Source organism: Actinoplanes sp. KI2 (assembly GCF_025630775.1).
In the GTDB taxonomy this organism is placed as follows: domain Bacteria; phylum Actinomycetota; class Actinomycetes; order Mycobacteriales; family Micromonosporaceae; genus Actinoplanes.
Map to the genome: position 1 here is coordinate 57,672 of NZ_JAOSZE010000036.1, position 51,056 is coordinate 108,727.

General features: G+C 70.5%; 47 protein-coding genes (1 of these 47 only partly in view). 26 read left to right on the plus strand and 21 right to left on the minus strand.

The genetic code is table 11. The features are described from left to right. Nucleotides 1-440: the 5' portion of a hypothetical protein gene (locus ODJ79_RS33060; protein ID WP_263027561.1), read on the minus strand. 214 nt of this gene lie to the left of the window's left edge; 440 of the gene's 654 nt are visible here — the first part of the coding sequence; the start codon lies at nucleotides 438-440; its stop codon lies off the left edge, out of view. Between the two features lie 124 nt (nucleotides 441-564). Here ODJ79_RS33060 and ODJ79_RS33065 point away from each other — a divergent pair, with 124 nt between their 5' ends. Then, the gene (locus ODJ79_RS33065) at nucleotides 565-1,200 is read left to right on the plus strand and encodes an HNH endonuclease family protein (RefSeq protein ID WP_411267394.1); all 636 of its coding nucleotides are present in this window, start codon (nucleotides 565-567) and stop codon (nucleotides 1,198-1,200) included. Between the two features lie 5 nt (nucleotides 1,201-1,205). On the opposite strand, the gene ODJ79_RS33070 is transcribed toward ODJ79_RS33065, so the two are convergent. The 3 genes from ODJ79_RS33070 to ODJ79_RS33080 all read right to left on the minus strand — a co-directional run bounded on the left by ODJ79_RS33070 (nucleotide 1,206) and on the right by ODJ79_RS33080 (nucleotide 3,578). Further along, nucleotides 1,206-2,228 (minus strand): LysR family transcriptional regulator, encoded by a 1,023-nt coding sequence (locus ODJ79_RS33070; protein ID WP_263027562.1) that lies wholly within the window; start codon nucleotides 2,226-2,228, stop codon nucleotides 1,206-1,208. 208 nt (nucleotides 2,229-2,436) lie between these two features. Then, the gene (locus ODJ79_RS33075) at nucleotides 2,437-2,649 is read right to left on the minus strand and encodes a DUF397 domain-containing protein (protein WP_030434221.1); all 213 of its coding nucleotides are present in this window, start codon (nucleotides 2,647-2,649) and stop codon (nucleotides 2,437-2,439) included. A gap of 41 nt (nucleotides 2,650-2,690) precedes the next feature. Continuing rightward, the gene (locus ODJ79_RS33080) at nucleotides 2,691-3,578 is read right to left on the minus strand and encodes a helix-turn-helix domain-containing protein (protein ID WP_263027563.1); all 888 of its coding nucleotides are present in this window, start codon (nucleotides 3,576-3,578) and stop codon (nucleotides 2,691-2,693) included. A gap of 231 nt (nucleotides 3,579-3,809) precedes the next feature. On the opposite strand from ODJ79_RS33080, the gene ODJ79_RS33085 reads away from it, so the two are divergent. The 3 genes from ODJ79_RS33085 to ODJ79_RS33095 all read left to right on the plus strand — a co-directional run bounded on the left by ODJ79_RS33085 (nucleotide 3,810) and on the right by ODJ79_RS33095 (nucleotide 6,681). After that, nucleotides 3,810-4,448 carry a GOLPH3/VPS74 family protein gene (locus ODJ79_RS33085; protein WP_030434219.1) on the plus strand — a complete coding sequence of 213 codons (639 nt, stop codon included), beginning with the start codon at nucleotides 3,810-3,812 and terminating at the stop codon, nucleotides 4,446-4,448. 62 nt (nucleotides 4,449-4,510) lie between these two features. After that, the gene (locus ODJ79_RS33090) at nucleotides 4,511-6,043 is read left to right on the plus strand and encodes an APC family permease (protein ID WP_263027564.1); all 1,533 of its coding nucleotides are present in this window, start codon (nucleotides 4,511-4,513) and stop codon (nucleotides 6,041-6,043) included. Between the two features lie 23 nt (nucleotides 6,044-6,066). After that, nucleotides 6,067-6,681, plus strand: a complete 615-nt coding sequence (locus ODJ79_RS33095; protein ID WP_263027565.1) for a GNAT family N-acetyltransferase — start codon at nucleotides 6,067-6,069, stop codon at nucleotides 6,679-6,681. Between the two features lie 10 nt (nucleotides 6,682-6,691). On the opposite strand, the gene ODJ79_RS33100 is transcribed toward ODJ79_RS33095, so the two are convergent. Next, complete coding sequence (locus ODJ79_RS33100; protein WP_263027566.1) at nucleotides 6,692-7,243, minus strand: GNAT family N-acetyltransferase; 552 nt, start codon at nucleotides 7,241-7,243, stop codon at nucleotides 6,692-6,694. A 571-nt stretch (nucleotides 7,244-7,814) separates the two neighbouring features. On the opposite strand from ODJ79_RS33100, the gene ODJ79_RS33105 reads away from it, so the two are divergent. Then, a complete protein-coding gene (locus tag ODJ79_RS33105; protein ID WP_263027567.1) occupies nucleotides 7,815-8,924 on the plus strand; it encodes an alpha/beta hydrolase family protein in 1,110 nt (369 codons plus the stop codon). 332 nt (nucleotides 8,925-9,256) lie between these two features. Here ODJ79_RS33105 and ODJ79_RS33110 read toward each other — a convergent pair whose 3' ends face one another. From ODJ79_RS33110 to ODJ79_RS33125, 4 genes are all read right to left on the minus strand, one after another. Further along, nucleotides 9,257-10,312: a LacI family DNA-binding transcriptional regulator gene (locus ODJ79_RS33110; RefSeq protein WP_263027568.1), complete on the minus strand. Its 1,056-nt coding sequence runs from the start codon at nucleotides 10,310-10,312 to the stop codon at nucleotides 9,257-9,259. Nucleotides 10,313-10,409: 97 nt separating this feature from the next. Further along, nucleotides 10,410-12,578, minus strand: a complete 2,169-nt coding sequence (locus tag ODJ79_RS33115) for a carbohydrate-binding module family 20 domain-containing protein (RefSeq protein ID WP_263027569.1) — start codon at nucleotides 12,576-12,578, stop codon at nucleotides 10,410-10,412. Between the two features lie 167 nt (nucleotides 12,579-12,745). After that, entirely contained in the window at nucleotides 12,746-13,783 is a 1,038-nt protein-coding gene (locus tag ODJ79_RS33120; RefSeq protein ID WP_263027570.1) for a CU044_5270 family protein, read from the minus strand. After that, nucleotides 13,780-14,310: an RNA polymerase sigma factor gene (locus tag ODJ79_RS33125; protein ID WP_263027571.1), complete on the minus strand. Its 531-nt coding sequence runs from the start codon at nucleotides 14,308-14,310 to the stop codon at nucleotides 13,780-13,782. The genes ODJ79_RS33120 and ODJ79_RS33125 overlap by 4 nt, the downstream gene beginning before the upstream one ends. Nucleotides 14,311-14,443: 133 nt before the next feature. Between ODJ79_RS33125 and ODJ79_RS33130 the strand changes: the two genes are divergently transcribed. Then, nucleotides 14,444-15,970, plus strand: a complete 1,527-nt coding sequence (locus tag ODJ79_RS33130) for a GGDEF domain-containing protein (protein ID WP_263027572.1) — start codon at nucleotides 14,444-14,446, stop codon at nucleotides 15,968-15,970. Nucleotides 15,971-16,138: 168 nt separating this feature from the next. Continuing rightward, complete coding sequence (locus ODJ79_RS33135) at nucleotides 16,139-17,602, plus strand: acyltransferase family protein (RefSeq protein ID WP_263027573.1); 1,464 nt, start codon at nucleotides 16,139-16,141, stop codon at nucleotides 17,600-17,602. 1,203 nt (nucleotides 17,603-18,805) lie between these two features. On the opposite strand, the gene ODJ79_RS33140 is transcribed toward ODJ79_RS33135, so the two are convergent. From ODJ79_RS33140 to ODJ79_RS33155, 4 genes are read right to left on the minus strand one after another with little or no spacing between them, the layout of a single operon-like run. Next, nucleotides 18,806-19,471: a response regulator gene (locus ODJ79_RS33140; RefSeq protein ID WP_263027574.1), complete on the minus strand. Its 666-nt coding sequence runs from the start codon at nucleotides 19,469-19,471 to the stop codon at nucleotides 18,806-18,808. Next, nucleotides 19,468-19,728 (minus strand): ATP-binding protein, encoded by a 261-nt coding sequence (locus tag ODJ79_RS33145; RefSeq protein WP_411267396.1) that lies wholly within the window; start codon nucleotides 19,726-19,728, stop codon nucleotides 19,468-19,470. The genes ODJ79_RS33140 and ODJ79_RS33145 overlap by 4 nt, the downstream gene beginning before the upstream one ends. Before the next feature lie 15 nt (nucleotides 19,729-19,743). After that, a complete protein-coding gene (locus ODJ79_RS33150; RefSeq protein ID WP_263027576.1) occupies nucleotides 19,744-20,538 on the minus strand; it encodes a sensor histidine kinase in 795 nt (264 codons plus the stop codon). An 11-nt stretch (nucleotides 20,539-20,549) separates the two neighbouring features. Beyond that, nucleotides 20,550-21,335 (minus strand): DeoR/GlpR family DNA-binding transcription regulator, encoded by a 786-nt coding sequence (locus ODJ79_RS33155; RefSeq protein ID WP_263027577.1) that lies wholly within the window; start codon nucleotides 21,333-21,335, stop codon nucleotides 20,550-20,552. Nucleotides 21,336-21,440: 105 nt separating this feature from the next. Between ODJ79_RS33155 and ODJ79_RS33160 the strand changes: the two genes are divergently transcribed. The 5 genes from ODJ79_RS33160 to ODJ79_RS33180 all read left to right on the plus strand — a co-directional run bounded on the left by ODJ79_RS33160 (nucleotide 21,441) and on the right by ODJ79_RS33180 (nucleotide 26,859). Next, on the plus strand, nucleotides 21,441-22,733 hold the full coding sequence (locus tag ODJ79_RS33160) for an alpha-glucosidase/alpha-galactosidase (RefSeq protein ID WP_263027578.1): 1,293 nt from the start codon (nucleotides 21,441-21,443) through the stop codon (nucleotides 22,731-22,733). Nucleotides 22,734-22,816: 83 nt separating this feature from the next. After that, the gene (locus tag ODJ79_RS33165) at nucleotides 22,817-23,698 is read left to right on the plus strand and encodes an SIS domain-containing protein (RefSeq protein WP_263027579.1); all 882 of its coding nucleotides are present in this window, start codon (nucleotides 22,817-22,819) and stop codon (nucleotides 23,696-23,698) included. A gap of 28 nt (nucleotides 23,699-23,726) precedes the next feature. Beyond that, nucleotides 23,727-25,094, plus strand: a complete 1,368-nt coding sequence (locus ODJ79_RS33170; RefSeq protein ID WP_263027580.1) for an ABC transporter substrate-binding protein — start codon at nucleotides 23,727-23,729, stop codon at nucleotides 25,092-25,094. After that, nucleotides 25,094-26,038, plus strand: a complete 945-nt coding sequence (locus tag ODJ79_RS33175; RefSeq protein WP_263027581.1) for a carbohydrate ABC transporter permease — start codon at nucleotides 25,094-25,096, stop codon at nucleotides 26,036-26,038. The genes ODJ79_RS33170 and ODJ79_RS33175 overlap by 1 nt, the downstream gene beginning before the upstream one ends. After that, entirely contained in the window at nucleotides 26,038-26,859 is an 822-nt protein-coding gene (locus ODJ79_RS33180; RefSeq protein ID WP_263027582.1) for a carbohydrate ABC transporter permease, read from the plus strand. Before ODJ79_RS33175 ends, ODJ79_RS33180 begins: the two co-directional genes overlap by 1 nt. Here ODJ79_RS33180 and ODJ79_RS33185 read toward each other — a convergent pair. Then, complete coding sequence (locus ODJ79_RS33185; RefSeq protein ID WP_263027583.1) at nucleotides 26,849-27,754, minus strand: carbohydrate kinase family protein; 906 nt, start codon at nucleotides 27,752-27,754, stop codon at nucleotides 26,849-26,851. The genes ODJ79_RS33180 and ODJ79_RS33185 overlap by 11 nt on opposite strands. Nucleotides 27,755-27,952: 198 nt before the next feature. Between ODJ79_RS33185 and ODJ79_RS33190 the strand changes: the two genes are divergently transcribed. From ODJ79_RS33190 to ODJ79_RS33200, 3 genes are all read left to right on the plus strand, one after another. Further along, entirely contained in the window at nucleotides 27,953-29,119 is a 1,167-nt protein-coding gene (locus tag ODJ79_RS33190) for a 1-phosphofructokinase family hexose kinase (protein ID WP_263027584.1), read from the plus strand. Continuing rightward, nucleotides 29,100-29,948, plus strand: a complete 849-nt coding sequence (locus ODJ79_RS33195) for a ketose-bisphosphate aldolase (RefSeq protein WP_263027585.1) — start codon at nucleotides 29,100-29,102, stop codon at nucleotides 29,946-29,948. Before ODJ79_RS33190 ends, ODJ79_RS33195 begins: the two co-directional genes overlap by 20 nt. 73 nt (nucleotides 29,949-30,021) lie before the next feature. After that, nucleotides 30,022-32,103: a glycosyltransferase family 39 protein gene (locus ODJ79_RS33200; RefSeq protein WP_263027586.1), complete on the plus strand. Its 2,082-nt coding sequence runs from the start codon at nucleotides 30,022-30,024 to the stop codon at nucleotides 32,101-32,103. 62 nt (nucleotides 32,104-32,165) lie between these two features. Here the strand turns inward: ODJ79_RS33200 and ODJ79_RS33205 are convergent, their stop codons facing one another. From ODJ79_RS33205 to ODJ79_RS33225, 5 genes are all read right to left on the minus strand, one after another. Next, nucleotides 32,166-33,281 carry an aminopeptidase P family protein gene (locus tag ODJ79_RS33205; RefSeq protein ID WP_263027587.1) on the minus strand — a complete coding sequence of 372 codons (1,116 nt, stop codon included), beginning with the start codon at nucleotides 33,279-33,281 and terminating at the stop codon, nucleotides 32,166-32,168. Between the two features lie 75 nt (nucleotides 33,282-33,356). Further along, nucleotides 33,357-33,623, minus strand: coding sequence for a YggT family protein (locus ODJ79_RS33210; RefSeq protein ID WP_263027588.1), 267 nt, complete (start codon nucleotides 33,621-33,623; stop codon nucleotides 33,357-33,359). A gap of 92 nt (nucleotides 33,624-33,715) precedes the next feature. Beyond that, the gene (locus ODJ79_RS33215; RefSeq protein ID WP_263027589.1) at nucleotides 33,716-34,996 is read right to left on the minus strand and encodes a hypothetical protein; all 1,281 of its coding nucleotides are present in this window, start codon (nucleotides 34,994-34,996) and stop codon (nucleotides 33,716-33,718) included. 75 nt (nucleotides 34,997-35,071) lie between these two features. Next, nucleotides 35,072-35,605, minus strand: coding sequence for a SigE family RNA polymerase sigma factor (locus ODJ79_RS33220; RefSeq protein WP_263027590.1), 534 nt, complete (start codon nucleotides 35,603-35,605; stop codon nucleotides 35,072-35,074). Between the two features lie 65 nt (nucleotides 35,606-35,670). Next, entirely contained in the window at nucleotides 35,671-36,669 is a 999-nt protein-coding gene (locus tag ODJ79_RS33225; protein ID WP_263027591.1) for an NAD(P)H-dependent flavin oxidoreductase, read from the minus strand. Nucleotides 36,670-36,892: 223 nt separating this feature from the next. On the opposite strand from ODJ79_RS33225, the gene ODJ79_RS33230 reads away from it, so the two are divergent. The 4 genes from ODJ79_RS33230 to ODJ79_RS33245 all read left to right on the plus strand — a co-directional run bounded on the left by ODJ79_RS33230 (nucleotide 36,893) and on the right by ODJ79_RS33245 (nucleotide 42,948). Beyond that, the gene (locus ODJ79_RS33230; RefSeq protein WP_263027592.1) at nucleotides 36,893-37,912 is read left to right on the plus strand and encodes an aldo/keto reductase; all 1,020 of its coding nucleotides are present in this window, start codon (nucleotides 36,893-36,895) and stop codon (nucleotides 37,910-37,912) included. A gap of 45 nt (nucleotides 37,913-37,957) precedes the next feature. Continuing rightward, on the plus strand, nucleotides 37,958-40,168 hold the full coding sequence (locus ODJ79_RS33235; protein ID WP_263027593.1) for an ATP-dependent RecD-like DNA helicase: 2,211 nt from the start codon (nucleotides 37,958-37,960) through the stop codon (nucleotides 40,166-40,168). Between the two features lie 72 nt (nucleotides 40,169-40,240). Beyond that, nucleotides 40,241-40,609: a hypothetical protein gene (locus ODJ79_RS33240; RefSeq protein WP_263027594.1), complete on the plus strand. Its 369-nt coding sequence runs from the start codon at nucleotides 40,241-40,243 to the stop codon at nucleotides 40,607-40,609. Beyond that, a complete protein-coding gene (locus tag ODJ79_RS33245; RefSeq protein ID WP_263027595.1) occupies nucleotides 40,609-42,948 on the plus strand; it encodes a DUF4132 domain-containing protein in 2,340 nt (779 codons plus the stop codon). Before ODJ79_RS33240 ends, ODJ79_RS33245 begins: the two co-directional genes overlap by 1 nt. 3 nt (nucleotides 42,949-42,951) lie before the next feature. Here ODJ79_RS33245 and ODJ79_RS33250 read toward each other — a convergent pair whose 3' ends face one another. Beyond that, nucleotides 42,952-43,659 (minus strand): hypothetical protein, encoded by a 708-nt coding sequence (locus tag ODJ79_RS33250; protein WP_263027596.1) that lies wholly within the window; start codon nucleotides 43,657-43,659, stop codon nucleotides 42,952-42,954. Nucleotides 43,660-43,892: 233 nt separating this feature from the next. Beyond that, nucleotides 43,893-44,828: a helix-turn-helix domain-containing protein gene (locus ODJ79_RS33255; protein WP_263027597.1), complete on the minus strand. Its 936-nt coding sequence runs from the start codon at nucleotides 44,826-44,828 to the stop codon at nucleotides 43,893-43,895. A gap of 103 nt (nucleotides 44,829-44,931) precedes the next feature. On the opposite strand from ODJ79_RS33255, the gene ODJ79_RS33260 reads away from it, so the two are divergent. The 7 genes from ODJ79_RS33260 to ODJ79_RS33290 form a co-directional block, all read left to right on the plus strand. After that, complete coding sequence (locus ODJ79_RS33260; RefSeq protein ID WP_263027598.1) at nucleotides 44,932-45,993, plus strand: saccharopine dehydrogenase NADP-binding domain-containing protein; 1,062 nt, start codon at nucleotides 44,932-44,934, stop codon at nucleotides 45,991-45,993. Between the two features lie 306 nt (nucleotides 45,994-46,299). After that, nucleotides 46,300-46,488 (plus strand): hypothetical protein, encoded by a 189-nt coding sequence (locus ODJ79_RS33265; protein ID WP_263027599.1) that lies wholly within the window; start codon nucleotides 46,300-46,302, stop codon nucleotides 46,486-46,488. Further along, nucleotides 46,485-47,705 (plus strand): FxsB family cyclophane-forming radical SAM/SPASM peptide maturase, encoded by a 1,221-nt coding sequence (locus tag ODJ79_RS33270; RefSeq protein WP_263027600.1) that lies wholly within the window; start codon nucleotides 46,485-46,487, stop codon nucleotides 47,703-47,705. Before ODJ79_RS33265 ends, ODJ79_RS33270 begins: the two co-directional genes overlap by 4 nt. A gap of 160 nt (nucleotides 47,706-47,865) precedes the next feature. Continuing rightward, nucleotides 47,866-48,351 carry a hypothetical protein gene (locus tag ODJ79_RS33275; RefSeq protein ID WP_263027601.1) on the plus strand — a complete coding sequence of 162 codons (486 nt, stop codon included), beginning with the start codon at nucleotides 47,866-47,868 and terminating at the stop codon, nucleotides 48,349-48,351. Nucleotides 48,352-48,475: 124 nt separating this feature from the next. Then, nucleotides 48,476-49,270, plus strand: a complete 795-nt coding sequence (locus ODJ79_RS33280) for a MarR family winged helix-turn-helix transcriptional regulator (protein ID WP_263027602.1) — start codon at nucleotides 48,476-48,478, stop codon at nucleotides 49,268-49,270. A gap of 63 nt (nucleotides 49,271-49,333) precedes the next feature. Beyond that, nucleotides 49,334-49,792, plus strand: a complete 459-nt coding sequence (locus tag ODJ79_RS33285; RefSeq protein ID WP_263027603.1) for a hypothetical protein — start codon at nucleotides 49,334-49,336, stop codon at nucleotides 49,790-49,792. Nucleotides 49,793-50,156: 364 nt separating this feature from the next. Then, the coding region (locus ODJ79_RS33290) for a monooxygenase (RefSeq protein WP_263027604.1) at nucleotides 50,157-51,056 on the plus strand (900 nt) is incomplete at its 3' end.

Below are 51,056 nucleotides of genomic sequence, written 5' to 3' on the forward strand. Positions count from 1 at the left end.
CGGGCCTCCTCCGGCCGGCCGGCGCCGAAGAGGAAGTGCGCGTAGCCGCGGTGGGCGAACAGCTGCTGGGTCGGCCCCTCCTCCTCGGCCGCGAGCAGCGCCTCCCGCCAGCTCTGGTCGGCCTCGGCCGGATAGCCGGACCGACTGAGCGCAAACGCCAGCGTCCGATACTCCGGGCTGGTGATGTCGTGCAGCCGGTTCCGCAGCAGGTAGGCCTGCACGGCGAGCAGTTCGGCCCGCGCGTTGACGAAGGCCGCCTCGTCACCGAACTCGAGGGCGGTGGTCGGATGGCGGTAGGCGAGCCGCAGATTGTTGAGATCGTCGATCAGGCCGGCGAAACGTAGCCGCTCCGCCCGGCGCGCTGCCCCGCGCCGCTCGACGACCCCGTAGAGCGAGACCGCCAGCGCGGCAAGGCTGATCAGCACCACTCCGGCTTGCATGCGCTCCAGTCTATGGAAACTTTCCATAGCAGTACATCTATGGATGTTTTGGCATTAGCCGGTGATCGCCCACCGATCCGAGACTGCTGGCAACAGCCGCAACTCGCGACTCGGGAGGCCCCCCTTGAGGAATCGCCTGCTCTCCGCCGCGCTGGTCGCCGCCCTGCTGGCCACCCTGGTCCAGTTCGGGATCGGCGGACCGGCCTACGCCACCCCGCCCGGCATCCCCTCCGCCTCGACCGCCAAGACCGAACTGGCCACGCTGACCGTGGCCGCCTGGACCCACACCACCACGTACGACCGCGACCTGTTCCCGACCTGGGACACGATCTCCGGCACCTGCAACACCCGGGAGACCGTGCTCAAGCGGGACGGCACGAACGTCGTGGTCAACTCGGCCTGCACCGCCACCTCGGGCAGCTGGTACAGCCCGTACGACGGCGCGACCTGGACCGCCGCCTCCGACCTGGACATCGACCACGTGGTGCCGCTCAAGAACGCCTGGATCTCGGGCGCCTGGGCGTGGACCACCAGCAAGCGCGAGTCGTACGCGAACGACCTGACCGATCCCCAGCTCATCGCGGTCACCGACAACGTCAACCAGTCCAAGAGCGACAAGTCGCCGGACTCCTGGAAGCCGCCGCTGAGCAGCTACTACTGCACCTACGCCCGGATGTGGGTGCGGGTGAAGTACGTCTGGGCGCTGACCGTCACGAGCGCCGAGAAGTCCGCCCTGACCAGCATGCTCGGCACCTGCTGAGCACCTCACGCGATCATCGGGTCGTCCCGGCCGCGCGATCCGGGACGGCCCGGACCGTGCAGCAGTGTCACGGACCTCTGCACGCCGAGCGAGAGCTGACCGTCGAGCCAGCGGGAGTAGCGCGGTCGCAGCCCCACGATCTCCAGGTACGACTCCACCGCGAACCCGAAAACCTCCGCCGCCTGCTCGGCCGCCGGGCCCTCCGGATCCCAGCCGAGCAGATGTCGCCAGCGCAGCGGCACACCGCTCAGCGGTACCGCGACGACGCCGGGCGCGGACCGCACGAGACCCTGGCACAACGCGATCGCGCCGCCCGCCGCCACCAGATCGAACGCGCTGCTGGCGGCGATCTCGGTCGGCGTGCGCGGCGAGAACCCCTCCCGGGCGCAGGCCGCCGCGAAGCACTCGAGGAAGCACCCGTCGCCGGGCGCGGTGATCCATCGTTCGCCGGCCAGCTCGCCCAGCCCGACCTCGTCCCGGCCGGCCAGCGGATGCCGCTCGTCGAGCAGCACCCAGACCGCGTCGATCGAGATGACCTGCCAGGTCAGCCCGGAGGGCAGCCCGGACGGCGGGGTGGCGCACGCGCCGAGCACGGCGTAGTCGAGACGCCCGTCGAGAGTCATCCGGGCGATCTCGTTCTCCGACCCGCTCGAGTGGATCGAGACGGGCCCGCCGGGATGCGCGTCGGTGAGCCGGCGCACCAGGCCGGCCACGATCGGCCCGTTGGTGGCGCCAACCCGATAGCGGGCCGTCCCGCCCGCGGTGATCAGCTCGCTGGCCTCGTCGTGCAGCCCGGTGAGCGCCGGAATAAGCACCCGGGCGCGGGCCAGCACCAGATCGCCGAGTGGCGTCGGAAGAACGCCTCGGCGGTCCCGGATGAACAGCGCACCGCCGAGAATGCGTTCGATGCGCTGCAGTTGTGTGGTAAGCGCAGGCTGGGCAAGGCCGAGCGCGGCGGCAGCCTTGGTGACGCTGCCGGCTTCGGCGATGGCGAGCACGATTCGTAAGTGGCGCAGCTCCAGCTCCACACACGGAACCTAGAGTCGCCGGCGGACACCCCGAAAGTCTTTACAGGTAAATTTCGGCCATCTGATTTCATCAATGCAAAAACAAACGGTCGGCTACCGGGCTGCAACGCCCCGTGAGGGGGCGTTGCAGCTTCCGCTAGACACTGGTGAGAAGTTGACTTTGCGTAAGCACTTCCCATCAGTGCGTGCCTATCGGTAGGCTCTCCGGTCAGGAAAGGTCAAACTCACCGTCCTTAGCGGAGCCCACGAAGGCGGTCCACTCCGCCTGCGTGAACATGAGAGCAGGACCCTGCCGGTCCTTGCTGTCACGGACGGCGACGGCGTCGTCGAGGAACGCGACCTCGACACAGTTGTTGCCGCCACTACCGTTGCTACGGCTGCCCTTCTTCCAGACAGCGCCGTTGAGATGGTGCGCGAGCATGCTCAAGCACCCCCCTTCAATATTCGCTTTGCTTCGGAGCCCTAAGCGATCAGAAGGCTCTCGATCATCTTGATTGTCTGGCGATGGTCGAGCGCCTTCGCGCTCAATCGCTCGAACTCACTCCGGTAACGAGCAACCTCGGCCGGTTGCTCCTCGTATGAGTCTCCCGCAAGACCTTCAAGATATACAACATCCAGATGGGTGGTTTCAGGCCTGGAAATCCCATGGTTCATCTGCGCGTCCACGCCATGGAACTCCAATAATGCCACCGAGCCACCGAGGAACCCGTGTTCGCCGGATCCGAAGGGGAGGATCCGCAGGTTCACATTCGGTAATTGAGCCATTTCAATTAGATGCCGAAGCTGTTCCGCCATCACTTCCGGGCCGCCGACAATACGGCGTACGACCGATTCGTCGATCACCGCGGTGAAATCCAGCGGGCGGCGTTCGGTGAGCCGGCCCTGGCGAGTCAGGCGCAGCCGCACCCGGCGGTCGATCTCGTGCGGCGGATCGTACGAGCGGCCGGTGCGCATCAGCGCCCGGATGTAGCGCTCGGTCTGCAGGAGACCGGGCACGATCACCGGTTCCCAGGTCAGCATCGACGACGCGCCGGCCTCCAGGCCCACGAAGTTGCCAGGGCGGATGACGTCGCGGTAGTCACTCCACCACGTGCGCTCGCGGGACATGCGCGCGAGCTCGACGAGCGCGTCGCGGTAGGCGTCGTCCCGGACGTGGTAGAGGTCGAGAAGATCGCGTACGTCCCGGGCGGTCACCGCGACCCGGGCCGTCTCGATCCTCGTGACCTTGGCAGCATGCCACTCGAAATGGCGGGAGACATTCTCCTGCGTCAATCCTGCGGCTTCTCGGCACCGCTTCAGTTCCGCGCCGAGTCGGCGCCGTCGCAGCGTCGGGCCTTCATCTACGGACACCTGGACTCCCCTTGGCCCTGCAGGTTTCCTCAGGTCACCGATCCTACGACCAGTGCGCCCATGATCCAACATGGACTGATGCCCAGGAAGCGCAGAACAAGAAGTCTAGTACTTCTTGTATTGACCTTGCGGTTGGGTACATGATGCGCCGGACATCGAGTTATCGCGTGATGCACAGACAGTGATCAATCACAACTTGGGTCTACTTGGGTTCTAAGGGGCGTGGCTAGCGTGTTGGCTGACCAGTACTTCCTGATCGCACACCAGGACCGCACCGGCCGTTCTCGGCTCCACCCACGGGCGACCGGTCTCGGGCTGGCCGCGGCGCTGCTGGGGGAGCTGATCCTCGAAGGACGGATCGGGATCGCCGACGGCGACCTCATCATCCTCGACCGGCACCCACCGGCGGACGCTTTGGCGCACGACATCCTAGACCTGCTGATAGCCCAGCAACGGCACCGTGAGGTCCGCACCTGGCTCGCGTTCCTCTCGCAGGACGCCGAGATCCGGGTCGGCGAGCGCCTCGTGCGCCTCGGTGCGGTCGACCTGATCACCCGCCGGCGGATGCTCTCCACCGAGGTGGTCTACATGCCGAACAGCCCCGAGCAGCGGAACGCCGCGGCCTGGGCGCCGGCCCGGTTGGCCAACCTTCTCGTCCGGGGCATCGAGCTCAGCCTCACCGACCGGGTGCTGGTCGGCCTCGTGGCCGCCACCGGTCTGACCAGGCACGTGCTCTACGACTTCGAGATGCACCGGCAAGCATTCCAGTCCCTGCCGAGCGCCGTCGACGCGTTGCCCGGTGATCTCAGGGACCTCATCGAGTACACCGAGGCCAGCGTGGGCTCGGTGCTGACCGTCGGTAGAAGGTGAGTGCCAACGGGCGTCACCACCTCCGGCGAAACAACTTCGACCAATGGGCCGGGAGGATGTTGATGACGCAGAAGGACCCCTTCGAGCCGGATATCGTGGAACGGGCGCTGGCCAAGAACAGGCTCGGCGTCCCGTCCGTGGTGTTCTTCGGTGTGGCGGGCGCCGCGCCGCTGACCGTGATCATCGGAGCGATCTCGGCCACGTACGCGATCATCGGGAGCACCGCGGTCCCGGTCGCCTATGTGGCAGTGGCCGCGATTCTCTCCCTGTTCACGGTCGGCTTCGTGGCGATGAGCCGGCACATCGTGAACTCGGGAGCCTTCTACTCCTATATCAGTCATGGGCTGGGCCGGATGGTCGGCGTCGGCGCCGCGTTCGTGGCCCTCCCGGCCTACTCGGTGATGCAGATCGGCCTGTACGGCCTGTTCGGCGCGGCCGCGGCCAACATCCTCGCCGCGTTCGGCGTGGTCACCCCGTGGTGGGTGTGCGCCATCGCGGCCTGGCTGATCGTCACCGTGCTCGGCCTGCTCTGGGTCGACCTGTCCGGCAAGGTGCTGGCCGTACTGCTGGTCCTGGAGATCAGCATCGTGCTCATCTACGACCTGACCATGCTGAGCCACCCGCACGGCGGGCACATCACCTTCTCCTCGTTCAACCCGGCGCCGCTGCTCACTCCGGTCGCCGGCTCGCTGCTGGTGATCGCGATCGCCGGCTTCGTCGGCTTCGAGGCCACCGTGGTGCTCTCCGAGGAGGCGAAGGACCCGAAGCGCACGATCGCCCGGGCCACCCACTGGGCCGTGATCATCGCCGCCTTCATGTGCAGCATCTCCGCCTGGGCGATGGCCGTGACCACCGGCCCGGAGAACATCGCGTCGACCGCCGCCGAGCACCAGACCGACCTGGTCTTCTTCCTGGTCGGCAAACACCTGCCGACGCCCCTGATCGACCTGGGCTACCTGCTGTTCCTGACCAGCGTGTTCGCCGCGCTGCTCGCCTTCCACGCGGCGGTCGCCCGTTACCAGTTCGCGCTCGGCCGCGAGGGCGTGCTGCCGTCCGGGTTCGGGCGCACCCACCCCCGCACCGGGGCGCCGGTGGCCGGCTCGATCACCCAGAGCATCATCGCGATCATCGCGCTCGGCCTGTACGCGGTTTCCGGCCTCGACCCGCTGGTCTACCTGTTCGCCTGGATGAGCACGATCGGCGGCCTGGGAGTGCTGATCCTGATGTGGGCGACCTCGGCCGCCGTGATCGGGTTCTTCGCGAGAGGCCGCCGCCGGGAGAACGTGTGGCGGGCGTTCATCGCGCCGTTCCTGTCCTTCCTTCTGCTCTCCGTCGTACTGACCGCCACGGTGATCGGCTTCGGCGAACTGCTCCAGGTCGACGGAAGCTCGCCGTTCCAGTGGCTGATCCCGGTGCTCTACTGCGGCGTCGCGCTGATCGGCTTCTGCTGGGCGGCGATCATGCGGGCCGGCCGGCCCGAGGTCTACGCGCAGATCGGCCGCGGTACGGACGGCCGGGTCATGCTGCTGAACGACAACGACTTCCCGAGGCCGATGCACGCCGACCCGGTCGGCGCCCGGAGCTACCCCTACTGACCTATTAATAAGAGGACACCGCGATGTCGTACGCCGTGAAAGATCTGGTGATCCGGGACCTCGCGCCGGTGGACGCACCCGACATCGCCCGCCTGCTCGCCGTGGCCATGCACGACGGCGCGGTGGGGCGATGGATGCAGCCGGACACGGCGGCCCGTCACCGCGGCAGCTACGACTACTTCGCGATCCACGTGGAGCACGCCCTGCGCTTCGGCGATGTGTACACCACGGCAGAGGGCGACACCGGCCGGCTGACCGGTGCCGCCCTCTGGTTCCCAAGGACGAGCGCGGTGCCGTCGCCGCTCGACTACGACCGCCGGCTGAAGGAAGTGGCCGGCGACGCGTACGACCGGGCGTGCCAGCTGGACGCGGCGCTCGACGCTGAGCACCCGACCGGCGACCATCATTACCTGGCGTTCCTGGCCGTGCGTCCCGATCGGCAGGGATGCGGGCTGGGCAGCACGCTCCTGCGCCGGCACCACCGCCGCCTCGATGCGGCGGGTCTGCCGGCCTACCTGGAGGCGAACGACCCCCGTGGCCGAGACCTCTACCTCCGGCACGGATACCAGGTCCGGTCCGTGATCGACCTACCCGACGGGCCACCCCTCTGGTGCATGTGGAGGTCGCCGATGGACTAAAGGCCTATCACTACGCGGCGGACGGGAACTCGTACAGCCAGTACGACTGCTGGTCGATCCGGTTGAACCGCATGCTTTCCGAGTTCCGGGCGATCATCATCCGGAAGACTCGGGACATGTGGCGGACATCGTCGTTGTAGGAACAGATGTCCAGCCCGACCAGCCCGTTCTGGATCGATACGACCAGGTACATCTGCTCCACCATCTGCGCGAACGCCTCGCGCCCTTGGTGTTCCGGGCTCACGGCAATGAACCCGATGTACCAGATCTTGTGAGCCGCGTAGTGCTCGGGCCAATGCCGCTCGAAGTACTGCGGTGAGATCAGCGGCACCGCGTCCAGGTCGTTGGTGTACGTGGTGATTCCGGCAAGCGTGCCGTCGTCGGTGAGCGCAAGGTACTTGTCGACGCGTGGATCACGCATCACCTCGTCGAACTCCGACTTGTACATCATGTGGCGCTGGACCGCGAGCGTGTTCAGCTCTTCGAAGCAGTCCTGGTAGAGCTGCCATGCAGCGCTGTGCAGATCCTCGTCGATGATCTGGTCGACAACCTTGATAAGCATGCTCTGCTCCCCCGCGGGACGCGATCGGCCCGCTTGTCCGCACTCACACAGATCAATGATCTACTGACTGACAGAGTACGAACAGTGACGGCGCAAACACAATGCGTGTTCGCTAATTGAATGTGCCAATGTCGTCGAGCGGCCTTCCAATACGCGGCATCCGTGCAACTTGCGCACTCAGGCGGAATTGCCACCTTCCCCCGCCGGGAAATCCACCCCACCCAGAAGAGTGATCAATTGTTCATGATCAATCGGCGAGCAGATCTCGATGCGGAGATCATTTCACGACCGCCGGCCGCTCTGGTGGCCGGCGGTGCCGCGCCCTCCGCGAATCTACCGGGAACACTCCGCTCCTGCTAGACCAGGCTGCGTTGAGTCGATCGGGCACGGTCCGAATCGGACACGATCATGATTTGTCCCGAGTTTGCGCTGCCCGGAAAACGCATTTTCGGCCGCCCTTCTTGAACTGCACTTCGAGTCCAGTACTCGAAGGACTACGCATCTGCGTACTTCATTCGGTCGCGGTTATCCCCATACGCTGTGCCGCGTTGACCGAACGAACGGAGTACGCATGAAAACTAGCCCACGTTTACCGGTGGCCGCCCTGGTGGCCCTCCTCCTCGCCATCGGCGCGGCCCTCGTCGCGCCGGCCGGCCCGGCTTCCGCCGCGTCGATACCCGGCATGGTGCTCAGCTCGACCCCGGCGACCCTGCCGCCCGAGCTCGCCCCGCTGGCCACCGGCAAACGCATCACCTACGTGACCACCGACGTCAACGGAAACCTGATCACCGCCACCGGCCTGATCATGACCCCGGTCAGCTACAAGAAGAACCGGGTGGCCGCCTGGGCGCACGGCACGACCGGCCTGGCCGACCAGTGCACGCCGTCCACCAACCAGAACGTCTTCTGGCCGGAGGCGCGCACCGCGATCGCCGCCCTGCTCGGCCAGGGCTTCACGGTCGCCGCCCCCGACTATCCGGGGCTGGGCACGTCGCAGCAACATCCGTACCTGATCGGCCTCAGCGAGGCGCGCTCGATCATCGATGCCGTCAAGGCCGCCCGCAACCTGGACAGCTCCCTCATCCCCGCGTACGTGATCGACGGCCACTCGCAGGGCGGGCAGGGCTCGCTGTTCGCCAACCAGATCGCCTCGTCCTACGACGGCAACATGGTCCTCAAGGGCTCCGCGAGCATCGCCCCGGTCTCCAACGCCGCCACCCTCGCCCCGTTGATCCCCGGCACGCCGAACCAGGGCTACCTCGTCATGGGCCTCTACGGTCTGCAGACGGTGGACTCGACCTTCAGCGCGGCCTCGGTGCTCGCACCCCCGGCGAAGTCCAAGACCTCGGTCCTCAGCAGCGGCTGCCTGATGGAGATCCTCGCCAGCTACCAGAACCTCAGCGCGTCGCAGCTCCTCGTCGGCGGTGCGCTCCCCGACTCGGTGATCGCCAAGCTCGACCACTGGGTCAGCCCCGCCCAGACCACCCCCACCGCACCCATCCTGCTGATCCAGGGCACCGCCGACGAATCGGTCCCGGCGTTCCTCACCGAGATGCTGGTGGACCAGTTGCACGCCTACTCCCAGCCGGTCACCTACCAGGAGATCGACGGCGCCACCCACGACTCGGCCGTGGTCCAGTCGGCCGACACGGTGGCCACCTGGCTGGCCGGCCGCTACTGAGACCGTCCCGCGCTCCCGCTCCACAAGCGACGTCCGGTCCGCCACCGGGCGTCGCTGCACCATCAAAACCATGCGCACGTACGCGTGGCGGGTCCCACGCGGGACTGCGGCGGTCCCCGATCTTCCCCGCGACCGGGTGCGGGGCAAGGCCGCAGCGCGCGTCTCGCGTGCCTGCAGATCCGGCTCGCGGCAGCCCACGGGGCGGCCTGCTCCCGTCGCTCAGACCTCACGCGAGAGTCGCGTCCACGGCCTTGCGTGGCAGGTGGTCGCGGGGAGAAGGCGGGGCGGCCGCTGTTCGGCGGGGAGCCGCCTCGCGTACGTGCGAAAGGTTTTCAGGCGGCGGGAATGTGGCTCGGCTTGGTCAGGCGGCGGGCGGGTGCGGCCGCGGTGGAGCCGCGGACCACCAGCTCGGCCGGGAAGATGTACTCCGAGCGGGGGGCGGCGTGGCCGTTGATCTCGTCGACCAGGGCTCGGACCGCGGCATTGCCCATGGCGGCGACCGGCTGGCGCAACGTGGTGAGCGGCGGATCGGTGAAGGCGATCAGCGGGGAGTCGTCGAAGCCGACCACCGAGAGGTCGCGCGGTACCGTCAGGCCGCGGCGGTGGGCTGCCCTGATCGCGCCCAGGGCCATCAGGTCGGAGCCGCAGACCAGCGCGGTCACCTCGCGGTCGAGCAGCTGGCCGGCCGCCACCTCGCCACCCTCGACGCCGAACAGGGTCAGGGCCACCAGCTCGTCGGGGGAACGGTGGTCGTAGCCGGGGACGTGCCGGCGCATCGCGTTGTGGTAGCCCTCGAGCTTGCGCTGGACGGCGCGGAAGCGCTCGGGGCCCGAGACGAAACCGATGCGCTCGTGGCCCAGGGCCGCCAGGTGCCCGACCGCGGACTCGGCGGACTGCTTGTCGTCGCAGGAGATGAACGGGGCGACGATGCCCTCGGCGAAGCCGTTGACGAAGACGATCGGCATCGGGCGGTCGATCAGCCGCTGGTAGCGGTCGTGGTCGGCGGTGGTGTCGGCGTGCAGGCCGGCCACGAAGACGATGCCGCTCACCTGGCGGTCGAGGAGCATCTCGAGGTACTCGTCCTCGGTGACGCCGCCGGGAGTCTGGGTGCACAGCACGGGCGTGTAGCCGGTCTGGGCGAGAGCACTCTCGATGATCTGCGCGAAGGCCGGGAAGATCGGATTTTCCAGCTCGGGGACGATCAGGCCGACCAGGCCGGCGCTGCGCTTGTGCAGGCGCTCGGGCCGCTCGTAGCCGAGGACGTCGAGGGCGGTGAGGACGGCCTGGCGGGTGTCGGCCGAGACACCCGGGCGGTCGTTGAGGACGCGCGAAACCGTCGCCTCGCTGACGCCCGCCTGCCGGGCGATATCCGAGAGACGTGCACGCATGCGGTCACTTTAACCCTTCGCTTATTCCGATGCGCCCAGCGGAGCCGCAGGCCACGCCGGTCGTGGCCAGAGATGTCACGACCGGCGTGTCGCGCGCCTACTTCCAGGTGTCGCTGACGGTGTACGCCGACGCCGTACCGGTGGAATATGTCCGGTTACTCCCGGACTCCCAGGTGACGGTGCCGGACGCGTCCTTCTTTATGTACTTGTACTCGAAGCTGGTGCTCTGCGGAACGATCACCAGCCGGCTCCAGGTGGGGTACGCCGCCGAGGAGAGCGGAATCGCCGCGGAGGTGTCCCAGCTGCCGAGGGCGGCGATCGAGCCGACCACGTACACGTTGGTGCCGGTCGTGGTGGTGGCGGTCTCGTTGAAGGTGACCGAGGTGGCCGACGCGTTGGCGACGTTCCAGCTGTTGTTGTACGTCACCGCCGAGGTGCCGGTCGTGGTGGTGCGGTTGGCGTTGCTCTCCCAGGTGACGGTGCCGGACGAATCCTTCTTTATGTACTTGTACTCGATCGCGGTGCCGGCGGGCAGGCTCACCGAGCCCGACCAGATCGGGTAGCCGGCCGAGGAGAGGGCCACCGCTTTCCCGGTGTCCCAGCCGCCGAGGGCGGAGACGTTGCCGACGACGTAAACGTTGGTGCCGGTGGTGGTCGTCGCGTATTCGTTGAAGGTGGCGGTCACCGTCGCGGGGTTGGTAGTGGGAGCGGTGGTCGGGGCGGTCGTCGGCGACGACGTCGAGCTTCCGCCGCCCGACTTGGCGTTGACGTCGATGCCGACCGCGCTGTTCGCCGGGATGGTCACCGAGGCCGTGCCGCCGGAGACCGTCACCGAGGTGCCGGCGCAACCGGTGCTGGTCGCCCCGCCGGTGATCACGTCGCAGTAGGTGCCGTCGGCCAGGCCGGTGGTGTAAGTGGCGGTCGACGCGCTGCTCGAGGCGTTGATCCCGATCCAGCCGAGCGAGCCGCGGTGGAACCCGATGATGTTCGCGGCGGTCGCGGTGAAGTCGGAGACCGTGGTGACCGACTGGGTCGCGTTGTGCCAGCCGACCATGCCCTTGATGCCGGTCGACTGGGTCTGGCACTGCCACGCGCCGTTGGTGCAGCTGGTGTCGGTGACGAACCCGCTCGAATCGGCCGGCGGTGACTGCCCGGTGCTCGAGGTGGAGAAGGTGAAGCCGTCGTAGACGAACGGCTTGCCGTACGGATAGGCCAGCAGGAAGTAGTTCGCCAGCGTGTACTTCGTGCCGTCCTGGTAGCGCAGGGTGGTGCCGTCCCGCTCGAGGTCGTGGTTGGTGACCATGGCCGCGGTCTGGGTGCTGGTCGCGTCCAGGCTCCACGACGGGATGCCGGCGAGGTTGTTCAGCGTCCCGTTGGTGAACTGCGTCTTGAGACCGTATGCGTACGAGAAGCCGAGCACGTCGCCGTTCGAGGTGAAGGCGGCCGGCTGGAGCTGGCTGTTGGTCGACCCCGTGAAGATCTCCTGGGCGACGTACGGTGTCTTGCCCTCGGCCGTGGTGGTGTTGAGCAGCGCCTTGATCGCGGCGAAGTCGGTCTGCGCGATGTGCTTGGCGGCGTCCACCCGGAAGCCGTCGACGCCGAGCCCGATCAGGTCGTTCAGGTACGCGGCGATCTTGGCGCGAACCGTGGTGCTCTGCGTCTTCAGGTCGGACAGCGAGAGCAGCATGCAGTTCTGCACTTCGGACACGTTGTTGTAGTCGTCGATCACGCCGTCTTCGTCGCTGCAGTACCCGTCGCCCGGGTGGTGGAAGTCGTCGTAGGTGTACGGGACCGCCGGATAGGTGTAGCCGGTCGGGCTGAACGTCGAGCCGCCGTACGTCGTGGTCAGCGCGTTGTTGGCGCCGGCCATGTGGTTGACCACGGCGTCCACATAGACCCGGACACCCGCGTTGTGGCAGGCGGTGACCATCGCCGAGAACTGCGCCCGGGTGCCGAAGCGGCTGGTCAGGTTGTACGAGACCGGCTGGTAGACCTCCCACCAGGGGTGGGCGCCGCTGTCACTGGTGGCCAGGCTGACCGACTCGGCCGGCGGGGCGACCTGGACGGCGCCGTACCCGGCCGGGCCGAGCTGGGTGGTGCAGGCGGTGGCGACCGAGTTCCAGTTCCACTCCCACAGGTTGGCGGTCACATCGGAGTTGTTGAGGGTCGACGCGGCGCTCGCGGTCATCGTCTGCACGGTGAACGCGAACAGAGCGCTCGCCGCGAGCACGACCGCGGCGCCGGCCGCGCGCAGGCTTCGTTTCATGGCTCTCCCTTGGGGGATGGTGCAGGGGAGGACGGTTACGACGAGAATGCTCGCCTGTTTCAAATGCGTCAATAAGTTTCTGAAATGTCTTGCAAACCTGTGCGTCCCCTATGGAAACAAACCTTGCCGTTTCCCAGCTCATCCCCTATGGAAGATCCTTGCAAAGATCATTTCATGGGCGGTGCCGCATCGGTGTAATCGGCCGACAAAATCACCTGGTAGCTCAGCAATGTGTCGCCGTGCCAGGACTCCCGGGCCAGCGCCCGGCCGCCGTTCGCGTCCACGATCAGCCGGGCCTCGCTGCCGTCGCGGAGGTAGCCGACCGCCACGCCGGCGCGGCCACGCTGATCCCGGACGTCGCCGAGCAGCCGGACGCCGGGCAGGTCGGCGAGCATCCGGTAGCCGGCCGCCCGTACCGCCGGGCTCACCGGCAGGTCGGTCACCAGCGTCTCGCCGGCCACGAACAGCAGGTAGTCGGTCGGGCCCTCGAGGTCGTCGGCCCGGGCCTGCAGAAACTTCCGCAGCGCCCCCGGGGTGGTCAGGGTCGCCAGTTGCCGACTGGTCACCGGCCGGCCGCCGAGCAGCAGATGGCCCTCGGTGGCCGTCTTGATCCCCCGCTCACCGTCATCCATGGTGATCACGACGTCGCCGTCGCGCCACCGCCGCGGCGAGCCGTCCGCCTTCCAGGCCGCCTGGTCCGCCGGGCCGGCCGGCTGCGCGCCGAGCATCCGGACGGCGATGACCTCCGGGCGGCCCGGGCCGGTGGGCAACCAGTGCTCCATCGAGGTCTTCCGCACGATGGCGTACGGGTGGGCGGCGGGGCCGACCTCGCGGCGTACGCCGGTTTCGAGCTCGGTGCGCCAGTATCGCCCCGTGGTGGCGTCGTGGGTGGTCTGTTCCGCCGCGGCCAGAAGCAGCCCGCGCGCGGTGATCGGCGCGGTCGTGCCGGTGGTACCGGTCGTGCCGGTCGTGCCGGTCGCGTTCGGGGCCGGGCGCGGCGCCTTCGTCCGCACCGCGGCGCCGCCGACGATCACCGCGCCGGCGACCACCGCCGCGGCCGCCACCACGAGCCGGCGGCGCGATGCCGGCCGGGCGGCGGGCCGCCGCGGGTGGGCCATGATCGACGCGGGGTCGGTGCGGCTGTCCTCGTTCTCGTCGAGGCGGGCCGGGCGGCTGGACGCCACCAGACGCATCAGGTCGTTCATCTTGTGCGCTCCTGCTCGGGAAGGGTGATTTCGACAAGACGGGCGTCCAGGGCGTGCCGCAATCGCTTGCGGGCCCGATGCAGCCGGACGAAGTAGGTGGCCACCGAGCACCCGATCACCTGAGCGGCCTGCCGGGGCGTCAGCCCCTGCCAGGCCACCAGCGTGATCAGCTCGCGATCGCCGTCTGGCAGGGCGCCGAGCGCGGCGAGCACCGCCACTCGCTCGGCCACCCCGTCGGCCGGGTCGTCACCGGCCTCGATCACCCAGGCGCGCAGCTCGGCGGCGAGGCTCACCTGGCGGGCCTCGTCGCGATAGCGCTCGCGGATGACGTTGCGGGTCACGCCGAGCAGCCACGGCAGCGGTCGCGGCGGCACCACGTCGAGCCGGCGCCACGCCACGAGGAACGTGTCGCCGACGATGTCGTCCGCGAGCTGGCGGCCGGCCCGGCTCACCGCGTACGCGTACACCCGGGGTCGGTGTTCGTCGTAGATCGCGGTGAACCGGCGTTCCGCGTCGGGGTCGGTCACGAGCTCCTGCTCCTTCGTCCGGGAAGGTACGCCGTCACGAGGTAGTGCGCGCAGACCCGGCCTTCTTACGCGGCGATCTCTCAGGCCCGGTGCCCGACGGTCGATACGGACACTCGTGGACTCACCCGGCCGCATGCGACAGTGGCCTTCGCCGGCCCGCGACCCGCTGCTGATCGGGGCCGTGCTGTGGACCGCGCTGGCCGCGGCCCTTTTCTTCGGCTTGGCCGGCCCGTCCGCGACGAACGCGCTCTGGCAGGTCCGCACCCTCTGGCTCGTCCAGGTGCCGCTCGACGGGCTGCTGGTGTACTCGTCCTGGCGGGTCTTCCGGATCGCGACCGGCGCGACCCGCCGGTTCTGGCGGATCCTCGGCTCGGTCACGACGCTGTTCCTGTTCGGCGACTCGTTCCAGGCCCTGCAGGCCGTCCTCGCCGAGCCGGGCGATTCGTCGACGACGAGCGGCGGCGTCCTGCAGTCCGCCTGCTTCGTGACCGGGCTCGCGGCGGTCGTGCTGGCGATGCTGGCGCATCCGCAGCCGGGCCGCTCCGCGCGGGAGCGGCTGGCGTTCTGGCTGGACTCGGCGACCGTGCTGGTCGGCGGGGCGGTGATCGCCTGGAGCTTCGCGGTGAAGCCGGGCGAGTACCACCGGACCGACATCCTGGGCACGCTTGCGCTCAGCGCGGTGTCGCTGACCTCGGCCTTCGCCGCCGTCAAAATGATCATGGGCGGGAACGCGCCGATGCGGAGAGCCGCGGCGATCCCCATGATCACCGCCGCCGGGTTCGTCATGATCGGCCAGTTCGTGGCGCGGTCCGCGGCCGACCACCCACCGGCCTACGTCTATCTGGTGCGGCTCCTGCCGTCACTGCTGATCGCCGTCGGGCCGCGGATCCAGGAGTTGATCGCCCGGTTCGATCCGGAGCCGTTCGGCGAGCGCCGCCGCAGGCACTACAGCGTCCTGCCGTACGGGGCGATGGCGGTCGCCTTCCTCACACTGGTCGTGATCATGCCGAACGGTGCGGGCATCCGGATGTGGGGCGTCGTGGCCGGGCTCGGCGCGATCTGCCTGCTGGTGGTGCTCCGGCAGGTGGCATCGTTCCGGGACAACACCGACCTGATCAACCGGCTCGACGCGACCCTGGCCGAGCTGTCCCACCAGGCGCACACCGACGGGCTGACCGGGCTGGCCAACCGCACCCACTTCTACGCGCAGCTGGAGACCGCGCTCGGGCGTACGTCCGAGATCGCCGTGCTGCTCGTCGACCTGGACGGCTTCAAGGCGGTGAACGACACGCTCGGCCACGCGGCCGGCGACACGCTGCTGGTCTCGGTGGCCGACAAGATGCGGGCCGCGCTGCGCTCCGGCGACGTGGCGGCCCGGCTGGGCGGCGACGAGTTCGCGGTGCTGCTGCACGACTGCACCGGCCCGGACGCCGAGGACACCGCGCGCCGTATCCTCGAGGCTCTCGCCGTGCCGGTGGAGATCGACGGGACCTCGGTGCGGGCGAACGCCAGCATCGGCGCGGCCGCGGCCGAGCCGGGCGAGGGATCGGGTGCCCTCGTGCGGCGAGCGGACATCGCGATGTACGCGGCCAAGTCGGCCGGCAAGGGCAGGTGGAAGCGGTACGAAGCGGGCATGGAGACGGCCGCGTCTTCTCCTTGATGCACGGCGTCAGCTACCTCTACTTCAAGGGCAACAGCACGCTGAACGCGGCCCGCTCCTCGTCGCTGAATCCGGGCAGCTTCGGGGTCTACCTCACCGGGATCGAGCACCGATCAGCAGGACGCCACGTTCCGCGTCGGGTACTGAAACGGCGAGTACCCTTCCCGGATGCCGCAGCGAAGGATGGCGTGGCTCGACGCGCTGCGGGCCGTCGCGGCCCTGCTCGTCGTGTACGCCCATCTGAGCCACTACCTGCTGCGCGGCGCCCGGAACGTCTCGGCCGAGTGGCTGCACGCCGGACCGGCCGGGGTGATGCTGTTCTTCCTGGTCAGCGGCTATATCATCCCGGCCTCGCTGGAGCGGCACGGTGACCTGCGCCGGTTCTGGCTCGGCCGGCTGGCCCGGCTCTACCCGCTCTACCTGGTGGTCTGCGTGCTGGTGGCGCTGACCGTGCCGCTGACCGTCTCCGGTGCGGTGGCCCACCTGACGATGCTGCCCCAACTGCTCGGCGCGCCGCTGCTCACGCCGGTGGTCTGGACGCTCAGCTTCGAGATGGCGTTCTACCTGATCGTGGCCGCCCTCTTCGCGCTGCGCCTGCACCGGGCGAGCGCGTGGGCGGCGATCGCCTTCGCGGTGACCGGGGTGGCGACGGCTCCCCTGTCGCCGAGCCGGCTGGCCGGCCCGGCGCTGCCCTTCCTGGTGGCGGCGGTGCTCGTGCTCGGCCTGGCCGCGCTGACCGCCCGCCGCCGGGCCGCGCTGACCGCCCGCCGCCGGGCCGCGCTGACCGCCCGCCGCCGGGCCGCGCTGACCGCCGGCCGCCGCCGGGCCGTGCCGGCCGCCGGCGCCGTCCTGCTGCTGGCGCTGGCGATCACCCTGCTGCTGGCCGACCAGGACGTATCGCACGTCTGGGACGGCTTGCTCATCCCGGCCGTGATGTTCACCGGCACCACGATCTACCGCGCCCAGCAGGGCCAGATCCCGCGCCGGCACGCCGTCGCGACGATGGCCGTGGTGGCCGCCGCGCTGCTCACCAACTGGTTCGCCGAGCTCGCCTCGCTGCACGCGCTGACCCCCCGCTACGCGGCTCGCTCGGTGATCACGCTGGCCGTGATCGGCGGCGCCTTCGCCATCGGGCTGGCCTGCCGGAACCGCCGGGTGCCGAGCTTCCTCGCCTGGCTCGGCGTGGTCAGCTACTCGATCTACCTGATCCATGTCCCGCTCATCTCGCTACTGGCGCCGCTGCTGAGCAGCCTCGGCGAGCGCCTGCACGGGCCGATCGAGCTGCTCGCGGTGGCCGGTTTCCTGGCCGTGCTCTTCGGGCTGTCGTGGTTCGCCCACCGCTTCGTCGAGCTGCCGGGGCAGCGCCTCGGCCGCCTGCTGACCGACCGGTTCGCCGCCCCGCCCGGCCAGCGCCTCGGCCGCCTGCTGACCGACCGGTTCGCCGCGCCGCCCGGCCAGCGCCTTCGCCGCCTGATGGCCGAGCAGCGCGGTGAGGGCCGCGACGGCGCCGAGGAACAGGCGGTCGGCCCGGCTGTCGGCATTGCTGACGAGGCCGAAGACGGTGTGCGCGATGAGGGCGCCGCAGCACAGGGCCACGAGGTGGCGCGGGGTCAGCTGCCGGCCGCGCAGTAGCAGCACCGCTCCCCCGACGATCAGTGCGGCGCCGGCCATCAACAGCAGTGGCCACCAGCCGTGCCGGGTCTTGTCGCCCAACGGCCAGAGCAGGACGAGGAAGGCGAAGGTGGCCACGGTCGCGCCGACCGCCAGCACCGCCGGCTGGAGCGTCACCGGCCTGGGCGCCGGGCGCAGTCGGAGGCGCAGGCCGAGCAGCAGGAACGCGATGACCAGCACCGTAACGATCACGGTGGCGGCCGGCGGCATGGTGTAGCCCGGGTCTTGCGAGGGCACGACCGCGACCCGGATCAGGGCCGCGCCGAGCACCGCGACGATCCCGCTCGCGATCAGGCCGCCGCGGCGCAGGTAGGGCTGTGCGCCGTGCCGCCGGAAGAGAAGCTCCACCATCACGACCGGGATCGTCACGCTGAAGACCGCGTGGTAGACGAGGTTGAGCTCGGTGTAGTCGCTGTTGACCCCGAGCAGCCGGGGCGCCCAGCCGGCCGCGCCGTACAGATGCGGGCTGGTCAGGCTCTGCAGGGCCAGCCCCTCCTCGACCAGGCCGTAGGCGACGCCGAGCAGCAGCAGGTTGAGATATCCGCCGCCGGTGCGCCGCCACGCCTCGCGCAGGAAGAGCACGCCGCCGGCGTAGATCGGCGCGAAGACCAGCAACGCCCAGATCAGCCGCAGCGGCACGGTGCCCAGCGTCGCCTCGGCCACCACCGGCGCCAGCACGGCCAGCGCCAGCGCCGCCCGCCGGTTGCACGGCCGCGGGTCGGGGACGCGCGGGAAAGCGGCCCGCATGACCGGGCGGTTGACCGCCGCGACCAGCACGGCGAGCAGCGCCACCTGGCCGGCCTCGATCGGGCGGAGCCACCCCGGATAGGCCCCGGCGGCCAACTGCCAGGCCACCGCGATGAAGCCGGCGGCCGACAGGAACCGGACCCGCCGATAGGCCGACGACGAGCCGGCGCGGAGTTTGCGGATCACCCGGACGTACAGGACGGCGACCAGGAAGATCAGGATCTGCTGAGGCCCCAGGGTGGCGGCGTGCGTGACGAGGGTGAGGACGGCGAACGAGACGCCGGTGGCGAGGCTCGCGACGAGCAGGCCGACGACCAGGCGAACCGCTCGCTGCTGCCGAATCGAGGTCATGCACCGACGGTAGGGATCCAACAAGATCATTACGTCGGACCACGGTCCGAGATTCGGCCTCCTCCCTCAGGAGGAGGGTCGGGGCCGCACCAGCCCGAGGTCGTACGCGAGCACGACGGCCTGCACCCGGTCGCGCACCTCGAGCTTGCGCAGGATCGCCGACACGTGGGTCTTCACGGTCGTCTCGGAGACCACCAGCCGGTCGGCGATCTCGGCGTTCGACGCACCCCGGGCAATCAGCGTCAGCACCTCGCGCTCCCGCTCGGTGAGCCGGTCGAGGCTGCCCGCCGGAGCGGCCGGCGTCACGTCGGTGACCAGAAACCGGTCGAGCAGCCGGCGGGTCGCGGTCGGGGCGAGCAGCGCGTCGCCGCCGGCCACCACCCGGATCGCCTCGACCAGGTCGGCCGGGCGCACGTCCTTGAGCAGGAACCCGCTCGCCCCGGCCCGCAGCGCCGCATAGAGCGGCTGCTCCAGGTCGTACGTGGTCAGGATGATGACTCTGGGGGCATCCGGCGCGGCGGTGAGCCGGGCGGTCGCGGCCACCCCGTCGAGGCCGGGCATCCGCACGTCCATCAGCACCACGTCCGGCCGGGTCTGCGCGGCCAGCCGGATCGCCTGCTCGCCGTCGGCCGCCTCGCCCACCACGGTCAGATCGTCCCGGGACTCGAGGATCATCCGGAAGCCGGACCGGACGAGTGCCTGATCATCGGCGATCAGCACCTTGATGGTCACGGCCGGTCCCGTACCGGAAGAATGGCCGCCACCTCGAAGCCGCCGCCCTCGCGCGGCCCCGCCGTCAGGGTGCCGCCGAGCAGTCCGGCCCGTTCCCGCATGCCGATCAGCCCGTGGCCGCCCCGCGGCAGCGAGCCGCCGCCGGTCCCGTTGTCCCGCACCTGCACGCGCACCTCCGCGTCGTCGATCGACACCAGCACCTCGGCCTCCGATGCCCGGGCGTGCCGCAGCGTGTTGGTCAGCGCCTCCTGGACGATCCGGTACGCGCCGACCTACACACCCGGCGGCACCTCGCCCTCGCCCTCGCGGCGCAGCGTCACCCGCAGTCCGGAGTCACCCATCGTCGCGGCCAGCCGCTCGACATCGTCCAATGTGGGCTGCGGCGCGGCGTCGTCGTCGCTCTCCTCCCGGACCGTACGCAGGAAGCCGCGCAGCTCGGCGAGCGCCTGCCGACCGGCCTCCTCGGTGCGCCGCACCGCCTCGCGCGCCCGATCCGGGTCCGACTCCCACACGTCGTCGGCGGCGGCCGCCTGCACCACCATCACCGAGACCGTGTGCGCGAGGAGGTCGTGCAGGTCGCGGGCGATCCGGGCCCGCTCCTCGAGCACCGCCTGCCGCCGCTCGGCCACCCGTCGCGCGCCTCGCGCCCGGGCCAGCGCGCCCCAGCTCCAGGCCAGCAGGACCGCGCCGAACCACCAGCCGACGAGGTCCCAGCGTCCCCGCGCGGCGGCCGGCCCGCACGCGGTGAGCAGGGCGAGCGCCAGGATCCCGAGCGTCTCGCCGGCCGGTCGCAACCAGGCGTAAGTGCACAGCACCACGAAGGCGATCCCCGGCCCGAAACCCGGGTAGATCGCCTGCAGCCCGGCACTGATCACCAGAACCGTCGCGGTGACCGGGGCCGGCCGGTCGCCGAGCCACAACAGCACCACGGCCTGCACCAGGATCAGCCCGGCCGCCAGGACCGGCGCCGAGCCGTAGACGACGACCGGCGCCGAGGCCGCCACCGAGCCGAGGACGAACACCGCCCGCCAGCGGCGCGGCAGGCTCGCCGTGTAGCCGTCCCCCATGCCGGCTCACGCTACTCGGCCCGGACCCCCGCCACGATCACCTCGGTGCCGGTCCGGCGGATCGCCTCGACCCCGGCCGGGTCCGCGCTCGCATCGGTGACCAGTGCGGACACGTCGGTGACCGGGCAGATCCCGGCCAGGCACACCTTGCCCACCTTGGAGCCGTCGGCCACCACGATCACCCGGTCGGCCCGGCGGATCATCGTGGCGTTGGTGTTCGCCTCGATCTCGTCGTGCGTGGTGAGGCCGCCGCGCGCGCTGATCCCGTCGACGCCGACCACGGCGACCGCCATGTTGAGGCCCTGCAACGCCTGGTCGGCGATCGGGCCGACCAGCTCGTACGACTGGGTACGGGACACGCCGCCCGTCATGATCAGTTTGAGGCGGGGGCGCAGGGCCAGCTCGGCCGCGATGTTCAGCGCGTTGGTGACCACGGTGAGATCGACCCGCTCGGCCAGCAGCCGGGCCAGCAGGTGGGTGGTGGTGCCGCCGGTCAGGCCGAGCGTGAGCGGGCCTCTCGGCAGAAGGTCGAAGACGGTCTTGGCGACCAGCGCCTTCTCCTCGCGGTGCTGGCCGACCCGGTAGCGGACCGGCAGTTCGTAGGCGACGTCGACGGCGACCGCACCGCCGTGCGTCCGCGACAGCAGCCGCTGGTCCTCGAGCACCTGCAGGTCGCGGCGGATCGTGGCGGGCGAGACGGCGAACTCGTCGGCGAGGTGTCCGGCGTCGACCGAGCCGTGGCTGGCGACCCGTTCGAGGATGGCCGACACCCGGTCGGCTCGGCGTAGGGAGCTCATGGGTCCTTCTCTGCCATTGATCAAACGATCAGTCAATGTAGTTCGTTTTCAAGCGATACACCAGTTGGTATTGCGCGTTCATGGCGACACGCCAAGAATCCGGCCATGACAGTGATCGCTTTCCTGGGCGCCGGCAGCGTCGTCTTCACCCGCGAGCTGCTGGCCGACATCCTCTCCTTCGCCGAGCTGCGCGACGTGACCCTGTCCCTGCACGACATCGATCCCGAGCGGCTGGAGACGGCCGAGGCGATCGCCCGCCGCACCGCCGACCAGCTCGGCTGCGCGCCGACGATCCGGGTGAGCCTCGACCGGCGGGCATCGCTCGAGGGTGCCGACTTCGTGATCAACTCGATTCAGGTCGGGATGTACCCGGCGACCGTGCGCGACTTCGAGATCCCGGCGAAGTACGGCCTGCGCCAGACGATCGCCGACACGCTCGGGATCGGCGGCATCTTCCGTGCGCTGCGGACCTTTCCGGTCCTGGACGGCATCGCGCGGGACATGCAGGAGATCTGCCCGGAGGCTTGGCTCCTCAACTACACGAATCCCATGGCCATGAACATCGCGTATCTAGCGAAAGCCGCGCCAAGCCTCAAAGCGGTAGGCCTCTGCCACTCCGTCTTCTGGACCGTGCACGACCTGGCGGCCCTCCTGGACGTGCCGCTGGACGAGATCGACTACCTCGGCGCCGGGGTCAACCACCAGGCCTGGCTGCTGCGCTTCGAGCACCGCGGCGAGTCGCTCTACCCGAAGCTGGACGCGCTGCTGGCGAAGGAGCCGGAGCTGAGCAGGCGGGTCCGGATGGACATGTACCGGCGGCTCGGCTACTTCCCCACCGAGACCAGCGAGCACTCCGCCGAGTACCTGCCGTGGTACCTGCGCCACGACGAGGAGATCGCGAGGCTGCGCATCCCGGTCGGCGACTACCTGCGGATCAGCGCCGACAACGTCGCGGAATATGAGGCAACGCGCGCTGCTCTGCACCGGGGCGAACCTCTCGACCTCACCCGCGAGGCCACCGAGTACGCCCCGCAGGTCATCCACAGCATGGTCACCGGGACGATGCGCCGGATCCACGCCAACGTGCCCAACTACGGGCTGATCAGCAACCTTCCGGAGGGCTACGCCGTCGAGGTGCCGGCCGTGGTCGACCGGCTCGGCGTACGGCCGGAGCGGGTTGGTGATCTGCCCACCCAGTGCGCGGCGCTCAATCGCAGCTTCGTCAGCGTGGGCCAGTTGACCGTGCAGGCGGCGCTCACCGGGGACAAGCGCATGGTCCCGCAGGCCGCGATGGCCGACCCGAACACCGCCGCGACGCTGACCGTGCAGCAGATCTGGGAGTTGTGTGACGAACTCACGGCCGCACATGGCGACCTGATGCCGGAGAGCCTCAGGTAACCGAAGGTAGAACGCACACTCTGGACTGTTCGTTTGATGCGCACATCTTGTGGATCGATCACAAACGAGCATAATCCTCGAACATGAATGACACCGCTGCCGAGATCGCCAGCCAGCCGGACGTCTGGCTGCAGAGCCTGGCCCTGACCGACCAGGCCCAGCACGAGCTGATCGCCCCCGGCGAGCGGATGCTCGTGCTCGGCTGCGGCACCAGCTGGTTCGTCGCGCAGTCCCTCGCCGAGCTGCGGGAACGGGCCGGCTTCGGCGAGACCGACGCGGTCTGCGCGTCGGAGTTCCTGCCCCGCCGGCACTACGACCGGATCGTCGCGGTCACCCGCTCCGGCACCTCCACCGAGGTGCTCGAGGCCCTGCGGATGGTCCCGGACTCGACCCGCACGGTCGCGATCACCGGGGTCCGCGGCGAGCCGGTCGACGACCTGACCGGCGCGCAGCTGGTGCTCGACTTCGCCGACGAGCGCAGCGTGGTGCAGACCCGGTTCCCGACGACGGTGCTGGCGCTGGCCCGGCACGCCTTCGGCCACGACGTCGCGCCATTGATCGAGGACGGCCGGCGGGCGCTGGCGGAACGGCTGCCGGCCGATCCGGCCGACATCGACCACCTGGTCTTCCTCGGCACCGGCTGGACCTTCGGCCTCGCCAACGAGGCCGCGCTCAAGGTGCGCGAGGCGGCCCAGGCCTACTCGGAGTCCTACCCCGCCAAGGACTTCCGGCACGGCCCGGTCGCGGTCTGCGGGCCGCGGTCGCTGGTCTGGTCGCTCGGCGACACCGACCCCGAGCTGGACGACGTGGCCCGGTCGGCCGGCGCCCTCGCCTACCGCGACGGCCTGGACCCGCTCGCCCAGCTCGTGCTCGCCCAGCGCTTCGCCCTGGCCCTGGCCGCACACCGCGGCCTCGACCCGGACGCCCCCCGACTACTCACCCGATCCGTCGTCCGCACTCCCTGAACCGCGATCAGACATCGAGGTGCCCCTGATGACCACCCGTCCAACCGCCCCGCCGTCACCCTTAACCGGACTGAAGACTGGCACCGTTCGGCGCGGCCGGGTGTTCCGGCTGCTGGCGAGCGGCGCCGGCGCCGCTCTGTTGCTGTCCGCCTGCATGGGCGGGACGACCGACAGCGGCAAGGACGCCGCCGCGGGCTACGACCCGAAGGCGAACGTCGAGATCACCTGGTGGACCGGCCAGCCGGACGAGCAGGAGAAGGTCGCCGAACAGTTGGCGGCCGAGTACCACACCGCGCACCCGAACGTCACCATCAAGGTCTCGTCCGGCGCGCCGACCACCGACGACCTGATCACCAAGCTGTCGGCGGGCTTCACCGGCGGCAGCTACCCCGACATCTCGTACGCGTACGGGAACTGGGCCGGCGATCTCGGCGCCAGCGGCAAGACGCAGGACCTCACCTCGTACGTCAATGATCCGTCCTTCAAATGGAACGAGATCCCGGCCGCCGCTCGCGAGGTGGCGACCGCCAACGGCAAGGTGATCGGGATCCCGGCGCTGGTCGACAACCTCGCGCTGATCTACAACAAGAAGCTGTTCGACCAGGCCGGCGTGGCCTACCCCACCGACGACTGGTCCTGGGACGACTTCCGGGCCGCGGCCAAGAAGCTGACCAACACCGCAACCAAGACGTACGGGACGGCCTACTCCGTCTCCGGCAGCGAGGACACCACCTGGCACCTGTGGCCGATGCTCTGGCAGCACGGCGGCAAGATCCTCGACGGCACCAAGCCGGCCTTCAACTCCGACGCCGGGGTGGCCGCGCTGGAGACGCTGCGGCAGATGGCGGTCGACGACAAGTCGATGTACCTCGACCAGACCGACGAGAAGTACGGTCCGCTGTTCAACAGCGGGCACGTGGCCATGATGCTGTCCGGTCCGTGGTCGCTGCTGGACATCAAGACCGCCAAGCTCGAGTACGGCGTGGTCGACCTCCCCGGGTTCAACGGCGACCACCAGACCGTCTCCGGGCCGGACCTGTGGGTGCTGTTCAACCACGACGACGTGAACCGGGCCGGCGCCGCCCGCGACTTCGTGAAGTGGCTGACCAGCTCCGAGATCGACCCGAAGTGGAACCTCGCGGTCGGCAACCTGCCGCTGCGCACCAGCGAGAAGGACACGCCCCAGTTCGCCGCGTACGTGAAGGCATACCCGGGCGGTCAGAAGTTCTTCGACAACCTGGCCAACGCCAAGCAGGCCCGCCCGACGCTGCCCGGCTACGACGAGCTGTCCCACAACGTCGGCGACGCGATCGCCAAGGTGCTGCAGGGGCAGGTCCAGCCCAAGGCGGCGCTGGACGAGGCGGCCAAGAAGTCGGCAAACGCCGTGAGCAACTGATGGCGGTCACGTTCGCGGTCACCCCGCGTTCCCAAAGTCAGCCGATCCCCGCGCAGCGCGGCCCTCGTGGCCGCGCTCTGCGGCGCAGCCTCACCGGCTGGGGTTTCGTCGGGCCGGCCACCGTGATCGTGGTCGGGCTGTCGATCTTCCCGGCGATCTGGGCCTTCTTCATCTCCCGGGCCAAGTGGAACGGCATCTCCCCCGGCGTTTCCGTGGGCTGGCGCAACTACCGGCAGCTCGTCCAGGACCCGGACATGATCGCGGCGACCCGCCATACGCTGATCCTCACCGCGATCTTCGTGCCCGGCTCGATCGCCCTGGGCATCCTCATCGCGGTCGCGCTCAACCAGCGGATCCGGCTGATCGGGTTCTACCGCACCTGCATCTTCGTGCCGTACGTCGCGTCGGCCGCGGCCACCGGCATCCTGGCCGGCTTCGTGTTCAACCCGCAGTTCGGGGCGGCCAACGACATCCTGCGCGCGCTGCACCTGCCGCAGCAACAGTTCCTGGAGAGCCAGCACCAGGCGCTCTACATCATCTGCCTGATCCTGCTCTGGGGCGAGGTCGGCTTCACCACGGTCATCTACCTGGCCGCGTTGCAGGACATCCCGCGCGAGCTGATCGAGGCCGCGGTCGTGGACGGCGCCTCCAAGTGGAAGGTGTTCCGCCACGTCACGCTGCCCGAGCTGCGGCCGGTCACGGTCTTCGTGGCGGTCTGGCAGACGATCACCGCGATGCAGCTGTTCGACCTGGTCTACACGACCACCCGCGGCGGGCCGCTGAACAGCACGCAGACGATCGTCTACTACATCTACGAGCTGGCCTTCCAAACCCAGAGGCTTGGGTACGGGGCGGCGGCCGCCTACTTCCTGTTCATCGCCACGATGATCCTCAGCCTCGGCGTGATCCTGTATGGGCGTCGGCGCGGCTCGGAGGTGTTCTGATGCGTTGGAAGCTCCCGTTCAGCCCCTGGCACCTGCTGCTGATGCCGCTGGCCCTGATCTTTGTGCTGCCGCTCGTGCAGATGGTGCTCACCTCGTTCATGAGCAGCGCCGAGATCAACCAGTTCCCGCCCCGGCTGATCCCGACCAGCCTGCACCTCGAGGGCTACCGGCACCTGTTCTCGGAGACCAAGGCGCTGCGCTGGTTCCTCAACACGGTGATCGTCTCGGGCATCGCGGTGGTCGCGCACCTCGTGCTCTGCTCGATGGCCGGGTACGGGTTCGCCCGGCTCAAGTTCGCCGGGCGCGGGCTCGCGTTCGTACTGATCCTGGCGACCGTGATGATACCGATCCAGCTGCTGATGATCCCGACCTACCTGATGTTCGCCCGGATCGGGATCGTGGACACGCTCGCGGCGGCGTTCGTGCCGTGGCTGGCGTCGGCGTTCGGCATCTTCCTGATGCGGCAGTTCTTCCTCGGGCTGCCGGTCGAGCTCGAGGAGGCGGCGCTGATCGACGGGTGCGGCCGGTGGCGGATCTTCCGCAGCATCGTGCTGCCGCTGGCCAAGCCGGCGCTGACCACGCTCGCCATCATCACGCTGTTGTGGAGCTGGAACGACCTGCTGTGGCCGCTGGTGGCGATCTCGGACGACACGAGGTTCACGCTGCAGGTGGGGCTGGCCAACTTCCAGGGGATGCGGCGAACCGAGTGGTCGCAGCTGATGGCCGGCAACGTGCTGGCGACCATGCCGCTGATCCTGGCCTTCCTGTTCGCCCAGAAGAAGTTCATCGCGACGATGACCTTCACCGGCATCAAAGGCTGATCTCGTCCGGCGTCGCCTGGGCCGTGGTGCCGCCGGCGGCGCGGGTGCTCAGCGAGCCGGCGATCGCCGCCCAGCGGACCGCCTCCTCGATGGGGCGGCCGCCGAGCCGGGCGGCCAGGAAGCCGGCGTTGAAGCTGTCGCCGGCACCGGTGGTGTCCACGACGTCCACCCTCCGGCCGGGTGCGGCGCAGCTGCCGCCGGGCCACCAGGCCCGTGCGCCCTTGGCGCCGTCCTTCATCACCACCGTCGTGCCACGCCTGGTGATTTTTGCCGCCGCCTCGTCTGTTTTGTCCAGACCGGTGATCGCCCGTAGCTCGTTCGCGTTAGGGAGGAAGACGTCGGTGTGCGCGAGAATCTCGTCGATCGACTCCCATTTCTCGGCCGGGTCCCAGTTGGTGTCCAGCGAGGTGCTCCGCCCGATTTTTCCGGCCCGGGCGAAAATTTCGGCGAGCCCGATGGCCAGCGCGGGCTGGAGGTACAGCGACGCCACGTGCACGTGCCGGGCCCGGGTCACCAGCTCATCGGTGACATCCGACGGCCGCAGCGCCGGGATCGTACCGGGCAGGGTGAGGATGCCTCGGTCGTCCTTTTCGGACAAAACGACCGAGATCCCGGTGGGCGCGCCCCGGCCGTCGGCGGCCAGCAGCGTCACCTCGCGCTTTTCCAGTTCCTCCCGGACCAGTCGGCCGAACACGTCGTCCGCCACCGCCGCGAACAGCGCCGTCTTGAGCCCGAGCCGCGCGCACCCGGCCGCCGTGATCGCCGCCGAACCGCCCAGCACCAGATCGGCCGCGGTCAGCAACTGCTCGGCCTGCCCGAACCGCGGCCGCACATCCCCACGCAGCAGCAGATCGGGGTTGGCGTCCCCGACCACCAGAACGTCGAACTCGGCCACGGCCGCCTCCACTGTCCATATGAACAATCTGAGAGCACCATACGCGCATGATCGGCTATTGACACCTGCGCGTTCGATCAGTTCCAATCGACCTCGACGCGATCGAGCCCAGCCGGTATCCAGTCCGGCAGTCCGGTTCGCCAGGGCCTTCTTCTCCAGCAGGCCCGAGGCGGGGCAGATCCTTTTCGGAGCCTCGGCATGATCGTCACCGTCACCCTGAACCCGGCCCTCGACCTCACCTACGCGGTCGACGCCCTGGTGCCGCACGGCACCCACCGGGTCGCCACGGTCGCCGAACGCCCCGGCGGCAAGGGCCTCAACGTCGCCCGGGTCCTGCACGCACTGGGCGAACCGGTCCTCGCAACCGGCCTGCTCGGCGGCACCACCGGCGGCCGGGTCGCGCATCTGCTGGCCGCCGAGGGCGTGCGGTCCAGCTTCACCCCCATCGCCGGCGAGACCCGTCGCACGGTCGCGGTGGTCGATCGCGCCGACGCCACCGGCTTCTGGGAGCCCGGACCCACGGTCACCCCGGCCGAGTGGTCGGCCTTCGTCGCCGAGTTCCGCGAACTTCTGGGCCCGGCAACGGTGGTCACCCTGAGCGGGTCCCTTCCGCAGGGCGTTCCGATTGACGCGTACGCGTCCTTGATAGCCCTCGCCACCGCGGCAGGGGTTCCGACCGTGCTGGACACGAGCGGGCCGGCCTTACGCGCAGGCCTGCTGGCCGGCCCGTCCGTGGCCAAACCCAACGCGGACGAACTGGCCGCCCTCCTCCACGCCGCTCCCACCCCGAACGCTGCGATCCCGAACGCTGCGATCCCGAACGCTGCGATCCCGAACGTTCCTATCCCGAACGTTCCTATCCCGAACGTTACGAGCCCGAACGTTCCCGCTTCAAACGTTCCTGATCCGAACGTTCCTGATCCGAACGTTCCTGCTTCGAACGTTCCCGGTTTGAACGTTGCCACTTCGAACGTTCCGCCATTGGGTGGTCGCCGGCCTGGGCCGCTGGAGCTTGCCGAGGCGGTGCGCGCCCTGGCGACCGGGCCGGTCGTCGTGTCGCGCGGCTCGGCCGGGCTCTTCGCCGTCGCGGGCGACGAGGTGTGGGAGTGCGCTCCGCCCGTACCGGTGGACGGCAACCCCACCGGAGCCGGCGACGCCTGTGTCGCCGCGCTCGCCCGCGGCCTGCGCGACCGCACGCCCTGGCCCGTGTTGCTCTCGGACGCCGTCGCGCTCTCCTCGGCGGCCGTCGCCGCGCCGGTCGCCGGCGCTTTCGACGCGGACGTCTATCGCCGCACCCTCGCCACCGCCGTCCCGGCCACGGCCGCTACGCCCACAGGAGGAAACCGTGCTCGCACCCACCGGTGAACTGGTTGCCGCCGCCCGTGCGGCGGGAGGCGCGGTCGGCGCCTTCAACGTGATCACGATTGAGCATGCCGAGGCGATCGTGGCGGGCGCCGAGGACGCGGGGCTGCCGGTGATTCTGCAGATCAGCGAGAACGCGGTGCGGTTCCATCACGGCCGGCTCGCGCCGATCGCGGCGGCCGCGCGCAGCATCGCCGACGGCGCGGGTGTGCCGGTCGGGCTGCACCTCGACCACGTGGAGTCGGACGAGCTGCTGGGCCAGGCCGCCGCGAACGGGTTCGGCTCGGTCATGTACGACGCGTCCCGCCTGCCGTATGCGGAGAACGTCGCCGCTACCGCCGCCGCGGTGCGCCGATGCCGTGCGGCCGGGTTGTGGGTGGAGAGCGAGCTCGGCGAGATCGGCGGCAAGGGTGGCGCGCATGCGAAGGGCGCGCGCACCGATCCGGACGAGGCCGCCGCCTACGTGGCCGCCACCGGGGTGGACGCGCTCGCCGTCGCGGTCGGCTCGTCGCACGCGATGACCACCCGCAGCGCCCGGCTCGACCATGACCTGATCGCCCGGCTTGCCGCCGCGGTGCCGGTCCCGCTGGTGCTGCACGGCTCGTCGGGTGTGCCGGACGAGGAGTTGTGCGAGGCGGTCCGCGGCGGGATGGCGAAAATCAACATCGGCACGGCGCTGAACACCGCGTTCACCGGGACGGTACGTTCGGCGCTGGGCGATCAGCCGGATCTGGTCGACCCGCGACGCTACCTGGCGTCCGCCCGGGACGCGATGGCGGAAACCGTGACAGCCATGTTGCGAGTCCTCAAATCAGACGTAATCCGTGCCTAATAGACGAAAGATCTACAGCTGGGACACAGGTTCCTCCTAGAGTCCGCGTAGCTCGTCTGCCGATAGTTTCGGCATGACGTTGACGCTCGACCCCGCCTCCGCGCTCGAGACACCCCGCCCCGCTGGGCCCCGCCGGCGCTGGCTCGGCGACCCGATATGGGCCCGTCCCGCGCTGTGGGCGCTGCTCGCCGCCACCGCCGTCCTCTACCTGTGGGACCTGGGCGCCTCCGGCTGGGCCAACGAGTTCTACGCCGCCTCGGCGCAGGCCGGCTCCCAGTCGTGGAAGGCGTGGCTGTTCGCCTCGCTCGATGCCGGCAACGCCATCACGGTCGACAAGCCGCCCGCGGCGATGTGGGTGATGGGCCTGTCGATGCGGATCTTCGGGGTGAACAGCTGGTCGCTGCTGGTCCCCGAGGCGCTGATGGGCGTCGCCAGCGTCGCGCTGCTCTATGCGGCCGTGCGCCGGTGGTTCGGCCCGGTGGCCGGGCTGCTCGCCGGCGCCGCGCTCGCGGTCACGCCGGTGGCGGTGCTGATGTTCCGGTTCGACAACCCGGACGCGCTGCTGGTGCTGTTGATGACCGCCGCGGCGTACGCGACCGTTCGGGCGGTCGAGAAGGGTTCGTGGAAGTGGCTGGCGCTCACCGGCGTGCTGATCGGCTTCGGCTTCCTCACCAAGATGATGCAGGCGTTCCTGGTGCTGCCCGGGTTTGCGCTGGTCTACCTGCTCGCGGCGCCGATCGGGCTCTGGCGGCGGGTGCGTGACCTGCTGATCGCGGGAGCCGCGCTGGTCGTCTCGGGCGGCTGGTTCGTGCTGCTGGTGTCGTTGTGGCCGGCGTCGTCGCGGCCGTACATCGCCGGTTCGACGAACAACACGCTCTGGCAGCTGGCGATCGGCTACAACGGCCTCGGGCGGATCTTCGGCGGCGAGGGCAACCCCGGCGGCAGCAGCGGCGGTCCCGGGGGCGGGGGCCGCGGCTTCGGCGGCGGCATGTTCGGCGGGCAGACGGGCATCACCCGCATGTTCGGCGACTCCTTCGGGCTGGAGATCTCCTGGCTCCTGCCGGCCGCGCTGGTCGCCTTGGTCGCCCTGCTCGTCGGTACGGTACGGGCGCCGCGCACCGACCGCACCCGGGCCGCGGCCATCCTGTGGGGCGCGTGGACGGTCGTCACCGCGCTGACCTTCAGCTACATGAGCGGCATCGCGCACGAGTACTACTCGGTCGCGCTGGCGCCGGGAATCGCCGCCCTGGTGGGGATCGGGGCGACGGTGCTGTGGGGATGGCGGTCGCACATCCTGGCCCGGGCCGGGCTGGCGGCGATGGTCGCGGTCACCGCGGCGTGGGACTTCGAGCTGCTCGGCCGGGTGTCGTGGGCGCCGGTGCTGCGGTGGTTCGTGCTGGTCGGTGGGCTGATCGCGGCGGCTGCGCTGCTGGTGCCGGGGTCGCTGCTGCGCCGGGCCGGCGTGGTGGCGGTGGCGGCGCTGGCGGTGGTGACCACCGGGGCGGCCGGCGCGGCATGGGGCGTGGGGACGGCGGGGACCGCGCATACCGGGTCCACGCCCAGTTCGGGGCCGGCCGGGGTGTCGACCGGCGGGCGTGGGGGCTTCCCCGGTGGCGGCTTCCCGGGGCGCGGTAGCAGCCAGCGCGGAGCTTTCCCGGGCGGAGCTTTCCCGGGCGGAGCTTTCCCGGGCGGAGCCTTCCCGGACGGCGCTTTCCCGGGCGGCAGCGAATTGCCGAGCTTCCCGGGTGGCGGCACCGGCCAAAATGGGCGGACGGGCGCACCGCAGGGCTCGCCCCGCGGTGGCGGGCAGACGGTCAGCTCCGAGCTGGTGGGGCTGCTGAAGGCGACCGGCACCCGGTGGGCGGCCGCCACGAACGGGTCGATGGAGGCCGCCCCGCTCCAACTGGCGAGCGGTCGCCCGGTCATGGCGATCGGCGGCTTCACCGGCAGCGACCCGTCCCCCACGCTCGCCGAGTTCCAGGCCTATGTGAAGGCCGGAGAGGTCCGCTACTACCTCGGCGGCGGCATGGGCGGCGGATTCGGTCGCGGGGGCGGCGGTGGATCGATCAGCGAGTGGGTCGAGCAGAACTTCACCTCGACCACGGTCGGCGGCAGCACCGTCTACGACCTCAGCAAGCCGAAGACCGCGGCCTGACGCACCGCTTCGAACGGCCGCCGATCAACCTGATCGGCGGCCGTTCGACATGACGTGGTGGATCAGGCGACGACCGCCAGGCCGTGGTCGGTGTTGTTGAAGCGGCGGCCGCCACTGTCCGTAACGGTGACGATGTCTTCGATGCGGACCCCGAACTTGCCGGGCAGGTAGATGCCGGGCTCGATCGAGAAGCACATCCCGGGCACGAGCTTCTGATGCTCGCCGGCGACCATGTACGGCGGCTCGTGGGTGGTCACGCCGATGCCGTGGCCGGTGCGGTGGATGAAGAACTCGCCGTAGCCGGCGTCGCGGATCACCTGGCGGGCCACCCAGTCGATCTCCTGGCACTGGATGCCGGGGCGGACCGCCTCGAACGCGGCCTGCTGGGCGCGCCGGACGATGTCGTGGATCTCGCGGACCTCGTCGGAGGGCTCACCGACCGTGACCGTGCGGGTGGTGTCGGAGCCGTAGCCGTCGAGCAGGCCGCCGAAGTCGAGGACCACCGCGTCGCCCCGCTCGATCACGCGGCTGCCGGCCTCGTGGTGCGGGTTGGCGCCGTTCGGGCCGGACCCGACGACGGTGAAGTCGACCTGTTCGTGGCCGAACTTGCGGAGCAGCGCAGCCAGGTCGGCGGCGACCTCGGTCTCGCGGCGACCGGCGAAGCGCACGCCGAGGATCTCGCCGTAGGCGGCGTCGGCCGCGGCGCCGGCCGCGGCCAGCCTGGCCAACTCGTGCTCGTCCTTGATCGCGCGGAGCATCGGCTGGCAGACCGAGAGCGCCTCGTACGCCGAGCCGGGCAGCGTCTTCTGCAGGCCGAGCAGGTGCATCGCCCAGGTGGAGTCGGAGATGCCGTACCGGCCGTCGGGGCGCAGCAGGGGCGCGACCGCCTGGTACGGGTCGGTGCCGTCGGCCCAGTCGAGCAGGGTGAGCGCCGGCGCGCCCACCGCGCCCGCGGCGTCGGGCCGCTCGAGGGCCGGCACCACCAGGGTCGGCGGCTGGTCGGGGGTGAGCACCAGCAGGGTGAGACGCTCGGTCACCGCGGTCGGCTTGTACGCGGTGAGCCAGGTCAGGTCGGGCCCGATCCCGACGAGGATGCCGGAGAGCCCGGCGGCCGTGGCAGCCTCGACTGCCCGACGCATCCGGGCCGCGTAGTCGTCGGCGGTGAACGGTACGGACATGCGGCCAGTATTCCGGCCGGAAAGGACGCTGCGCCTCATCCGCCGAGGGGGAGGAGGCGCAGCGTGCCGGAGGGGTCAGAGGAACGAGCGGAGCAGGACGATCGCGAAGAACACCACGATGAAGGCCAGGTCGAACGAGACCCCACCCACCCGCAGCGGCGGGAGGACCCGCCGGACCGGCGCGAGGATCGGCTCGGTGATCGCGGTGACGCCGCGGGTCAGTCGGTATCGCACGGAACCGGCCACCGACGGGCCGGCGAGCACGACGGACCAGTCCAGCACCGCGCGAGCGATCAGCAGCACCTGCAGAGCGAAGAGCACCAGGCTGACGAGGGCGAGCATCTTTCCTCCAGTTACCGAACAGGGTAGCTGCTACTACTGTGCGTCGGATTGCTGTGGAATCGCTGAGCGCTCGCCGTGGGCTCGGACACGTGCTATTGGCAGTGCCAGACGACGGCGCGAATGGTGTCCGAGGCGTCGTCGGACTGCCCGCCGATCACCTTGCCGTTGTCACTCAACGTGTTGGCGATGGTGGAGAGCGTGCCGGCATCGTGCTTGGCCACCTCGGGCAGCACGATCTTGTGGTCACCGGCGACGTACGTGGCCCGCCCCTTGATCATGCCGACCGCCCAGCCCTGCGCGTTCGTCGCGTCGACCATGTCGTCCCAGCCGCGGTCGTCGAGCCGCACCTCGCCGGTCCGGACGTTCCACCGGACCGCCACGCCGTCCCCGGGGTTGGCGCCGGCCAGGTCCTGCGACGTGGCATCGGCTACCCCGGTCGCCCAGCCGTTGCGAATGCTGAAGACCCGCGCGCTCACCGCCTTCTTTCCGTTGATCGTGGGCAGCGGCAGGGCCCGGTACGTGCCGTCGGCGAACCAGACGTACGGCACCTTGAGGTCGAGGCTGCCGACGACGGTCCCGTCCTCGTCGATGTCGCTGGCTGTCGACTCCGCGGTGCCCTTCGGCACCGGCAGCACGATCGGCGCGGCCGTCGCCGACGGCCAGACCACCGCCTGGTCGCGGCCCGTGCCGGGGTTCGCACCGCCCTCGCCGGCGATCGCGCCGGCCTCGTTGATCGCGTTCGCCGCGCCGGTGGCCACGCCCTTCAGCTGGACGATCTTGCGGCCGACGTACGCGTACGGCCGTTTGACGCCGTCGGCCCCGCTCTGGACGTAGCTCCAGCCGACCGCGTCGCCGTTCGCGGTGACGTCCACCAGGTTCTCTTCCAGATCGCCGGGCAGCATCACCTTCGTCGCCGTGCCGGCGTGCCAGATGACCGCCTGGTAGCCGCCGCCCTTCGGGTAGGAGCGGCCGACGAACCAGCTGCCGCCCGGGTCGCCACCCGAGACCAGCGCCATCCTCACGCCGTCCGGCACCGGAAGTTTCTCGATCGTGCAGCTGGTCGGCGGGATCGCCTCCACCGTCCCCCAGTTCGGCGTACTCGGGATGGTGTAGTTGCCCTTGGGCACCTTGGACGCCGACGGTTTCGGTGACGCCGCCACGGTCGTGGGCTGCTTCGTGGTCTTCCCGTGCTGGCCCACGGCCACGGCTGCCCCCGCGATGGCGAGCGTGGTCACCGCCGCCACGCCCGCATAACCCACCCCCCGGCGCAGCCGCCGCTTCCGCCCGGCGGCGATGGCTCGCGTTATGTCGACGGTCGACGGAGTCGGTGGCTCGGGATCGAGCGACCGAAGCAGGTCGATCTCGGATGACATGGTCGTCTCCCTCATCTTTCACGGCCCTGTCGCACGGCCCGGTCTCACCGCCGGGCCGCGGACTCGATATCTCTGCTACGACGCCTTGCGGCCGGGCACGGCATTCGCGGCGAAACCCGCTAAGTCGTGCTCGCCGAGCAGGCGGCGCAGCGCGGCAAGCCCGCGAGAGGTCTGGCTCTTGACCGTGCCGGTGGTGCAGCCGAGCGTGGCCGCAACCTCCTCCACCGACAGGTCGTAGTAGAACCGCAGCACCAGAACGGCCTGCTGACGGCGGGGCACGCGGCGCAGGGCCGCGCGAACCACCTGACGGTCCTCGCTGCCGCCGTCCTCGACCGGCGGCGGCTCGGGCATCTCGCGAAACAGCCTGACCCGGGCCCAGGCCAGGCGTTTCTCGTCCAGGAACGTTCGGACCAGCATCGTGCGCACGTACGCGTCGAGGTTGTCGGCGGCTCTCGCCCGCCGCCACTTCACGTACAGCGTGGTGATGGTCTGCTGCACCAGATCGTCGGCGCGATGCGCGTCGCTGGTGAGGAGATACGCCAGGCGCCGCAGCGCGGGAATCCGCGCCGAGACGTAGTCGACGTAGTCCTCTTCCGAACCGTCCGGCATCGCCCCGTCCCTCCGTTGGGTCTGTCCACCCCTCAGACGGGGTCGGCCGCCGGTCCGGTTGTCGGCTACGGCAGAAGATCTTCTACCAGGGCGGCGGTAGGCCCGGGACGAGCCGAGGCGAAGCCCGTGCCCGCCCACAGGTGTAGCGCGCTCTGGTCGCCGCGTGCGGCCGCCGCGGCCCGGATCGGCGCGGTCAGGTGATGGATCGCCGGATACCCGACGGGGGCGGCCGCAGAGTACTCGTCGATGAACCGGTTGCGCAGCCCGCGCGCCGGCTGCCCGGTGAACGCCCTGGTCACGACCGTCTCCCGGTAGTCGCCGGAGAGCAGCGCCGCCCGATGCGGCGGCCGGGTGCCGGCCTCGTCGGCAAGCAGGAAGGAGGTGCCGCACTGCACCGCCGCCGCCCCCGCGTCGAGCAGGTCGCGCACGTCGGCGGCCGAGGCGACGCCGCCGGCCGCGATCACCGGCAGGTCGGTGATCGCGCGCACCGCCGCCAGCACCTCGGCCGCGGTGGCCGTGCCGCGATAGGCGAGCGGATCGACGGTGGACGCATGGCCGCCGGCCGTGCCGCCCTGGGCGATCAGCGCGTCGGGGCCGGCGGTCAGCGCAAGGCGGGCCTCGTCCGGGGACGTCACGGTGATCAGCACCGCGCTGCCGGCCGCGTGCAGGGCCGCCACCACGTCCGGGCCGGGCACCCCGAACGTGAAGCTGACCAGCGGGATCCCGTACGCGACGGCCAGGTCGACCTTCGCCGGGAAATGATCGTCGTCCGCGAGTCGCAACGGCGGCAGCTCGACCCCGTAGCGATCGGCCTCGACCTGCAGCAGCTGCCGGTAGCGCTCGAGCGGCTCGACGTCCGCGGGAGCCGGCCGGGGCACGAAGATGTTGAGACCGTACGGCGCTCCGCCGACCGCGCGCAGCTCGTCCTCGACCGCCGCCGGCGTCTGGTAACCGGCCGCGAGGAAGCCCAGCCCGCCGGCCTCCGCGGCCGCGATCACCAGCGGCGGCGTCGAGGGACCGCCGGCCATCGGCGCGACGATCAGCGGTCGGATCAGCTCACGCATCCACCGACCCTACGGTGTGGGGCCGGCCCGCCACAGCAGGTGGGCCGCATAACCGCGCCAGCAGCCGGCGGCGCACGTCGATCCGGTCGGCGCCCTCGTCCAGGACGATCTCGGCGGCGGCGAGCCTCCGCGCCAGCTCGCCGGCCGGCGCAGCGAGATTTGGTCGTTTAACCGGCGCCGGCCGGAGAATGATGAGGGTCAACTCGGCGTGAGGAGCTGACTGATGGAGTACCGCACTCTGGGCGGCACCGGCACGATCGTGTCGACGCTGTGCCTGGGCACGATGACGTTCGGCAACGAGAGCAGTCAGGAGGTGTCCCACGCCCAGCTCGATCGCTTCGTCGAGGTCGGTGGCAACTTCATCGACACCGCCAACGTCTACTCGCGCGGCGTCTCCGAGGAGGTCATCGGCCGCTGGCTCGGGGCCAGGCCCGGGGTACGAGACCGGCTCGTCATCGCCACCAAGGGTCGCTTCCCCATGGGCGACGACCCAAACTCGGCCGGGCTGACCCGGGTGAGCCTGTCCCGCGCGCTCGACGCGAGCCTGCGCCGCCTCGGCGTCGAGACGATCGACCTCTACCAGGCGCACGCCTGGGACCCGCTGACCCCGATCGAGGAGACGCTCGCGTTCTTCGACGACGCCGTTCGCGCCGGCAAGATCCGGTACGCGGGCGTCAGCAACTTCCTCGGCTGGCAGCTGCAGAAGGCGGCGATGATCACCCAGTTCCGCGGGCTCGCCCCGATCGTCAGCCTGCAGCCGCAGTACAACCTGCTCGTCCGCGAAATCGAGTTCGAGCTCGTCGACGTGTGCCGCAACGAGAACATCGGCATCCTGCCCTGGTCACCGCTCGGCGGCGGCTGGCTCACCGGCAAATACGCGCGCGATGACACGCCCACCGGAGCCACCCGCCTCGGCGAGGACCCGGGCCGCGGCATGGAGGCGTACGGTCCCCGCAACTCCGACACCCGCACCTGGCACATCCTCGATGCCGTCCGCAGCATCGCGGAGGAACGCGGCGCGTCGATGTCCCAGGTGTCGCTCGCCTGGCTCGCCGACCGGCCCGCCGTCACCTCGGTGATCCTCGGTGCTCGCACCCTCGAGCAGCTCGAGGACAACCTCGGCGCCGCGGACCTGCACCTGTCGGAGAAGGAGACCACGCTGCTCACCGACGCCAGCACCCCGGTGGTCGGCGAATACCCGTACGGCCCGCAAGGCATCGCCCAACGCGGCCGCAAGATCTGAGGAGGCACCGGGGTCGTACCGCCGCGGATTGGGCAGAATGGGCCGGTGTCCGCGGGTGTGTCGTCCCGGCCGGCGCCGCATGTGCTGGAGGCGGTGCTGGAGCGGTTGACGTTCGTGAACGAGGAGACCGGTTACACGGTGGCTCGCGTGGCGACCGATCGTGGGTCGGATCTGCTGACCGTGGTCGGGTCGCTGCTGGGGGCGCAGCCCGGCGAAAGCCTGCGGATGCGCGGCTGGTGGTCGTCGCATCCGCAGTACGGGCGGCAGTTCGAGGTGATCTCGTACAGCACCGTGCTGCCCGCGACGATCCAGGGCATCCGCCGCTACCTGGGCTCCGGGCTGATCAAGGGGATCGGGCCGGTGTTCGCCGAGCGCATCGTCGAGCACTTCGGCCTGACGACGCTGGAGGTGATCGAGGACGAGCCGGGCCGGCTGGTCGAGGTGCCGGGGCTCGGCCCGAAGCGTACCGCGAAGATCACCGCGGCCTGGCAGGAGCAGAAGGCGATCAAGGAGGTCATGGTCTTCCTGCAGGGCGTGGGAGTGTCCACGTCGATCGCGGTGCGGATCTACAAGAAGTACGCCGAGAAGTCGATCGACGTGGTGAAGACCGAGCCGTACCGGCTGGCCGCGGAGGTGTGGGGTATCGGGTTCAAGACGGCCGACACGATCGCGCAGGCGGTCGGGATCCCGCACGACAGTCCCGAACGGGTGAAGGCGGGCTTGCAGTACACGCTGTCGCAGGCCACCGACGGCGGCCACTGCTACCTGCCCAGCGATCGGCTGATCGCCGAGGCGACGAAGATTCTGGACGTGCCGGGCGGGTTGGCCGGCCGCTGCCTGGACGATCTGGTCACCGAGGAGGGCGTGGTCCGGGAGACGCTGCCCGGTCCGGACGGACCGGTCGCGGCGATCTACCTGGTGCCGTTCCACCGGGCGGAGATCTCGCTGGCCGGCTCGCTGCTGACCCTCCTGCGGGAACGGGCCGACCGGATGCCCGCCTTCGCCGGTGTCGACTGGGACCGGGCATTGAGCTGGTTGCGGGCGCGCACCGGCGCCGAGCTGGCGCCGGAACAGGAGCAGGCGGTACGGCTGGCGCTCACCTCGAAGGTAGCGGTGCTGACCGGCGGTCCGGGCTGTGGCAAGAGCTTCACCGTCCGGTCGATCGTCGAGCTCGCGGCCGCGAAGAACGCGAAGATCCTGCTGGTCGCCCCGACCGGGCGGGCCGCGAAACGCCTCGCCGAGCTGACCGGGCAGCCCGCCGCGACCGTCCATCGCCTGCTCAAGCTGCAGCCCGGCGGGGAGGCCGGCTACGACCGGGACAATCCGCTCGACGTGGACCTGCTGGTGGTCGACGAGGCGTCGATGCTGGACCTGATCCTGGCCAACAAGCTGGTCAAGGCGGTCCCGTCCGGCGCCCATCTGCTGCTGGTCGGCGATGTCGACCAGCTTCCCTCGGTCGGCGCCGGCGAGGTGCTGCGGGACCTGCTCGCCGCGGACAGCGTGCCGCGGGTCCGGTTGACTCAGGTGTTCCGGCAGGCCGCCGACTCCGGCGTGGTCACCAACGCGCACCGGATCAACGCGGGCCGGCCGCCGCTGCTGGCCGGCATGACGGACTTCTTCCTGTTCGCGTGCGAGGACACCGACGCCACCGCGGCACTGACCGTCGAGGTCGCCTGCACCCGGATCGCCCGGAAGTTCGGCCTCGACCCGCGCCGCGACGTACAGGTCCTGACCCCGATGCACCGCGGCCCGGCCGGCGCGGGTGCCCTGAACACGCTGTTGCAGCAGCAGCTCACCCCGGGTCGGGAGGGTCTGCCGGAGCGGCGGGCCGGCGGCCGGGTGTTCCGGGTCGGCGACAAGGTCACCCAGATCCGCAACAACTACGACAAGGGGCAGGCCGGGGTGTTCAACGGCACCATCGGCGTGGTCACCGCCCTGGACCCCGACGAGCAGACCTTGACCGTACGCACCGACGAGGACGAGTCCATCGAGTACGACTTCGACGAGCTGGACGAGCTGGCCCACGCGTACGCGATGACCATCCACCGCTCGCAGGGCTCCGAGTATCCCGCCGTGGTCATCCCGGTCACCACCAGCGCCTGGATGATGTTGCAGCGCAACCTGCTCTACACGGCCGTCACCCGGGCCAAGAAGCTCGTCGTCCTGGTCGGTTCCCGCCGTGCCCTGGCCGCCGCGATCCGCACCGTCGGCGCCGGCCGCCGCCACACCGCGCTGACCCACCGCCTCGGCGCCTGACCCGCGCGGCCGATCCCGAAAAGTGTCGTACTCGTCGGGCATCATCTGGCGCAGACACGACGGGGAGGGTTCATGACCGAGGTGGTCGTGCGCGACGAGACGATGGCCGGCCGGGCCCTCGACGAGTGGGTGCTGCCGGGCCTGCCCGAGCGGATGAGCGCCCGGGAGCTGGTGCGCCTGCGGGTGCGCGAGGAGGTGGCCCGGTTCAACGCCGCCCCGGCGCGGCACGACTCGTTCCGCGGGCTGGTGCGGCCGGCCGATCCCGCCAGCCCGCGGCTGGACTGGGAGGCACAGGCCGACGCCGCGTGCGCGGGGTTCGCAAGCAACGCGTTCGTGATGATTGCCGGTGACCGGCAGATCGAGGATCTCGACGAGATCATCGACCTGGAACGCGCGCACGCCGTGGCGTTCATCAGGTTGACGCCGCTGGTCGGTGGCTGATGACCGATCAGCAGGTCGACGCGGCACGGGCGCTCGCCGATCAGATCATCCGCGGCCCGGCGGTCCACGCGCTGGCCGGTCAGAACGGCGAAGTGCGCCGCCAGGCCCTCCGGCTCGTCCACGAGTTCGTGGTGCGCAAGAACTCCTCCTCACTCCAGCACTACAGCCGTGCCCTGGCCGTCGCGGAGGGGCTCGACACTCCCTGGACCAGGGACGATTTGATCTGGGCGCTGAGCCTGCTGCTGCGCAAGGACCCCCGCAGGGCAAACTCGGACGCCCCGTTCTGGGTGCCCGGGTTGATCGCCGTCGCGGTCGATCCGGCCGACCTGGACGGTCTGGAGGACCAGCTGTCGGCCGTGTTCGCCGCGCTGCACGGCACCTTCTGGGTCGGTAAGGACGGGCTGCGCCGACTGGCGCGGCTCTACGGCACCGCACTCGGCCGTTTCCAGCAAGGAGTGCCCGCCGACCTGTCGATCGCGATGCGCAGTGCCCGCGGGGACACCTCCGGCCTCCGGCCGCTGCTCACCGACGCTGGAGTCCAGGAGGTCTTCCGGTTCGCCGCCGACCTGGCCAAACCGGCACCGGCGAAGGCCTGGCTGCGCGAGGCCGACGAGCGGCTGGCCGCCGTGCCCGAGGCACGGCAGGCCGTGGGGCTTCTGCTCGGCGCCTATCGCGGCGGGGCCGATCGCGTGTACGACTACGTCGACGTGCTGCTGCGCGGGCTGGTCTGGCTGCAGTCGCGTGTCGTCGGCGACGAGAGCACCGCCTTGCTCTGCGACGTCGCTGCCGCGTTCGCCACGCCGATCCGGCGGGGCGGCGGGGACCTCGTCGCGCCCAAGGCCGCGGCCGCCGCGGTCGACGTTCTGGCCCCGCGCCCGGGCGACGCTCCGGTGCAGATGCTGGCCCGGCTCAGCCTGACCGTACGCAACAGGTCCCTGCTGTCACGGGTCCGCACCGCCCTGGAACGGATGGGCCGGGAGCGCGGCTGGACGCCCGGCGAGGCACTCGAGCTGACGGTGGACGACCACGGTCTCGACCACACCGGCCGGCGCGCCTGGAGCATGGGCGAGGGCGACGAAGCCGTGGTGGCCACCGATTCCGGCCGGGCGCGGCTGCAGGCGTACCGGAATGGTGCTCTGCTGCGCGCCGTGCCGCCCGAGTGGAAGGACGCGGTGGCACCGGCACGCCGCTTGGCCACCGAGATCAACAAGACGCTGGGCGTGGAGCGGCTCCGGGTGGAGGGACTCTTCTCCCAGGATCGGGTCTGGAACTGGGCCACGTGGGCGCGGCGATACCTCGACCACCCGATCACCGGCGTCACCGCCCGGCACCTGATCTGGCAGGTCTCGCCGGACGGCACGACCTGGATCTCGGGGCTACCCGAGCGGGCCGACACCGGCTGGACCCTGTCCGATCTGGACTCCGTGCCCGGCGAGGACTGGCGGGTGCGGCTCTGGCACCCGGCGCTCGCCGGCGCGCCCGAGGTGGCCCGGTGGCGCGGCCACCTCCTCGCGGCCGAGCTGCGGCAGCCGGTCAAACAGGCGTTTCGCGAGGTCTACCGGCTGACGCCGGCGGAGGAGCAGACGCACACCTATTCCAACCGGTTCGCCGCGCACATCCTGCACTACCGCCAGGCGAACGCGCTGATGCGCGAGCGCGGCTGGGCGACCAACTATCTGGGCGGCTGGAACGACGGCTACCACGGCGAGGCGAAGAAGGAGTTCGGCGGCGGCGAATGGCAGGCCGTCTTCTTCCACGACTGGGTCGAGTCGAGCACCTCGGAGCAGCCCTATTGCACGACCGACCAGGTCCGCTTCGGCCGGCGGGACGGCCGGGCCTGGGCGATCACCCCGCTCGCCGAGGTGCCGCATCTGGTCTTCAGCGAGGCCATGCGCGACGTCGACCTGTTCGTCGGCGTCACGTCGATCGCCGCCGACGACGACTGGCAGGACCGCGGCGAGGAGCGCTTCCACGACTACCGCCTGCGCGCCGCGTTCGCCGAGCTGACCCCGAGCGCCGAGATGCGCCGCGACGCGCTGGCCCGCCTGCTGCCTCGCCTGACCGTGGGTCCGCGGTGTGAGTTGCAGGAGCGCTTCCTGCGGGTGCGGGGCAGGCTCGGGTCATACCGCATCCACCTCGGCTCGGCCAACATCCTGATGGAGCCCGACGACGCGTACCTGTGCATCGTCCCCGACCGCGCCAAGGCGAAAAAGGTCGTCCTGCCCTTCGACGATGACCCGGTGCTCTCGGTGATCCTGTCCAAGGCCATCATGCTGGCCGCCGACGACAAGATCACCGACCCCACGATCGCCGTCCAGCTGCGCCGGAGCCGCCTCTGAAGATCATTTGAGGTAGGTCACCTCGACCTCGTAGTCGCCCGCGGCGGTGGCTTTGGTGAACCGCAGGACGAAGCGCCGGGGGTTGAGCGTGTCGCCCGAGGTACCGCAGAACGGTCCCTCGCCGATCAGTTTCCTGACCGCGTTCTGCGCCACGACGGTGCAGGTGCTGTCGTGACCCTGCGGCGCGAACCGCGCGTTGCCATGTCTGGTGATGGTGCCCGGCTCGATCTGGAAATCGTCGTCCGCGGTGCCCGTGTCGTTGAAGGGGATCGCGTCCGAGTCCACGTCGAGGTAGACCGCGGAGGTGACGACGAGCCTCTCGGTGACCGTCGGGCCGCCGGCGGTGCGCGCCGGCTCCCGGGGCTCCGCGGGTGTCGTTGCCCCGGCGCGGGCCGGCGGGCTTGCGGTGCGGCCCGGCGCCGCTCCCGGGTCGGCGCCGTCGATCCGGTTGGTCGCCGTCGTCGGGGCGTCGCCCGGCGGCGGGTTGTCACCCATCGGCGGGGCGTCACCCAGCGGCGGGGCGTCACTCAGCGACGGGGCGTCACCCAGCGACGGGGCGTCACCCAGCGGCGAGGTGGCTGTCGGCTGTGCCGGTGTGGCGCTGGGCGATGGGGGCACGGCTGCTTTGGCGTCGCACCACCTCTTCATCCCGCAAAACGCCGGGAAGGTGACCGCCACGGCACCCACCAGGGCCACTATGACCGAGGCCACCGCGGTGATCGTGGTGGTACTGACAGTCGAGCTCGTCGGGGCGGCCGGCTTCGGGGCGGCGGTCTTCCGGCCGGCTGCCGGTGGCCTCGGCTTCTTCGGTGTGCGCCTGCCCAACGTGGTCATCAGCTCCGAGAGAGACGTACTGCGGCGGACGACCTCAGAAACGACACACCCCCACGGGCCGCAACTGTCGCCTTGCGGACCTACTCCACGCCTAGGTCGCCCTGCCGCACCTATCCCGCGCGGAAGGTGCGTCGGTAGGTGTCCGGCGCGACTCCGACCGTACGGTGGAAATGTCTGCGCAGTGTCGTCGCCGTGCCCAGGCCGGCGGCCTCGGCGATGACGTCGATGCTCTGGTCGCTGCTCTCGAGCAGCTCCTGGGCGCGCCGGACCCGCTGGGTGGACAACCATTGCAGCGGTGTCGTGCCGGTGGCCGAGCGGAACAGCCGGGCCAGGTTGCGGGAGCTCATGTTGGCCTGCCGGGCCAGGTCCTCGACGGTCAGCGGATGGTCGAGGCGTTCCATCACCCAGGGCAACAGGCCGCCGAGCGGGTGGTCGTCGCGGGCCGGGACCGGGGTGGTGACGAACTGGGCCTGGCCGCCGGCGCGGTGGGGCGGGACGACGAGGCGGCGGGCGACGGCGTTGGCGACGGTCGAGCCGTGGTCGCGGCGGATCAGGTGCAGGCACAGGTCGATGGCGGCGGCCTTGCCGGCCGAGGCCAGCACCTTGCCGTTGTCGACGTAGAGGACGTCCGGGTCGACGTGCACCCGGGGGTAGCGGGCGGCCAGCTCGCCGGTGTGTGCCCAGTGGGTGGTGGCGCGCAGGCCGTCGAGCACACCGGCGGCGGCGAGCACGAACGCGCCGGTGCACAGCGACACCATCCGGGCGCCGGCCTGATGGGCGGCGCGCACGGCGTCGACGAGATCGGCGGGCAGCTCGGCGTCGACGTCGACGGCCGGGACGATCACGGTATCGGCGCCGGCGAGCCGGTCCGGCCCGGCGTCGGGCTGCACGGTGAACCGGCCGGCGCGGACCGGGCCGGCGCCGCAGACGACCATGTCGTACCACGGGTCGGCGAGGCCGGTGGTATCCCGGGCGAAGATCTCGCAGGCGGCGGCGAACTCGAAGTGCAGCATGCCGTCGGTGGCGGCGAGCGCGATCGTGGCCATGTCCGAAACTGTACGGGCATTGGCGTTCCAGACACTCGCCGTGGGCCGGGGACTGCCGGAGGATCCGGGTAGACGATCTTTTGGGCGGCGCGGAGGAGTGGCGATGAAGACCGTGGCGGTGTTCGGGGCGTACGGGCACACCGGCCGTTTCGTGGTGGCGGAGCTGCGCGCTCGCGGGTTCGCTCCGCTGCTTCTGGGGCGGAACGCGGATCGGCTGGAGGCGCTGGCGGCCGAGCATCCGGGGCTGGAGCACCGGGTCGCGTCGGCCGGCGACCCGGCCTCCCTGGACGCGGCGGTGAAGGGCGCCGCCGCGGTGATCAACTGCGCGGGCCCGTTCGCGTCGACCGCCGGGCCGGTGATCGAGGCGGCGTTGCGGGCCCGGATCCCGTATGTGGACGTGGCGGCCGAGATCGAGGCCAATGTGGACACCTTCGACCGCTACGCCGAACCGGCGCGGGAGGCGGGTGTCGTGGTGGTGCCGGCCATGGCCTTCTACGGCGGGCTCGGCGACCTGCTGGTGACGGCGGCAATCGGCGACACCGACGCGGCCACCGGCGACACCAGCGCGGGGGCAATCGGCGACATCGGCGCGGCGGACGAGGTGCATGTCGCGTACGGGCTGAGCAGCTGGCAGCCGACGGCCGGAACGCTGGCCGCCGGGGTGGTCTCGCGGGACCGGCGCGGCGGCCGGCGGGTCCGCTACACCGGCGGCCGGCTGGAGTACTACCCGGCCGAGGGCGATCTGCCCACGGTGGAATGGGAGTTCCCGGCGCCGCTGGGGCGCCGCGCGGTTCTCGGCGGGTTCACCATGCCCGACGTGGTGACCGTGCCGAGCCACCTGCGCGTGAGCGAGGTGCACACGTACATGACGATCGAGGCGGCCACCGGCCTGGCCGCGGCGGTCCCGGTCGAGGAGTCCGGACGGACGGCGGAGACCTTCACCGTCGACGTGGTCGTGCGCACCGGCGGCACGCAGCGGCGCAGCACGGCGAGCGGGCGGGACATCTACGCGGTCAGCGCGCCGCTGGCGGTGGAGGCGGTGGACCGGATCCTGACCGGCCGGACTCATCGGGCGGGCGGTGTCACCTCGGCCGGGGAGATCTTCGACGCGGCGGACTTCCTGCGAGCGCTGTCGGCGCACCTCACGGTTACCTCAATCGCCTGATCCGGCCGACGCCATCCGCGCCCGCGAGGTCCGGGCCCGCGCGCTGGACATCCGCACCACGCTCGAACATGAGTCGGCCGGGGAACCTGCGGGACAAGCTCGGCATCCGCATGCGGCCTGCGAAACCGATGCGCGTCGAAGTATCGTGTCCAAAAGCTCTCGGTCGGGGCCCGAGACCTCCATCGAGATCCTTTGCGGTTCCAGCGCCACCGGAGGTGCTCCGGACGGCGCGAGTGCGGACACCGGCGGCAAAGCCGGCTGGCACGACCGTGACTCACCAAAGCCGCGGACGCGGAAGGCTGGTGGATGAACGCTACGACTGGCGGCCCGGAAGGCCTCTCCACGGAGGACGAGGCCGTTCCCGACGTCACCAAGATTCCTCTGCTCCAGCTCGTCACCCACGGAGACCGGGTATGGGACGCGGCGATTCGGCGGCTGGTCAAGGATGTCGTCGAGGCCGACGAGATCACGGCTGGCTTCGGCAACATCCCATGACCCGGCCGCACGAATGGCCGGCCGATCTGGATGTCACGGCCGCGCTGGCGGGGGGCTTTCGGCCGTACGCTTTCCGGGAGTTCGTCCTCAAGATCAACCAGCGGTGCAACCTCGCCTGCGATTACTGCTACGTCTATGCGATGGGCGACCACAGCTGGCGCGATCGACCGAGCGTGATGTCCGGCGAGGTCCTGCGGACCGCGGCGGCCCGCATCGCGGAGCATGCCCGCGAGCACGAACTGGACACGGTACGGGTGATCCTCCACGGCGGCGAACCGCTCCTGAGCGGCCGCGATCGCCTCGCCGCCCTGATCGGCCGGCTGAAGACCGACATCGGTGACCGCCGTCTGCAGATCGCGGTGCAGACCAACGGCTTGCTGCTCGACGAGCCGATGCTCGACCTGTTCCGGGCCGAAGGCGTCCAGGTGGGGGTCAGCATGGACGGGGCCGGCGCCGACAACGACCGGCACCGCCGGCACGCGGACGGCCGGGGCAGCGCCGCCGCCGTGGAGCGTGCTCTGGGCCTGCTCACCGACGCCCGCTACCGGCCGATATTCGCGGGCATCCTCTGCACGATCGACGTCACGACCGACCCGGCCCAGGTCTATGAGGCGCTGCTGCGGCATCGACCGCCGCAGATCGATTTCCTGCTGCCGCACGCGAACTGGAGCCGCCCGCCGACGCGGCCGGACCAGCGCGACGACGCGTACGGCGACTGGCTGGTCGCCGTGTTCGACCGTTGGTACGACGCGCCCCGGCAGGAGACCCGCGTCCGGGTTCTCGAAGAGATCCTCAGCCTCGTTCTCGGCGGGGCGAGCCGGTCGGAACAGGTCGGCCTCAGCCCGGTCACCGTCGCGGTCGTCGAGTCCGACGGCGACATCGAGCAGGTCGACTCCCTGAAATCGGCCTTCCCGGGCGCGTCCGCCACCGGGCTGAACATCGCGACCAACTCCTTCGACCAGGCGCTTCGCCATCCGGGCATCGTGGCGCGTCAGCTCGGGGCGGCCGCGCTGTGCGCCGAGTGCGTCGCCTGCTCGATCCATGAGTTGTGCGGCGCCGGTCACTACGCGCACCGGTACGCGACCGGCCGCGGTTTTCTCAACCGGTCCGTCTACTGCGCCGATCTGAGCCGGATCATCACGCACGTACGACGGCGGGTCACCGCCGACATCGCCGACCGCGAACGGGGTGAGAGCGCGGGTGTTCGATCGCCATAGGGTCACGCGTGCGCAGCTGACCGGGTTGGCATCCGGCACGTTCAGCCCCGCGCCGATGCGACTGCTGCGGTCCGCCGAGCTCAGCCGGCGACTCCTGCTCCTCCGGTAGGTCGCCGATGTCGAACCGTTGCCCTCGGACGACACCGATAGCGTTGGCCGCATGGATCTATTGCCGCTCATCGCCACGACGGTCGGTGCCGCCATCGCGCTCTCCGGCACCCTGCTCACGGATGTCCGGCGGGACCGCCGGCAGCGGGACCGGGACAATCAGCAGCTGCGCCGCGAGGTGTACGTCGGGTTCGCGCTCGCCCTGAACACGGCGCACGACACGCTTCGGCAGATCGGCAACGGGACGGCGACCGGGGACGAGCGGCGGGCCGCGGCTGGGCGGGCGCTGGGTGAGGCGTACGGCGCGCGGGAGCGGCTGCTCATGATTGCCACGGAGCCGGTCGCGGTCGCCGGCGAGGCGGCCTTTCTGCGGCTCGGCGAGATCCGCAGCGCCATCCGCGACGGGGCGACGACGAAATCCGAGAGCTACCGGACGACGTACGAGAAGTGGGCCGAGGCGATCTGGCATTTCCGCATGACCGTACGGAGTGAGCTCGGTCAACAGGCACTGCCGCAGCTCGTGGAGGGCTTTTCTTGAGTCACACCTAACGGGGGCCGCGTTTGTCGTATCCGGGCGGCGTTGTTCGTAGCAAGGGTGAAAAGCCGCCGTGACGATCAGGGAGAACCGACCGATGCCGCATCCACCCGCCAAGGTCCACCGCATGTTCGAGCTCGTCGAGCCGATCGCCACCGTCACCTTCTCCGAGGTGCCGAACGACGCGTTCCTGGCCATCGGCATGCGCAACTACTGGGACGGATACTTCGCGGGCCGGGCGGCGCCGCTGGGGATGGCACCGGCCGAGGTGGTGCACGCGGTCTTCTACAACTTCGCCGAGGGCGAGGTGGCGCGCCACATCCCGTGGGTCTGGGGGAAGACCACCCCGCGGGAGGCGATCGCCGTACGCGAACGGGGCAGCGCCGCCGCACTGCGGCAGATGATCGGGGAGCTCGCCGACTCCCCGGCCCTGGTGCGGGTCGCCGACCTCGCCACCCGTGCAGCGGTCAGCGCGCCGACCGAGGGCCGAGTGCTGTACGCCGGGCTCCGGGCGCTCGACGTGCCCGGGGAGCCGGTGGCCAGGCTCTGGCACGCGGCGACGCTGCTGCGGGAGCACCGCGGGGACGGTCACAACGCCGCCCTCCTCGCCCACGGCATCGGCGGCACCGAGGCGCACGTCCTCCTGGCTCTGTCCCTCGGAATGCGGGCCGAGGAGTTCGGCCGGGTCCACCACCTGCCGAAGGCACAGTTGGCCGCCGTCGTCGACGGGTTGCGCGGCCGCGGCCTGGTAGACGCCGCCGGCGGGTTCACCCCGGCCGGCCGGGAGACCAGGGAGCGGATCGAGGCCCTCACCGACGAGTTGGCGGCGCCGGCGTACGAGATTCTCAGCCCGGACGAGCTCGACGAGCTGATCGCGGGCCTCGAGCCGATCGCCGCCGCGGTACAAGCGGCCGACGACTGAGCCGGCCGTTCAAGGCTGTTGGGTGCCGGCGTCGTGGCTGGAAGCACCCGCCACAATGGAGTCGTGCCGGATCATTCGTGGCTGCCGCGTGTTCGCCGCGCCGAGGTCGTGCTGGGACTCCTGCTCGCCGCGGTGAGCTTCGCGCCGTGGTGGACCAGGGTGGACGGCAGCACGGCATCGGCCTGGACCGGTCCGCATTTCTGCTGGCTGGCGGTGTTGCTGTGCCTGACGGTGATAGGTGTCCGGGCGTTTCCCGTGCGGGCGCTCGGGGACCGATGGGCAGTGGCGGGCGTGGTCGTGGCCTTGGCCGTCGCAGGGTGGGGATGGCTCTCCGGGTTCGCCCACGGCGGCGCTTCCCCGGGCGACGGGTCGCACCAGCTCGCTTGGGTGCTGCAGGATCAGGGCGCTGAAGCCGGGCCGGTCGGCAGCCCGTACGACATCGCCTGGGGTCTTCCCGCCGGCCTGTGCCTGATGGCTCTGCTGCTCGTCACCCTCACCGCCGCGGCGAGGCTGCAGCCCTGAGGCGGGTCGAGGCTCGCGTGCCATTCGGTCGCGGACTCCGAACAGCGACCGGTAGCCGCCGGTGTTGGCCATGTTGAGCATGCCCAGGTTCTTGGTGGCGCTGGCCGCGTTCGGCAGGACTTGATCACGAGAGCCTGGCCCACGGCGAAGTCCACGCCGGCGGCGAGCCGCCCATGCCGGCGAAGGCTCGGATCTGCGATGAACGCCACGCCCAGGCCGCCGCGGCCGCCTGGCCTCGTCAAAACTGCTCGATCGTGTCCTTGCCGTTTCAGGTGGCTCTCACAGGATTTTCCCGAGATGTACCGTAAAGGTGGCTTGTCCATGCTCGAAGCAGATGTGCCTACGGGGACGGAGGCGAATTGCGGTGCGGACGACACGGAGAACACGGCGGCTCGGCGCCCTCGCGACCGGTCTGGCGGTCGCGATGATCGTGGCCGGATGCGGCGGCGGGGGCGCCAGTTCGGGGGCGGCCGGGCATGCGGGACACGAGCACGGTTCGGAGCCGATCCCGGCGGCCGCACCGCTACGCGCGGGTGAACGGTTCGTCACGCTGCAGATCCCACGACCGTACGAGCCGGTGGCACCCCACGGCGGGACCGACGAATACCGGTGCTTCCTGGTCGACCCGAAGGTGACCGCCAACGCGTACCTGACCGGAAGCCAGTTCCTGCCGCAGAACACGGCGATCGTGCACCACGCGACCTTCTTCCGGGTCGAGCCGGGCCAGGCCGCCAAGGCGCGCGCCGTCGACGCCGCCGACCCCGGCGAGGGATGGACCTGCTTCGGCGGCGCCGGCATCGGCGGCGACGCCGGGTGGGTGGCGCACTGGGCGCCCGGCGCCAACGAGACACTGCTGACCCCCGGCGTCGGCTACCCGATGCCGCCGGGCAGCCTGCTGGTCATGCAGGTGCACTACAACCTGCTGGCCACCGGCGGCAAGCCGGGCGGCACCGACCAGTCCAGCATCCGGCTGCGCCTCGCCGACGGCGCCAAGAAGCTCGCGCCGCTGGAAACCGTGAAACTGCGGGCCCCGGTGGAACTGCCCTGCGCGGCCGGCGAGTCCGGGCCGCTGTGCGACCGGAACGCGGCCGTCGCCGACGTGACCCGCCGCTTCGGCGACGAAATCGGCTCCATCGAGGACGCGCTGGCGCAGATGTGCGATCACGGCACCCCGACGCCCGGCGCCAGCCAGCAGTGCGACCACCCGGTCCCGCAAGCCGGCACCATCTACGCCATCGCCGGGCACATGCACCTGCTGGGCCGT

Coding starts and splice junctions, on each gene's coding strand:
- ODJ79_RS33240 (WP_263027594.1), top strand. CDS start 40,241: ATGACCGAGGTGGTCGTGCGCGACGAGACGATGGCCGGCCGGGCCCTC.
- ODJ79_RS33095 (WP_263027565.1), top strand. CDS start 6,067: ATGTCGTACGCCGTGAAAGATCTGGTGATCCGGGACCTCGCGCCGGTG.
- ODJ79_RS33220 (WP_263027590.1), bottom strand. CDS start 35,605: ATGCCGGACGGTTCGGAAGAGGACTACGTCGACTACGTCTCGGCGCGG.
- ODJ79_RS33245 (WP_263027595.1), top strand. CDS start 40,609: ATGACCGATCAGCAGGTCGACGCGGCACGGGCGCTCGCCGATCAGATC.
- ODJ79_RS33100 (WP_263027566.1), bottom strand. CDS start 7,243: ATGCTTATCAAGGTTGTCGACCAGATCATCGACGAGGATCTGCACAGC.
- ODJ79_RS33265 (WP_263027599.1), top strand. CDS start 46,300: ATGAACGCTACGACTGGCGGCCCGGAAGGCCTCTCCACGGAGGACGAG.
- ODJ79_RS33130 (WP_263027572.1), top strand. CDS start 14,444: ATGCGACAGTGGCCTTCGCCGGCCCGCGACCCGCTGCTGATCGGGGCC.
- ODJ79_RS33120 (WP_263027570.1), bottom strand. CDS start 13,783: ATGAACGACCTGATGCGTCTGGTGGCGTCCAGCCGCCCGGCCCGCCTC.
- ODJ79_RS33210 (WP_263027588.1), bottom strand. CDS start 33,623: ATGCTCGCCCTCGTCAGCCTGGTGCTCTTCGCTCTGCAGGTGCTGCTG.
- ODJ79_RS33200 (WP_263027586.1), top strand. CDS start 30,022: ATGACGTTGACGCTCGACCCCGCCTCCGCGCTCGAGACACCCCGCCCC.
- ODJ79_RS33165 (WP_263027579.1), top strand. CDS start 22,817: ATGAATGACACCGCTGCCGAGATCGCCAGCCAGCCGGACGTCTGGCTG.
- ODJ79_RS33115 (WP_263027569.1), bottom strand. CDS start 12,578: ATGAAACGAAGCCTGCGCGCGGCCGGCGCCGCGGTCGTGCTCGCGGCG.
- ODJ79_RS33170 (WP_263027580.1), top strand. CDS start 23,727: ATGACCACCCGTCCAACCGCCCCGCCGTCACCCTTAACCGGACTGAAG.
- ODJ79_RS33275 (WP_263027601.1), top strand. CDS start 47,866: ATGGATCTATTGCCGCTCATCGCCACGACGGTCGGTGCCGCCATCGCG.
- ODJ79_RS33215 (WP_263027589.1), bottom strand. CDS start 34,996: ATGTCATCCGAGATCGACCTGCTTCGGTCGCTCGATCCCGAGCCACCG.
- ODJ79_RS33190 (WP_263027584.1), top strand. CDS start 27,953: ATGATCGTCACCGTCACCCTGAACCCGGCCCTCGACCTCACCTACGCG.
- ODJ79_RS33230 (WP_263027592.1), top strand. CDS start 36,893: ATGGAGTACCGCACTCTGGGCGGCACCGGCACGATCGTGTCGACGCTG.
- ODJ79_RS33110 (WP_263027568.1), bottom strand. CDS start 10,312: ATGCGTGCACGTCTCTCGGATATCGCCCGGCAGGCGGGCGTCAGCGAG.
- ODJ79_RS33075 (WP_030434221.1), bottom strand. CDS start 2,649: ATGCTCGCGCACCATCTCAACGGCGCTGTCTGGAAGAAGGGCAGCCGT.
- ODJ79_RS33150 (WP_263027576.1), bottom strand. CDS start 20,538: ATGGGGGACGGCTACACGGCGAGCCTGCCGCGCCGCTGGCGGGCGGTG.
- ODJ79_RS33090 (WP_263027564.1), top strand. CDS start 4,511: ATGACGCAGAAGGACCCCTTCGAGCCGGATATCGTGGAACGGGCGCTG.
- ODJ79_RS33155 (WP_263027577.1), bottom strand. CDS start 21,335: ATGAGCTCCCTACGCCGAGCCGACCGGGTGTCGGCCATCCTCGAACGG.
- ODJ79_RS33225 (WP_263027591.1), bottom strand. CDS start 36,669: ATGCGTGAGCTGATCCGACCGCTGATCGTCGCGCCGATGGCCGGCGGT.
- ODJ79_RS33160 (WP_263027578.1), top strand. CDS start 21,441: ATGACAGTGATCGCTTTCCTGGGCGCCGGCAGCGTCGTCTTCACCCGC.
- ODJ79_RS33105 (WP_263027567.1), top strand. CDS start 7,815: ATGAAAACTAGCCCACGTTTACCGGTGGCCGCCCTGGTGGCCCTCCTC.
- ODJ79_RS33180 (WP_263027582.1), top strand. CDS start 26,038: ATGCGTTGGAAGCTCCCGTTCAGCCCCTGGCACCTGCTGCTGATGCCG.
- ODJ79_RS33205 (WP_263027587.1), bottom strand. CDS start 33,281: ATGTCCGTACCGTTCACCGCCGACGACTACGCGGCCCGGATGCGTCGG.
- ODJ79_RS33270 (WP_263027600.1), top strand. CDS start 46,485: ATGACCCGGCCGCACGAATGGCCGGCCGATCTGGATGTCACGGCCGCG.
- ODJ79_RS33135 (WP_263027573.1), top strand. CDS start 16,139: ATGCCGCAGCGAAGGATGGCGTGGCTCGACGCGCTGCGGGCCGTCGCG.
- ODJ79_RS33255 (WP_263027597.1), bottom strand. CDS start 44,828: ATGGCCACGATCGCGCTCGCCGCCACCGACGGCATGCTGCACTTCGAG.
- ODJ79_RS33175 (WP_263027581.1), top strand. CDS start 25,094: ATGGCGGTCACGTTCGCGGTCACCCCGCGTTCCCAAAGTCAGCCGATC.
- ODJ79_RS33280 (WP_263027602.1), top strand. CDS start 48,476: ATGTTCGAGCTCGTCGAGCCGATCGCCACCGTCACCTTCTCCGAGGTG.
- ODJ79_RS33260 (WP_263027598.1), top strand. CDS start 44,932: ATGAAGACCGTGGCGGTGTTCGGGGCGTACGGGCACACCGGCCGTTTC.